Raw genomic sequence first — 57,671 nt, 5'->3', positions numbered from 1 at the left:
AGATTACGGTGGGTAATGGCTATGCCGTTGGGTTTTCCATTGCCGCCGGACACATACATCACACAGGCGAGAGTCTCATCTGTGATGTAATATTGTAGATTTTCAGTCGCGTGTAGTGCGATACCTTCCCAATCACTATCCAAAGAGATAACTTGTACCTGATGCTCAGAGAACTTCTCAACTAATGAGCTTTGGGTTAACACTAAAGATATTTGGGCATCTTCTAAAATGAAAGCCAGACCATCTTGCCCAGATGTCGGAACTATGGATACGTAAGTTCCCCCAGCTTTCAAAATACCCAACAGCCCCACAATCATCTCTAGCGAAGGCTCTACATAAAGACCGACGAGTACCCCCGATTTTATCCCTAGAGTTTGCAAATAGTGCGCTAATTGATTTGCACGCTGGTTGAGTTCCTGATAAGTTAGTTGCTGATTTTCAAAACTTACTGCGATATTATTTGGAGTTTGTTTCGCTTGAGTTTCAAACCACTGATGAATACAAGTATTCTGCGGATAATCAGCCTGTTTGCCATGCCAATCAACCAACACTTGATGTTGTTCACCTGCTGTTAACAGAGGTAATTCAGATATCTTCAGATCGGGATTAGCGACAATACCTTCGAGTAAAGTTTTGAAGTGTCCCAACATCCGCTCTATGGTACTGGCATCAAACATTTCGGCATTGTAATCAAATACCATGCCCAGACCATTATCCTGTTCCCGCAAGACTAATGTCAGATCGTATTTGGTCTTGCCATGATAAATGTAGCCAAATAGAGAAGTGATAGTCAAATCAGGTAGTTGCACTGCTCCCATCCCCCGACCATTCGACCAAGGAGGATTGAGGGAGAACTTTACCTGAAATAAAGACGAACTGTTCCGACTTTGTTGTTCTGGTCTAAGTTCTTCAATTAGTCTCTCAAATGGTAAGTCTTGATGGGTATAAGCTTCTAAGCAATCCTTACGCACGCGGTCTAACAATTGTCGAAAAGTTGGATTTCCTGCTAAGTTACCCCGCATTACAAGAGTATTAGAGAAAAATCCAATCAGCCGCTCGGTTTCTACTTGTCCCCGGCTTGCACTGGCAAAGCTAATCAGTAGGTCTTCTTGTCCAGAATAACGGTAGAGCAATAGCTCAAACACTGTTAGTAGAGTCATGAACAGGGTGACACCCCATTTTTGACTCAGGTCTGTTAGCGCATGGTTCAGCGTCTTTGATAGTAGCAGGGCAGCGCGATCGCCTCGATATGTCTGCACACCATGAGGACGCGGATGATCGTAAGGTAACTCAATGACTGGTAAATTGCCTTCTAGCTTTTGCTTCCAGTAGTTTACCTGTGACTCTAAAACCTCTCCTTGAAGCCACTGATATTGCCAATTGGTAAAATCGGCATACTGCACTGGTAAAGGAGTTAAAGGAGAAGCCTTCCCTGCCGACAATGCTTTATAGATGGTAGTGAAGTCTTGATAAAATATATCAGAAGAAGCTCCATCACAAACTATGCAGTGCATATTCCAGATTAGCAGATGCTCGCGATCGCTCAATCGCAGCAGCAGCACCCGCAAAATCGGCCCATTGGCGAGATCAAAGGGTTGATGAGCTTCTTTAGTTGCCAGTAGGAGAGCTTCCGCCTCTCTTTTTTGATCTGGTACTTGCCGCAAGTCAATTATTGGCAGCGTCAAGGAAACATCGGTGGCAATGACTTGAGTTGGTTTTCCGTTCACGGCGGGAAAAGTTGTCCGCAGAACTTCATGGCGGCGGAAGACTTCTCTCAAACTTTCCTCTAAGAAAGCAACATTGAGATTCCCCGTAAAACGCACCACAACGGGCATATTATTTGAGGAACTATTAGGTTCAAATTGATGCAGGAACCATATCCGTTGCTGACCAAAGGAAAGCGGCAAGTTGCCATTCCGTTCACAAGCGACAATTGGGGGAATCTGTGAACTGGCAGATGTAGTAATTTGTCGCAGAAAGTTGATGATTTCGGCTTTTTGAGTTTTTAACTCGGTGAGCAATTCCGGCGTGAGACTATCTTTTGCTGCTCGATAGCGTAAGCGATCGCCCTCTAACCAAAGTTTGACATCGCGCTGACGTAGTTCAGAGAGTAGTTCATCTAATGTTTTCATAGCTCACCTTCCTCATAATCATCAGCGGTTTCACTATCAACAGCCTGAACACCTTGGGTTGCCCAACGCAGAGTTTCCACTCGTTCAGCCAAATCTGCTACCGTTGGCAATTCAAATAAATTGGACATAAGAATTTCGACTTGCAAAGCTTGGCGCAGTCGAGAAACCACTTGAATTCCTAGTAGAGAATATCCACCCAGTTCAAAAAAGTTGTCGTAAATCCCAACCTGCCTGACATTTAAAACCTGTGTCCAGATATCTGCAATCTGCTGCTCAATGGCAGTGCGAGGCGCTACATAATTTGCTTCCAGTTCTGGACGGAAAGAATCAGGCTTTGGTAGTGCCCGACGATCAACTTTGCCGTTAGCATTGAGAGGTAAGGCTTCCAGTGCCATAAAAATCTTGGGCACCATATATTCAGGAAGCTGCTGTTTTAAGAATCGACGTAACTCGGAGATTATTTGCGGGCTATCTTGACCAATTTCTGCTACAAAATAACCAACCAGCACTTTCTCACCAGGAGCATCTTCTCGAACAATTACTACCGCTTCTTTTACTGCCGGATATTGCAAAAGTGCAATTTCAATTTCACCCAATTCTATACGGAAACCGCTCACTTTCACCTGATTGTCAATCCGACCCAGATATTCAATCTTTCCATCTGGCAAATAGCGAGCTAAGTCTCCACTTTTATATAAGCGTGATTGAGGATTTGGGCTAAAGGGATTGGCAATAAATCTTTCAGCTGTAAGATCCGGGCGATTGAAATATTCTCGTGCTAGACCATCGCCACCAATATACAACTCACCTGTGATTCCAATCGGGACGGGTTGTAAATGGGAGTCCAAGATATAAACTTGGGTATTAGCAATGGGGCGACCAATAGGAATAGAAGCCCCTGGCTTTAATGGTGCTGTAATCTCATAACAGCAGGTAAAAGTTGTACTTTCTGTCGGCCCGTAACCATTAATTAGTTTACAGTTTTCTACTGTGTTGAGAAATTTCTGGACATGGGTAATGGATAAAACATCACCACCTGCTAAAAGTTGACGTAAGGGTTTTAAAGCATCAATTTTTTCATCGACTATTAGATGGAATAAACCCGCCGTTAGCCATAATGTTGTCACCTGGTATTGCTGAATAATTTGTCCTAATTCATCTAAAGATGGGGTATGAGGAGGGAATATTATTAGTTTTCCACCATTCAGCAAACAACCCCAAATTTCAAAAGTTGAAGCATCAAAAGAGATCGGACTAATTTGCAGAAATACTTCTTTGGCAGTGAGGCTTACATAGTTAGTTTCTTTGACTAATCTAACTACACCTTGATGGATAACACTAACACCTTTGGGCTGACCTGTAGAACCAGATGTGTACATTACATAAGCCAAGTTGTCAGCCTTGACATTACTAATTAAACTCTCTGGCGTTGCTTGGTTGATAGTATCCCAGTCGGTATCTAGACAAATTACATTTGCTGCGTGAGCAGGTAGTTTGTCAATTAGCTGTTTTTGGGTCAACAGTAATTTGATCTGGGTGTCTGAAAGCATGAAAGCCAAACGTTCTTGCGGATACCCCGGATCTAGGGGGATGTAAGCTCCACCTGCTTTCAGAATCCCTAAAAGACCTACCACCATTTCTAAGGAGCGATCGACGCAGATTCCCACAAGAACATCTGCACCTACTCCTAATGTTTGCAGGTATTGCGCTAATTGGTTGGCGCGAATATCTAACTCTCGATAAGTAAGTTGTTGTTCTTGAAATACCAACGCCACAGCATCAGGGGTGCGTTCTACCTGCTCCTCAAATAACTGATGAATGCATTTATGTTGGGGATAGTCTGTTTGTGTCTGGTTCCATGTTGCTAATAACTGTTGCTCTACTGCTGGTAAAATTGGCAATTTAGCAATACTTTGATTGGGGTTAGCAACTATACCCAATAACAAAGTTTCAAACTCTGCCATGCGGTGGCGGATAGTGTCAGCGTCAAATAAATTAGTGTTGTACTGACATTCCAGAGTCATCTGGCCATGTAATTCAGTGGCATTAATGAACAGTTCAAAATTCTCGAAGGAACGGGGGTTAGAGAAAAATTCTACTTCCAACCCAGTGAAGGGGAGTTTATCACTATCTAAACCCTGATCGATATTAAATGTAATGGGAACTAAGGGAATACGGCTAGAATCCCGTGGTAAAACTAATTTTTTGACCAGACTACCAAAGGTAAATTGTTGATGATCGTAAGCATCTAAGACAGCCGATCGCCGCGATCGCAAGTAGTCGCTGAAAGATTTTTCGCCATCAATCTGGCTACGCAATGGTAATAAGTTTACACAGTGTCCTACAAGATTATATTGACCCAAAGCAGCTTGTCCGGCGGCTGGAATCCCAACAACCAAGTCGTTTTGTCCTGTCAGACGGTGCAACCAAACCTCAAATCCTCCCAGGATAGTAGTCATAAAGCTACAACCGAGTTTTGTCCCTAGTTGTTTGAGGTTGGCAACTAGTTCCGGACTTAAATGCCAATCTTCGCGGGCAGCATTAAAGGTTCTAAGTGGTGGACGGGGGCGATCGCTAGGGAAATCTACAACAGGTACAGAGTCAGCGAATTGTTGTAACCAGTATTGTTCTGTGGCGATCGCTTCTGGACTATCCGCCTCTTCTTCCTGCAAAATCGCATATTCACTTAAATTGTCTGGTTCTTCTAATTCAGGAACAATACCCTGTTGCAAGCCAGAATAAAGTTTACCCAAATCTGGCATCAGCACTGCCCAAGACCAACCATCACAAATAATATGATGTGCTGTCAAAGTAGCTAGATGCTCCTGCGGCTGCAATTTGACAATTTTTGCCCGAAATAGCGGCCCATGTTCCAAATCAAAAGGTTGCTCTACCTCTTGTCGCAAGATACTAGCTAATTTTTCCTGTTTTTCTTCTGGTTCCAGGTTAAAAAGATTAATAATAGGGATTTCAATTTGCCGAGAAGCAACAATGCAGAGTGTATTGCCATCGGTACTAAAAGTTGTTCGTAGTGCTTCATGACGTTGTACTAACTCTTCAATCGCAGACTGGAGAACTTTGACATCAAGTTCGCCTTTTAGTCGCAGAGATTGGGACTCGTTATAAGCACAATTGGCAGCATCCCCCATTTGTACAGAAGCCCAGATTTCTTTTTGTGATTCTGTGGCAGGGGCGGTTAGAAGTAATTCTCCATCTGCAAATGGATCAAAATCAACCGCAGTTAATCTGGATTGGTAATCTACAGGTGATAAACTCATAAAACTCTATTATTTTCTCAGTTTATTGAATGTGGTTAAATTTAAATCAGTCTTGATAAACTACTAACGTTCAATTCATTGTTTAGCAAAGATTGTAGATTTTAAATAATTACGGGCAGGAACTTCTACAAATCTATATGTCAATGATGCAGTCAATAATACAATCATAAGAAATACTCCTAAAGATGTCAATGTTTCATATTCTGTAAACCCTTTACCAAAAGCTTTATTAAATTCATAAATCCAAAATATTTTTAACAATTCTTGAAGGAACCAATGAATCATATAAATTGAGTAAGATATAGTGCCGAGATATAGCATTAACCGTGAACTTAAAAATCTTGATATCACACCATTGTTTTTGACAGATACAGCTAAAATCAGTAGACAAAAAGCTGGTAAAACTAGCCAATCATGAAGGCTACGCCAATAAGACCAGTAGTAATTCATAATCAGAATTATCCAAGTTATAGCTATAATTGCCAGTAAATTAAGATTGAAATACTTTTTATAATCCCCTCTATAATAGACTTTATAAGTTATAATGCCGAGTACGCATTCTAGCCCACATCTAGCTATCGAAGGTATGCCAATAATACTATCTAGATTTCCCCTAGTAAAGGCGATTAGTAGTAATATGCTAAGGAGAGTAAAACTATAAATTATTAAATCGTTTTTGGGACTATTTTTTAATAATAAGAATAATAAAAATGGAAATATGCAGTAAACAACAAACTCTACGCTAATTGACCAAGCAGGTTCATTCCAGTAAGTATCGCACCAAAATAAAGGTGGGCAATTTAAGTCGAAGGCTTGTAGAAGAAAAACGTTAGCAAAAAGGGCAGTTAAGTTAAATTTACCCGTAAAGGCAGAAGTAGGTAGTAAAAATATTTTTATGATTTCTAATCCAACAAACAGAAACAAAATAAATATATGCAGAGGATAAATTCTAGCAAAACGTGATAGTAAGTATGAACGATAGTTAGGCGAGTTAACCTTTAATGAAAAATCCCCAGCATAAACGTGGGTCATTATAAAACCACTCAAAATAAAGAAAAAATCAACCCACAGATATCCATTTTTAAAAAAATCGCTATAAGCTGATAAAGTTGAACCAGTTTTAGGTAAAGTGTAATAGGAGAAATGATGTACAACAACAAATAAAGCTGCTATACCGCGTAGAGAAGTAAGAGGTTTAATGTGTTTATACATTGATTATTTTTAAGTTTAATCATGAGTAAAGTGTAAGTATTTGGCTATTATTTGCTTGTTTCATGAATATACTTTTCACCAGTTACTTATGTTTTGGTCAGGACAAGCTGACCAAAACAACGAAATGTAACAGATACGACCTCATGTCTAACTATTGATTAATTCATAGCCAAGTGAGGTAAATTTTTATCAAAGGAAGCGACCAAAGTCATATCAAAACCTTAATATTGGCAGATTTTTTGCTACTTTCTTGAAGAACATTGCTGTTTCAAAACACTTCAGGAAACACTTGCAACTTGTAGATATTTCCCAGGACGCTCGGTATCGGGAATATACCAGGCGGGGTTCCCTTGGGGATCTCGTCCTAATTTGGCATTAGGTTGCGGAGGACGATTGCGTAAGCTGTTATTGGTAATTTCTGCTCCATTGCGATCGCAGTTTGTTACTTCTATAGGCGGTGCAGACAAGAAGCCAGCAGATTGCATTTCGGCAATACTTTCTTTAAAGGCTGCCATTACAAAAGCCAGATCAGCTTCGGAATGGGCTGTCGTCAAGAAGCAAGGACGGTGATCCCAAGTATGCACTCCCTTATCCCGCAGCAAGTAAAAGAGTAAATCTCCGTAGGCGAACTCTGGTGCAGATTTCACCATAAACAGGGAGCCAAAATTATAAGCTGTGAACGGTGCTTGAACTTGCTGGAAATAACCCATGAGTTCCGCTACAAACTTATCGGTTCTTGCATTAAGATTTTGCTGCAAGCTGGGGCCACTCTGTTTTAAATGCTGAAGTACTGCTTTGGCGGCTGCTAGTGCTAAAGGATGGCGGACAAAAGTACCGGCAAAGTAAGTCACGCCTACTTCTGGAACGGAGTCATCGCCAAACTGCCAAAATCCACCGTCCAAAGCATCCATATATTGTGATTTGCCAGCAATGACTCCAATTGGTAGCCCACCGCCCACAATCTTGCCGTAGGTTGCTATGTCTGCCTTGATACCGAAATGTGCTTGAGCGCCACCTGGATGAATTCTAAATCCGGTAACGATTTCATCAAAAATTAGCGCAATCCCAGCTTCTTCGGTGAAATCACGCAATTGCTGGAGGAATTCTTTGGGCTGATATTCAGGGCGACGGCTTTGCACGGATTCCACCATCACTGCTGCTAACTCATCAGCCCGACTTCTGAGGATTTCTAGAGACTCAGGTGAATCGTAATCTACCACCAAAATGTTCTCTACCATTTCGGGTGGGATACCAGGAGCAGCAGGAATTGACCGGAGTTTCTTTGTACCCCGAACAATTACTTCATCCAAAATACCGTGATAAGCTCCAGAAAATATAGCGATTAAGTTACGTCCTGTGATGGTGCGTGCCATCCGCATCGCTCCCAGAACCGCTTCCGAACCTGTGTTGCAAAAGGCTGCTCGGTCAAAGTTGGTCAACTCACACATCAGCTTCGCCACTTCTCCAACCAAGGGAGTTTGCGGGCCAATTTCCATGCCGAGTTTGAGTTGTGCTTCAATTGCTTCGGTAATGAAAGGTGGCGACCAACCAAACAAATTCAAGCCAAAGCCATTGCTTAAATCGACATATTCATTGCCATCAACATCCCAAAGTTTAGAACCAGATGAACGAGACACCACGATGGGATAAACCATCTCTTTCATCGTCGGGTTAAACCCAGAAACAGTTCTTGGGTCTGCCAAATAAGGGCGATGAGTTTGAGTATATTCTTTAGATTTTTGAGTCCGTTTTGTATATCTTTGGATAATTTTGTCTAGATGAGTGCGTTGTTGCGCTGTCAGAGTTTTAGTCTGGGTCTTTTCAATTCGAGCCGCCGCACCAAATGCCTTTTTAGCACCATTTGACTCTGTTTCTACTGATGCTGATTCTTTGCTGGTTTGGGTTGGGGGGATAGATACAGCGTTTTGTGGCTTGACACCATTATTTTGAGATGTCACCGCAGGTACAACTGGGACTGTTAAAGATTGACTGCTATTACCCAATAGCGCCAATTGCTGGCTCATAATTTGTAGCTGCTGATTAATAACACTTTCTAGGACGTTACTAGATGCAGCAGGTTGCAGGGAAATCTGAGGTGCAAATCCATTTGATCCATTTGTATGAACTTCATGCACTACCAAAGTGGGTGATGTGGTTGCAGGTGGAGGTTCTGGCAATGGTGCTTCTGGAATTGGGTCTGCAACGGTTTCTATTAATCCTAGTGCAGATAAAGTTTCGGGAGACAAGGCTTGATTGATCAAGTCAGCCAACGTTACTAAGTTCGGGCAAATTTCTAGTAACTGCCTAAGTGTTACTTTGACTTTAAATTTTTTCTTCAAAGCTAACCCGACTTGCGTTAGAGATAAGGAATCTAATCCCATTTCTAAAAATGTTGTCGAGTCGTCAACACTAGCAATTTCCAATCCTGATGTTTCTTCGATAACTTCTTTGAGCAGAGGAATAAGCTTTTGCTGAGGGTATGTTGTCATAGTTTGGGTCTTTTCTAATAAATGAGGATTTAAAAGTTTGGAAGTTGCTGCACGATTGGGATGAGGTGGAGGATCAATCCAGAAGCGTTGGCGCTCAAAGGGATAGGTAGGTAGAGGAATTCGTTGTCGCGTTTCCCTTTGATAGAAGTTGCTCCAGTCAATAGATACTCCTGCTAGCCACAGTTGTCCTACTGCCTTGAGTAATGCTGTCCATTCAGCTTCGTTCTCAGCATTATCACTTAGAGAAGGAATGGCTATCTGTTGTTTAATATCTTTTGCTTGTTGGCGGGCTAAGGTCGTAGTTGTGATTCGTGGCCCCACTTCTAACAGTACGCGCTCCGGTTGCTGCCATAGAGTTTGTACGCCCTCCGCAAATCGCACAGTCTGACGCAGATGTGTAGCCCAATACATCGGATCAGTTGCTTGCTGGGCTGTAATCCAGTCGGCGGTAACTGTGGAAACAAAGGGAATTTGGGGAGGTGATAATTTAACTTTCCCAACTACCTCAGCAAAGGGGGCTATGATGCTATCCATCATGGGAGAGTGGAAAGCGTGGGAAGTGTGTAAATGGCGACAGACAACTTCTTCGCTTTCTAGTTGTTTTTGTAGAGCCGCGATCGCCTTTGTGGGGCCAGAAACTACACACAGGGAAGGGCCGTTAATTGCTGCGATCGCTAATTCTGCACTCAATCGTGGCTCTATCTGTTTGGCTGGAAGGCGCACCGAGAGCATCGCCCCTTCTGGTAACTCCCACATGAAGCGACCGCGATTTGCAACCAACATCAGCGCATCTTCTAAGGTGAATACACCCGCTATACAAGCAGCAACAAATTCACCAATGCTGTGACCAATCATGGCTTGGGGCTTGACTCCCCAGCTTTGCCACAGTTGCGCTAAAGCATATTCAATGACAAATAATGCTGGTTGAGTAAAGCAAGTTTGCCGCAGAGAGATAGCCGCAGTTTCGCAATCGCTCGGTGCTGGATACATGATTTCTCGTAAATCCCTACCCAACAAAGGTTTAAGGATTTCAGCACATTCATCTACTACCTCCTGAAACACAGGTTCGCGGTTGTAGAGATTCAGTCCCATGTCTACATATTGCGATCCTTGTCCGGGGAACATGAAGACAACGGCTGGATTGCGGATTTCTGTATGCCGGGTATTTACTTGATTTGGATCTAAAGATTGCAGCGCTGCGATCGCATCTGTGATGTCGTGACAAACTATACTGCGTCGGTAGTTGAAGGCTTTGCGCCCTCGCTGTAAAGTATAAGCTGCATCAGCTAAGTTAATTTCGGAATTATACTGCAAATGTTGGTGTAAATTCGCTGTTGCAGCCTCTAAAGCTTGACTAGTTTTTGCCGAGAGCAACAATAGCTGCTGTGGGCGCGAAGATCCTGAACTTTGGATTTGTGGCGCTTCTTCTAGCACAATATGAGCATTAGTCCCACCGACACCAAAAGAACTTACACCGGCTCGTCGCGGAGTTTCACCTTCTGACCATTCGGCTAGTTTGGTATTTACATAGAAGGGGCTGTTGGCAAAGTCAATTTTGGGGTTGGGAGCCTCAAAATTTAAACTAGGTGGAATCTTTTTATAATGCAGGGCGAGAGCGGTTTTAATTAAACCTGCGACTCCAGCCGCCGCAACTAAATGTCCGACATTGCTTTTAAGAGAGCCGATCGCACAAAATTGTTTAGCATCTGTATGCACACGAAATGCTTGGGTCAGCGCTTCAATTTCAATGGGGTCGCCTAAAGGTGTAGCTGTACCGTGAGCTTCAATATAAGAGATGGTTTCTGGGTGGAAGTTGGCATAAGCTTGGGCCATTGCAACGGCTTCTGCTTGTCCGTCTACGCTGGGAGCGGTAAAGCTTACTTTATCAGCCCCATCATTATTAATACCAGAACCACGAATTACAGCATAGATGCGATCGCCATCATTAAGCGCATCTTCTAAACGCTTGAGGACAACTACTCCTGCGCCATTATTGAACATTGTGCCCTGAGCGCTGGCATCAAAGGGACGACAATGCCCATCTCCAGAGAGCATACTGCCTTCTTGAGTCATATAACCGCTGTTTTGAGGTGTAGTCATAGATACACCACCGGACAAAGCCAAATCGCACTGATAGCTGGTTAAGGCTTGGCAAGCCTGAATGACTGCTACCAAAGAAGTGGAACAGGCTGTATTGACGCTGACGGCTGGGCCTTTAAGGTTGAGTTTGTAAGCCGCACGGGTTGTCAAAAAGTCTTTTTCATTGGCTAGCATCGTCTGAAACTCGCCGATGCGATCGACAATTTCCATACGTCCAGAAATGTGGCTAGCAAAATAAGTATTTTGACCGCAACCAGCGTATAAACCAATCAAACCCTCGAAAGATTCTGATTCATAACCAGCATTTTCTAAAGCTTCATAAACCAACTCTAGAAAAACTCTGGCTTGTGGGTCCATAACCACAGCTTCCAGTGGATTAATGCCAAAGAAGGCAGCATCAAAAGTTTCTCCCCCAGAAATAATTCCTCTAGCTTTCACGTAGCTAGGATCTTTACAAAGGTTCGGATCAATACTAGGGTCTAGTTCGTCATCTTGAAAAAAAGTCGTTGATTCTAATCCCTCACACAGATTGCGCCAAAACTCATCAACATTTCCAGCCCCAGGAAATCTTCCTACCATGCCAATAATGGCAATACCATCATTAGTATCTTGGTTATCGGATGCTTGCATATTTACCATTGCTTAACACCTTGTTGATGATTACGACGACGAGTCCGAGCTGCTTGTTGGCGTTGGGCGCGATTTTGCAGCTTGTCAGAAGATGGTTGGCTATTCTGGTTGGAATGCAAATAGTTTGCTAAAGAGCCAATCGTTGAATACTGAAATAACTTCACAGCAGATAGCTCAATACCAAGTTCCTGTTTTATTCGCGCAGCAACTTGGAGAATTGAGATTGAAGTTGCTCCCAAATCAAAGAAATTATCATCAATCCCAACGCGATCGATTTTGAGCAGTTCGGATAAAATACCTGCAAGCAGACGCTCTAAATCGGTTTGGGGAGAAATGTAAGCTTGTTCCAGTTGTGGACGTTCTCTACTTGGTGCTGGCAATTTATGTCTATCGACTTTACCATTGGCAGTCAAAGGCAGCGACTCTAACATCACAAATGCTGATGGCACCATGTAATTAGGTAGTCGCTGTTGTAAGAAACCACGTAATTTATTGTGCGTATATCCACTGTTATAGTGAGGAACAATATAAGCTGTCAACTGTTTTTCAGCTGCTTCATCCTGACGAGCTAAAACGACAATTTCCCGAACATCAGGATGTTGTGCAATTTCCCGCTCAATTTCACCTAGTTCAATTCTGAAACCGCGAATTTTTACCTGATTGTCAATACGACCTAAGAATTCTACTTTGCCATCTGGAAGATAACGAGCTAAATCTCCAGTCTTGTAAAGGCGCGTTTCTAAATTGCTATCAAATGAGTGAAAAATAAATTTTTCGGCAGTCAAATCGGGACGGTTTAAATAGCCTCTAGCTAATCCGTCACCACCAATGTACAATTCGCCAGCTTCTCCTATTGATACTGGTTGGAGGTTTTGATCTAATATATAAACTTGGGTATTAGCAATTGGGCGACCAATAGGAATAGAAACATCTGGTTGCAGTGGCGCTGTTATAGGATGGCAACAGGTAAAAGTTGTATTCTCAGTTGGCCCATAACCATTAATTAGCTGACAGTTGTCCACTGTTTGCAGAAACTTCTGCACATGTGGAACAGATAAGACATCACCACCCGCTAAAAGTTGACGCAAGGATTTCAAAGCATCTATTTTTTCATCCACTATCAGGTGGAATAAACCAGCTGTCAGCCAAAGAGTAGTAACTTGATATTGCTGAATAATCTGTCCTAATTCTTCTAAAGATGGTGTATGAGGAGGATAGATTATTAATTGCCCACCGTTTAGTAAGCAACCCCAAATTTCAAAAGTTGAAGCATCGAAGGAAATAGGAGCAAGTTGCAGAATTATTTCTTCATCTGTGAGGTGAGCATAATTAGTTTCCTTGACTAATCTAACTACACCACGATGGATAACGCTAACACCTTTGGGTGTACCTGTAGAACCTGATGTATACATGACATAAGCCAAGTTATCAGCAGTGACACTAGTGTTTAGGTTCTCTTTGTTATTTTGGGAGATTGTATTCCAATCTGTATCTAAACAAATTACAAATGCTGTATGAGTAGGTAATTTTGCAACTAATTCTTTTTGAGTTAATAGTATTGATACCTGGGTATCTGATAGCATGAAAGCTAAACGTTCTTGTGGATAACCTGGATCTAATGGTACATAAGCTCCACCAGCTTTGAGGATAGCTAAAAGTGCCACAATCATTTCTAAGGAGCGCTCTATGCAGATTCCTACAAGAGTTTCTGTTTCTAACCCTAGTGATTGCAGATGTTTTGCTAGTTGATTAGCCCGACTATTCAAATCTCTATAAGTAAGATGCTGATTATTAAAAATTAGTGCTACAGCATCAGGTGTTTTCTCTACTTGTGCTTCAAACAACTGATGAATACACGCTTGCTGAGGATAATTAGTTTGAGTATTATTCCACTCGTTCAGTAGGTGCTTTTCGGATTCTTTCAAGATCGGTAATTTTAAATTATCTAGTTCTAAGTTATTTTTTGATAATGAGGGTTTACACTCAGTTGCCAGCAATTTATTTTTATTTTGAGCTAATGAATCAGTTATTGATTTCATATTTAATGTCCACAAAAAATATTTTTTTTGCAATCCATGTGATTTTTAATTAGTGCTGCATTTTTAACTTAACAGATTTATGTGTTGGCGATGCAGTTAATGTAACTTACTAAAATATACAAAATTCAGAATGATTACTGAGTGAAATATTAAAATTTGTTCCAAAATTTATATTAAAGATAGTTTTATATATTAACGATATAGATTTTTGGATAAACCAGTGAGCTATATAAATCGAGTACGATATGGTTTTGAGATAAATGAGTAACAAAGTGTACTGACTTTTGTTTAAAAATCAAATATGAGTCCTATATTAAAAGACTAATTTCACAACAAATTATGCCGCAATCCCACAAGATTTGTGTGAAAGGGTACTGACTCTAAGATTTAGTTCTCTTATTCTGACCTATTTCCTAAAAATCGTAGTTATTTTCAATACATCTTCATTGAAAATTAAAACTTGAGAGATGGTTTGCAATGGGAGTATTAACTGTACGTTCGCTCATGTTGAGAGGAGATGAAGAATAAGTACTTGAGGAACTGTTCTTATCACGGACTACCAGTCATAGTGAATGGTGCCCAATAAAACGGATGGGAGAGATTACCAACGATATTTTGTTGTAAGTAGGTTACCATTTGCGGTGGCAAAGATACGCCTTGATTTGTGCCAGTTAATTGATTGCCTTCAATTCGCACCTTTCCCTGAATCATTACTAACTTTGCTTATCGCAGTGCTTCTGCTTTAATTGGTGCAGTCTTTAACTGGCTGTAAAACTCCGTCATTAGTCGGCATCCGAGACGCACCACAAACTGGCAATAGCCGACTTAACACCGGTCTGTATCGCTAACCCCGCAAAACCCAACTCCGCTTGTTCATCCCTAAAAGCTGATTTACAAGTCCGACCTTTAGATTCATACAAAGCCGTGTAATTAAGTTTGGTCAAGATTATCTGTGATGGGATGTAAAAAATGCATGGGCTTTGCGAAATTCAGCTATTGTAGAAAGTAGTAATAATTTTTGGAAAAGTATTAACGAGTCACATTGAAGAGTCTCCCACCAACAAGTAAGTATGGTAAGGGATAAAAGCCGCTCTGTGACTCGGTATTGGGGACTGGGAAAACATTCCAAAATATGTTCCGGATTAGAGCCAATTTCATAATTTTTCGTTTGAAAACCCAATCCCTAGTCCCCAATCCCTTTTACTACTTTCCTTAATGCGGTAAGGTTGACTTTGCAGATAGTTTGGCTGCCAGTGAATGTATTGGAAATGGGGCTTTAGACTATTAATCGGATTCTTGGGGCTGTGGCTACTACTGGATCTGGGTTCCCGCATGGGAGCAGAGATTTTGTGGTTTCAGGAAGTTGGCTACCTCCAAGTATTTCTGTTGAGGGTGGTGACTCGTGGTGTTTTGTGGATAGTGGTGGCTGGAATAACTGCTGCCTATCTACTACTAAATCTGTCTCTAGCACAACGGCTAAAATATTCCCAGTCTTTGAAGATTGAGGAATTCAAGCGTGAGGAAGCAAAACTCACCAGTGAATTAACAAATTTTCTCAGTCCTCATAATCCAAGACGCAACGAAACTGGGATACTTTCGCCGCAACGGTTTAAAAAATTAAGATTGCGTGGGTTATTACCCCTAAGTCTTGTACTGAGTTTGTTAATCGGTTTGATGCTGGCTCATTATGGTCAAATTGCTCTTTCCTACTGGAATTATCCAGTTAATCAGGCTAGTTTACCCATTCCCGCCCTATTTCGACCAGAGACAATCTGGCAACTCTTGAGACAGATTGTCTCTCAAGTCTGGTATCTCGGTTTAATTGGGGGAGTAACGATCGCAATCTTAATTTATCCCCAATTTTTATTAACTGCGATCGCAATTTTATTCAGTCCCATGTTTGGGTTCATCTTATTCCAACACTGGCCAAAGGTGCTGCAATATTTCCAGCCCACTCTTTTCAACAGCACTGAGCCTTTATTTGGTAAAGATATCAGCTTTTACGTATTTTCCTTACCCGTTTGGGAACTGCTAGAACTCTGGCTGATGGGATTATGTTTGTATGGCTTCGTCGCCGTTAGTCTCACTTATCTCCTGTCAGGAGACAGTTTGAGTCAGGGAATTTTCCCTGGTTTTTCGCCCCAGCAGCAGCGTCATTTATACGGTATGGGTGGCTTGTTGATGCTGGTAGTGGCTCTGAGTTATTGGCTGAGTCGTTATGAACTCGTGTATTCTAACCGTGGTGTTAGTTATGGTGCCAGCTACACGGATGTGATAGCCCAGTTGCCAGCTTATACCGTCTTGTGCATTGTGGCAGTAGCGATCGCAATTTACCTAATTTGGCGAACATTTTTCTGGAAACCCAAATCCCAGTATCGTCGCTTAGTATTTTACGGATTAGGGGTTTATCTAGTACTAGTTGTATTAGCTGATGTTGTTCTACCTGCTGTGGTGCAATATTTAATTGTCCTACCTAATGAATTGCAACGGGAGCAACCCTACATTCAGCGGACTATCGCTTTGACTCGCCAAGCATTCGATTTAGAGGCGATCGATTCCAGAGGCTTCAACCCTGAAGGAACACTGACTGAAGCTGATATTCAAAAGAATGACTTGACAATTCGGAATATTCGCCTTTGGGATCAGCGACCACTGTTAGAAACGAACCGTCAGTTGCAACAAATTCGACCGTATTATCGGTTTCCCGATGCCGATATTGATCGGTATACTCTGAAAACAGATGTAATTTCCCGCCGACCATCAGCCCCTCGAAACCCACCAGAACCTCAGCCGGAAGGAAGTGAATCAACGGAAAGGCGGCAGGTATTAATTGCAGCACGAGAATTAGACTACACTGGCGTACCACAGGAAGCTCAAACATGGGTTAACCGCCATTTAATTTATACCCACGGTTTCGGGTTTACTGTTAGCCCAGTTAATACAGTCGGGCCGGGTGGGCTACCAGAATATTTTATCAAAGATATTAGCGGTGATAGTAGCGCTCTGACAACCTCCAGTGAAGCCATTCGTGACAGTATTCCCATTGGACAACCCCGAATTTATTACGGTGAAATCGCCAATACCTACGTAATGACTGGCACAAGAGTTCGAGAGTTAGATTACCCCAGTGGTAGTGACAATGTTTATAACTCTTACAATGGTGTGGGTGGCGTTGAAATCGGTTCAGCATGGCGACGGTGGTTATTTGCCATGTATTTGAAAGATTGGCAAATGGTGCTAACGCGGGACTTTCTGCCAGAGACAAAGCTGTTACTGCGGCGAAATGTCAAGCAAAGAATTCGAGCGATCGCACCTTTTCTTAAATTTGACAGTGATCCTTATTTAGTAGCTGCTGCGGCTAATGAAGATTTCCCCAAAAATCCTAGTTATCTTTACTGGATTGTTGATGCGTATACAACAAGCGATCGCTATCCCTACTCAGACGCAGGTAGCGATAGTATTAACTACATTCGTAACTCGATCAAGGTAGTGATTGATGCTTATAACGGCAGTGTAAATTTTTATATTGCCGATCCCAGCGATCCAATCATTGTCACTTGGTCAAAAATATTTCCCAATACCTTCAAACCGCTCAATGCTATGCCAGTTAGTCTCCACAGTCATATCCGCTATCCTGTGGACTTCTTTAAAATTCAATCTGAGCGGTTGATGACCTATCACATGACTGACCCACAGGTATTTTACAACCGGGAAGACCAGTGGCAGATTCCTAACGAAATCTATGGCAGTGAAACTCGTCCGGTAGAGCCGTATTATTTGATTACTAGTCTACCCACTGTACCTTTTGAGGAATTTATTCTGCTTCTACCCTACACTCCCAGACAGCGGACTAATTTAATCGCTTGGTTAGCGGCGCGATCGGATGGTGAAAACTACGGTAGATTATTTTTATATACTTTTCCCAAAGAAAGACTAGTTTACGGGACAGAGCAAATCGAGGCACGGATTAACCAAGACCCAGTAATTTCTCAGCAAATTTCCCTGTGGAATCGCCAAGGGTCGAAAGCCATTCAAGGCAATTTACTAGTAATTCCCATTGAGCAATCCCTGCTGTATGTCGAGCCGATCTATCTAGAAGCCACACAGAATAGTCTACCAACTCTGGTGCGGGTAGTTGTGGCTTACGAAAACCGGATTGTCATGGCCCAAACCTTAGAACAAGCATTGCAGGGAATTTTTAAACCAGAAGTCACACCAGCCCCGGCAATTATCCGTCCCTTTGAAGAAGCAGCCCCACCAGGTTAAGATATTTTAGGACTAAATAGTTACATAGCAGATCACAGTGAGCGATCGCCATTAACAAAATTTATTGCAACAGCCATAGTTTAATAGTTCAACATAATGTCATAGACACTAAAAGTTAATGAACATGGTACAAAGTAACCAACTAGAGATTCGCCACATTAGCCCTAAAGTGAGGCAGTTGATTAAAATGTACGCCGATGTTAATAACTGTACGCAATCTGAGATGCTGGAGCGCATTGTTTTGGAGTGGAACGCCCAACAAAGCGAAAGCGAAAGACCGCCAGGAGACGAAGATGAATAGCTTTTTGATACAACCCCTAATCCGTTTCGAGCGAAAGGTTTTCTTTAACTAATTCTGACAGTTTAAGTTGCCTAGCAACTAACAAACAACAAGTTTTGTGACTGGGTTTAGATACCAGTTACAAAACTTAATTACGAATTACGAATTACGAATTACGAATTACGAATTACGAATTATTCTAACCTGGCTCTCTAGTTCAAGAAAAATTTTCCAGAGATTGGGTCTTGTTTGAGAGATTGAATAAAATCCCTCAAAGTCATCATACTGCCTGTTAAGGTGAATTTAGGAGTACCATTTTGAGCAACGATTCTCACTTCCCCATCTTGGATCTGAATCTTATTTTTAATACTATCCCATAGAGTATCGAAGCTTTCATCATCCTTGCAACCATTCGCTTCAAGGAATCTTTGACGTACTTCTGTTTTTAGTGCTAGTGCTTCTGCTGCTTGAGTCCGCGCCTCAAAGTGCTTAACTACATCTTCGTAAGCACTCTCCCTCAGAATTTTGTTTTCAACCTGAACTTGCTCTAACTGAATTTTTATAGCTTGCAGTTTGGATGCTAAAGCGGTTGATTTCTGGTATTCAAGTTTTAAGGCTTGTTTTGCATTGGCTAACAAGACTTTATAATCTAGCTGATCTTGATTTTTTTCGGATTGCATTTTTATTTCTTGATCAACAGATTTAAGATGATAAACTCTCGTCAGTTATCTGACAAGAACTGGCGAGAGCTTAGTAAATATTATGTGGGTTATCTAAGTATTAGTTATTTCACCAATAATGGTGTTTCAGAGGTAGGATTCTCCTGGAGACTACTCAAACAAGAACTAATGTGGGAGCGGATAGCTCGCTCATAAACACTAGTCTGCTGAGTACGTACCCCTACAGCCTGATATATTAAGTTAACTTCTGGGAATTCAGACCAATACATCAAAAAAATGTCTTTAGCTGGAGTAATAATTTCATAATTATTCTCTTGTCTTTTTTTTCTAAGTTTACAATTATTGAGTTGTAATTTTTGTCTGAATAGTTTTTCAAATTCTGGAATTAAATCTGAAGCAGTTTTCATGTGTTATCCACGTTAAAACGTGTTAATTATGCAAAGACTATCTGGTGATATTACTAAGTATGACACTTCAGATACCTCTTACAATATAGTGTATCAGTTATCGAGTCTTTGAGAATTTGAGGTTACTTTTCTCTTTTGGGGATTGGGGACTGGGGATTGGGGACTGGGGATTGGGAATTGGGGATTAGGGATTGGGAAAATAGTTAGCAGAGACACCCTGATAATTACAGTGCTAAATATAAATAATCTTCCGGGTAGCAGCTCTGGAGGGCATTGAGTACCTACAGACTACAGCCTGGGACTTCAAGACCCTCTACAAAGCTGATTAATTCCAAGTGATCTGGATTTTCCAGCAACTTTTTGGCTGCTAGCAATCCGGCGATGCTCCAAGTTTGATAAATTCTGGCTTCTTTGCCAATCAAACGAGCATTGTGTCCATCGTAGTATTCCGGGAATTTATCCTTAAATAAACGCCTTTCGGCAATGGCGATCGCTGCTTGGGCAAGTTCTGTTCGATCTGCTTTCATTGCCGCAGCCGTAAATAACCACAGCAAAACGGGCCAGTTACCGCCGTTGTGATAAGACCAAGCCCTGTTCTTAGAATCACATCCTGTCACAATTCTCCACTCTAAACCTTCCAATGCTGGAAAGCAGATTTTAACAGGCATATGGCCGATCAAGTCTTGCCAACGTTGGGCAAATAAATTCATAATGCTTTGAGATTCTTTTTCGCTTGCTAAGGAAGCTAAGATTGCCATCAGATTTCCCAGAGCAAAAAAGCGAAAATCTATCCGTCCCGGCCCCAGATTTCCCGCTAAATATCCTCCAGTTTCGGGCAACCACTCGGTTAACCAACTGGGGATTGATTCTGAGTTGATGTTGAATTTATTAACAATTTCTTTACCAAATTCGTTATCTTTGTAACGATAGATTTCCCCCAATCGCTTCAGGTCTAGCCAATAATAGTTGCGGATATGATATTTCAAAGATCCCAATCGCTTATTGACTTTGCCGAGGTAGCTATCGCCATCCCCATCTGGTAAAAGCAATTCAGTAGCAGCCCTGAGAGACGCATAGAATAACACCTGAATTTCTAGAGGATGTTCGTAGACTCCCATGCGACGGTCAATCATAAATGCGCCATCGGGAACTAACATTGTTGGGTACATGGAAAAGCGATGTACCAAGCAAAGATCCAAAATTAACTTGATTCCTGCTTGAAAATCTGGCTGACGCGCTAGGGTTAAATCGCCTGTAGCTTTTTCATAAGCACGTAGCAGGAGAATCCACCACATACAAGAATCAATTGGGGAAACACGAGCGATCGCCAATTCACCAAAATCAGCGACCAAAAATTCCTCATTCCCCTTGGAATGTACTTTGAAACTTGCAGGCATTAATCCCGCTCCTGGTTCAAAGCAGTCTATCTGCTTTTCATGACTTTGTAATTTCAGTGTTTCTACTAAGAAGTTACGGACAATCTCTGCTTTGCCGTACATCAGAAACACTAAGGCAGAAGGGACAAAATCGCGGAGAAAGCACTGGTCATAATTGAGTGCATCTGACTCCGGATCGTGGGCGGCTACAGTCCCAATAGGTCTTCCCTGGTAATAAATTATCGACTCTTCCAACAATTCCCAGGCTTCTGCTTCCAGTTGACTGTTCTGATCGATTGCGCTAGTCATGGGCGTTTAATTCCACTAATAATTATGTATCGGCTCAATTGTGGAAAGTACGCCAGCCTTACCTCAAGCTGACCAGGTTTCCCGGAAGTCAGCATACAGAGTCAATCCACCATCTACAAATAGCGTTTGTCCGGTGATGTAGGCGGCTTCATCCGAAGCTAAAAAAGCTACTGCGGCTGCCATCTCCTCTGAGGTGCCAGCACGCTTCATTGGAATGTGACTTTCCACGATCGCCTTTTTTTCGGGGTCATCTATCCAGTCTTGATTTATTGGGGTGATTGTTGCTCCGGGCGCAACGGAGTTTACACGAATACCGCGGTTAGCATATTCCAATGCTAAGGTTTTGGTTAGGTTTTCCATCCCACCTTTGCTAATGGAATAGCTAATATACATCGGTCGCGGAATAATTTCGTGAACGCTGGAAATATTGATAATCACTCCCGAACGATTCAGAGACAGGAGGTGTTTAATAGTTTCACGGGCGCAGAGATAAGCACCCCGGAGATTAACTGCAATTACCCGATCAAAGTCTGCTGTGGTAACTTCGTGGGATGGGCTTTCTGTTTGAATCCCAGCATTGTTAACTAGAATATCTAGACTGCCAAATTCCTTTACTACGGTGTTGACCATCTCAACAATGTCTGATTCTTGGGAGACATCTCCTTGAACCAGTAGTGACTTTACGCCACAATTTTCGATGTTTCCACAGGCTTTTCGCAATGCCATCTCTTCTGTGTCTACCGCAGCTTCAGGGCTTTTGCGGTAATTGATAGCGATGTTGCACCCTTCTTGAGCGAGTCTGATAGCGATCGCCTGACCGATTCCTGAAGTTGCACCTGTAATTAAAGCGTTCTTTCCCTTTAACCCTATCATATTTCCTCCCTAAGCTGCTTTTGCTGGAATTAGCACTCAGTCAAACAATTCTGGACTTCGACGCTCAGTCGAAAGATTGATGGATTATTCTTTTCTATATTTAAAGTTATTCCTGTCAACTCCTAATGGAGGGAATTTAAAATTCTTATTTGATAATTTTAAATTTCTTAAACTGATTCTCAAAAGTTAGGCTACAGATTCAAGAGATGAAAACTCAACTTGAATCTGATGCCTCTTAATTACGAATTACGTAGCTTGCTTCTCGCCTCCGGCGAGTATTATGAATTGGTATTAGTCCCTATCGTAAATTCGCTGGTACTTGTTCAGGAACTACCCAGTAGTAAATAGTTTTTCCATCTACAGTTAAAGTCTGCTCTGGTTTCCAATCACCCATATCAAAAGCGTGGGAGACAATGCGAGTCCCAGGTTTGAGTTCACTCAATAGCTTGGGACGAAGTTTGGCGTTTACCTCTGGCAGTAAGTAAAGTGTAACTACTGTTGCTTCACTAAAGTCAGTGGTGAACAAGTCTTGTTGGACAAACTTGACGCGATCGGTGACTCCTGCCTTCTGGGCATTATCATTAGCTTCTTGGATGCGTTCGGGGTTAATATCTATACCTATACCGCGCGTACCAAACTTTTGTGCCGCAGTATTGACAATTCTCCCATCACCGCTACCAAGGTCGTAAAGTACATCATTCTTACCCACTTTTGCCACTTTCAACATTGCATCTACAACTGGCTGTGGTGTAGGTACATAAGGAACATCACCGGGGCGTTCTTGTGGTTGAGTTGTGGGAGTTGTCGCAGATGGTGTTTCGGTTTCGGTTTGACCGGTTAAGGTAGAAGGTTGCGTCCCGGCTTCCAAATCTTGCTGTTGCGGTGTACACCCAGCAATTCCCAGACTTGTGATACTAACACCTGTAGCCAGTAAAAACAGAATTTTTTTGAAGTTCATGAATTTTCTCCTTGATTCAGTAGCTTGTGGTCAGTAGTTAGGAAAACAACTGATAGTCATAGAATTTTGAATTGCTTACAGTGTGAGGTTTGGTTTACACAATCCAAAATCAAAGTTGCGCTAAAAGCGCACCAAAGGTGCGACGCAAAATTGTATTAAGTCCTACGTTGACGGTAGTTATTCCAGAACAACACGGGGATACCTGCTGCGACAACTAAAACACCAGCAATTGCTCCCACACCTGTATAGGCCAAGCTGGAGTAGAGCAAGTAACCACAGACGGCGCAAAAGAGTAATGGTGTGAAAGGATAAAATGGCACACGAAATGGGCGCACTATGTGGGGTTCGCGGATTCGCAGTACCATCAGTGATATGCCGGAAAGCAAGAAGAAGAACCAAAATATTGGGGCGGTGTAATCCACCATTGTTTCAAAGCCTTTGCGGGTAAGCGTGCCTAAAAAAACCAGTGCTAAGGCGATCGCTGCTTGCAAAAATAAGGCATAGGTAGGACTGCTAGGACGTTGTTGCCAGCGTCCCATAAAACCAAATAGGGCAAAATCCTGTCCTAGTGCGTAGTTAGTACGCGCTCCAGTAAATATTGTAGCGTTGGTTGCTCCCAAAGTAGCGATCGCAATCAATACACTAATGAACAAGGCTCCCGGTGCGCCCCAAATAGAGCGCATTAAATCTGCGGCTACTGCTTCTGACTGTGACATATTTTCTAATCCCAGTCCCCGCAGGTAAGCCAGATTGATTAGCAAGTAAATGGCGGTGATAATGCCAATACTCCACATTAGCGATCGCAGAATATTACGTCGTCCATTTTGAATTTCTGCGGAGATGTAAGCCGCTTCATTCCAGCCGCCGTAAGATAGCAACACAAACACCATCGCCAGTCCCCAGGTTCCTGATGATGCAGGTTCCACAGGGGGGGCAGAATTAGGAATGGCCGTAAGCCCAAGAATTACTACCAGCAACAAACCTAGAACTTTGGCAGCACTTAACAAGTTTTGCGTCCACTTACCCTGCTGTAAACCGACAATGTTCAAAGCAGTTAAAAGTGCGATCGCTATAGCTGCATAAATAGAAGACGAAAACGTTCCTAACCGCCATATCTGAGAAACATAATCACCAAAAACAAATGCCAAAAGAGCAATGGAACCAGTTTGAATGACTGTCATCCGCGCCCAGGCAAATAAAAAGGCGACTCCCCGCCCGAATGCACGTTTCAAATAGTAGTAGACACCGCCGACATCGGGATAAACAGTCGCCAACTCTGCATAGCACAAGGCTCCTACCAGAGACACGACACCACCCATTAGCCAAAGAAACATTACAGCAAGATCACTGCCTGCTTGACTTGCCACTAGAGCCGGAGTTTGGAAAATCCCTGCCCCGATAACAATACCCACAATCAGAGCTACTGCGTCTGATAATGTTAGGGATGGCTTAGGTACTCCTACTTCAGTTGATGTTGTCTGCTCAAGCAAACTGTAGTCTTTAGGTCTACTCACATTACTCCGTTATTTAGTGTTGAGTTGGGACTCTTGGCTTGGTTTCATAGTCTTTATTCAACAAAGGAATTATCTTATGTACTCCAAATTTGGGAACTCACAATTCACCAAGACCTTTGAGGTTGTGAACTACTAGCCCAAAAGCTAGCCTTCGGGTAGGTCAGATTTTAATCACTGTTTTACTCATACCCACTATGGTAAAAAATAAATGTGACGGGAAAGTGACAGTCACCAATGAGATGTCCTCAAATTATTTGGTACTTCCCTGCGTAGCTTGCCGCCGTAGGCATCGCTCCCAATTCTTTTACTAGACAACATCGTGATGACAATAACATAGAAAATCTGACTCGGTAACACTTCTTCCACGAGTGAGATTTTTAGTAATCTAAAGAATGATTGACTAATAATGGGTAATCGTGCATTCTTTGGTCATAAAGCTCGTAATTCCCGTACCACAAACGTTTCCTTGATTGAGAATGGGTGGTTTATCAAACAGAATTCAGGAGTCAGAATGGGCTAAACCTTAGCTATCCGCTAACAGCAATGTTTTCTGTGCGACTGGCTGATAGTGTCGGCGGCAAGTGAGTATTTTCGAGTCGCGTCTGAATAAATGGGTTTAAAATGAGTGGCGAGTCTAAATCTAGGCTGTTGACTTTGATGAGATTTACCCATTTTTTATTCATACAGTTTTGGTATCATTATCGGTGAACCAAATTAAATGAGTAATGAGTAATGAGTAATGGCTTCTGAATTCTTCTTCAACCCTAATTTTTTAGTATCGGCTACTGGGAAAAAGTAAAATATCTATTAATTCACCTACTACCAAACCCAAGACAGCTAGGACTGTTATAACCCAAAATGAATCTAGTTTATTTAAGCCAGAAAAGCGCATTTCCAAATCAGCTAAAAGCGTAGTGGCTAAGGGAATGATAAAGAGCCTTAATAATATCGACCAAGTTGCTACTAAGGCAATTGATATACTTAAAAATAAAATGACAACTAAAATTTTAGAGCCAAATTCAATTAAACGTTCTAACCAATAAATACTTTTTCGCACTACAGCTATAACCATAGCAGCGACAAAAGCCCCTACCAACCAAATAATATGATGAGCAGCAAGATACCATCCCAAGAGAGTATAAGCCAATAAGAGTAATACTAAAGGCATCAAAGGAATCCTGTTAAAAAATTCCACATTCATACTGCCAAGGCTTGTAAAAATACCAAGTTATTCTCTTAATTTTAGTCAAAACTTGTTACTAATCAAACTTGTCAATATACCAGTTTTTCTCAGGATACTTCTCTATCTACAGAGCAAATTTAAAGACGTATTTTTTCATCGTGACAATATATAGCTCTACTTAATCATTTGTACACAACAATAGAAATCGGGAATCTGAGCTTAGACGCTTATCAGGTCTGTAGCAACAACAGCATATTAGATCACAAATTTTAGATTTGTAATCTAATTTAACTTTGTTAGATACGATTGCTCCGCAGCATAACCAGGAACTTGGGTTAGCGATCGCAGTAGATTGCTTATACGTATTGAAATTATAAGTAAGTTATATTTAAGACGTAAATTTATTAGTTGAAGAACAATAGTATTGGAGAATCTAAGACTAGTGAGGTCTAAATAGATTGCTTTGGCTCTCACCTATTTGCCATGAAATTTAATCAAGAGGTGGTTCCAATTCACTGTGTACAACTTTGACAACTGTCCACAATACTGTTGCATGTCTCAAGCTCATGGTAATATTATTTTACTGTCAGGAGATATTATTTTATACATCAAATTGCAACCATGCGGAAACAGTTATTTAGGTGTGCTACCTCTAAAAAACAAAAAACTATTCGATCCACCCAGGAAATCAACAAAAGCCCCAATGTGCAAAGCACAGAGCTTTTGAAATTCTGCTTATATAAGGTACTAAAGAGCTAAAAAAGCCTTTTTTTAGTAATCATAACAGCTAGTTAGGAAGGCATAAAACCCTCTTCTAATGGCAAAAAATTAGACAACAGTAAATAGAAAAGTTTTGACATAGAGTCAATTGTTTTTTGTATATGTAAAAATATCAAAAAGCCCGATTTGTCTTGCGACTAAGACATTAATATTCTGTGTTTATTTAGATTTAGTTACCTATATATAAAAGTCCTATTTGATTGGTGAAAACTTCAGCTATCCTCAACCAAATGAGGCAAGCTCTTAAATTTAGCAAATGATTTAGGGCTGCTAGATCAATCTTGATTTAGTAAAAACTCGATTATTGACAACGCAAATAAGAGTAACAGGAAAAACATGAATATCATTGTTCGTTTGTTTGGAGCGATCGCTCTCCAAATATCTGTGTTGGCTGCGATGTCTAGCATGGCAATGTCTGATGACAAGCCCTTCCGCGTCAACACCCAGCAAACTACTGCTGTTTCTCAACGGAAAACAACACAGAGGATTTGCTCTTTAGATCCCATTGAGGATTTATTACCTCCACCACAAACTAAGGCAAGTAATTCTTTGCTTTCTTATCTTGCTGAACAGGGTTTTACACAGAATCAAGAGGGTTCCTGGGTTTGTTATGCGAATGATCCTAAAAAAGAAGGGCGTTACTTTACTCTGTTTAAGGTCAAACAAGTTAATGGCAGGCTTATAGCCAGTTCTTTCCTAGATGAGGGTAGCCTGATTCAGGGGCAGGAAAATCGTAGTTTGGACTTCTTTATGATGCTGGTTGAGCGTCATATGAATCCTAATCAAGGAAACCGTCAAGGTATACGTAGATATTTAGAAACCTTTGTTTCCTTAGTCAAGCAAGGGAAAATCAAACCCACGCGTCGTGGCTTTCTTTTTGACCAACCAAACCGAGCATTGGTCTTATATCACCCACTCTCATCAGGAAGCCTCAAAGGTACAGGAATCACAATCAACATTCATTTATCTAAGAGTTGAATTGGGGAGTGGGGAGTGTTGAGTGCTGAGTCATGAGTGCTGAGGAACTGTTTTGCCCATGCCCATGCCCAATTCCCAATTAAATTGCTGTCGTTTAGTGGAGGTGCATCTTGCCTAAATCAATTGTTCAAAGAATTGCGATGCCGAAGGTGGTTCGCTTTGCAGCGATCGCATTTTCATCTGTTGCAGTAGTACTCACTACGTGTCAATCTGCTTTTGCACAGTTAAATGTTGGACGCTATGGCATCCAACAAGGACTGGAGTCTGAGTATCTCCAGTACCAAATTAATAACCAAAATTTGAGCCGGATGCGAGTCATTCCTGCATGTGATGTGGGATTTGGTCTGACCTGCAATAAGACTGGATCGGTAATCCAACAATTAGTGGAGTTCAACAATGGGACTAGTTATCAAAACCTTCTCATCCGAGCAGCCGGTGGGGAGAAAAACTTCCAGAATTTCGCTAGCTTCTACGGCAATAATCCCAATCTCTCTGCCGTGCCTTACGCCTCATTTTGGAGAAATGCATCCCCCACAATCATGGATGGATCTCAATACCTTCTAGGACAACCTTTTGGTCGCAATCCAGTAGAAGGACTCGGACTTGTAACCAAGCAGTTCTACTGGGCACCATACTCAGGAGTCAATGACTCTGTTAGTCTTCGTAATGGATTACTAGACCTGAAATTGTCATACGGACGACTGCTGTTTGAAGAGGCCTCAAAAATTTCTAACATTCAAGAGCAGATTCAGTCTCTAGGTCTTTCGCCAGAGATGACAAATTTCTATTTAAATAAAATCTCTACAGGCTTGGATGCATTGAATTCTGGAGATCAGAACCAACTCCAACAGAAGATTTTTGAAGTACTATCCTTTCCATACTCCGAAGATGGTGGGGAACTCGGACGGCCCAATAATGCGATTCCACAGGAATTTAATCAGCTCTTAGGAGAAGATATCGCAGGAGATACGTTGCTAAGTGACAATCCACTAGCCTTGGATGGAGAAACAATAGCTTTTGATGCTTTCCCTGCCTCTGCGGGAGATGTCATGGTACCAGACAGTTCTGATTCCTTTCCACTCTGGCCAATAATCGGAGCTGGGGGTCTTGCTTTATTTCTGCTTCTAGTACTGGGTGGTGATAGTTCTTCAGCTCAACCATCTGTTTCTTCATCTCAACCACCTGCACCTGTTTCTCCAGAAAATCCACCTTTGTCTCTCACCAACAAAGGCGAATGCGATCTGACTCCCAGTGGTAATGGTTCTGATCACACACAGATCATTGAAATTCCGTGTAATGTGACTCCTAAAACTCCTACGGAAGTGAAGAGGGTAGTGGAGCCATCAATGATCAAAGCGCTTGTGTTGCTAATTGTTCTACTATGTATAGTCCGTCACAAACAGAGGGCTTTGAAACTTCGTAATTATGTTACATAACGGGATTTAGCCAAAAGTCAGAGTGCTGGTTTCCAGCGATGTCTAAGACGGGCTACGCCTAAGCAAGTCTGCGAACATCAGGCTCAGAATTGAAGAAGAATTCAGAATTCAGGAGTCAGAATAAAGACGCGACGCTCGCAGACTCGCTACCGCTCCGCTATCGTTCGCGTAGCGTGTCGTAGACAAGACTCGCTAACGCTTCTCTACGAGACGCTAAAAGCGAACGCTATTAAAGTAATGAGTAAGGAGTAATGAGTGGATGAAAAATGGGTATTTACTCATTACTCATTACTTATTACTTATTACTTATTACTCATTACTCCTTCTTAAGAGCGCCTTTAGGTCGGTGAAGATGTCAAAGAGCGTTCCGTAGAGAAGGAAAGGTATCGCCTGTTAATCTGCGGCCAATTCACCACATTCCACCAATTATTCAAATACTCAGCCCGACGGTTGCGATATTTTAGGTAATAAGCATGTTCCCACAGATCATTACCCATAATCGGATATGAACCCTCCATAATTGGGTTATCCTGATTTGCGGTGGTGACAATCTGGAGTTGCTTTTGAGGATTGCGTACTAACCAAACCCAACCACTACCGAAACGAGCTGCACCCGCTGCATTAAACTGTTTTTTAAAGGCATCAAAACTGCCAAAAGTTTTGTTAATTTCTTGAGCGATCGCTCCCGATGGTTGTCCACCACCTTCAGGACTCATTAGTTGCCAAAAAATCGTGTGGTTGAGGTGGCCACCACCATTATTACGTACTTTTGTCCGAATATCTTCAGGTACGCTGTTCAAATCTACTAGTAAAGCTTCAACACTTCTTTTTTGCAAATCTGGATACTGCTTCAATGCATCATTTAAGTTCTTGACATAGCTAGCATGGTGTGCATTATGATGCAATTTCATTGTCTCAGCATCAATAGCTTTTCCTAATGCCCCATAAGCATAAGGCAATGGTGGTAGCTGTGCAGGAGAAGCACTTAGTGCCCTATTAGGATAGGCTACAGGGGGAAATGATCTAGCAGGGGTTGGTATTGGTGTAGAAGATTGTGCCTCAGCTATTGGTACTGGTTCATGAGAAATCAGCAGAATTGCCAGCAAAATTGTTGTGAAGAAAAAAACTATTGTTTTTCGCCAAAACTTTATCATAAATTGTAGCCTCAAAATCAATATTGTTGGCTTGTAATCCGATTATGGAATGTTGTTTTGCAGCCAAATCAAGCCAAATATTATATATATTACCTTAGTTATCAGGTAATTCGAGGCAAAATACTCAAGAGAATAGAATTAATCACGGCCAACCCAGTGGAGGCATTCAAAGCACTCCAAAAGCACCATCTTAAGCGAAAATGCTCTACTACATAAGCTGTCAATGCAAAAATAATTGTATTTAAAATAAACAAGAATAAGCCCAGAGTCAGGATAATCAAGCGAAATCTAAAAAAACTGAGTATTGAGAGCAGAATTGCATTTGAAATTCCGTAAACAACACCATGTATCGCTTTAATAAAAGTATCAATTTTAATAAAGAAAGGTAGCTTAAAAATAATTAAAAAACTGATAGTGATAAGTAATCAAGTGAATATAACACCAAACATCATAATTCCTTATTTTATTCATCTGAGTCGATAAGTTTAACTATGGATTCAGTTGTAGTGATAAAGATGACATAGTTTTAATGTCTATAAAAGTTTGATAAATTATTTCTACATATTATAACATATAAATAAACATCTATGTCTCTCTTACTTAATTTATTCCCTTGGATATATAAGGACAAATAACAAGCAAAACTCTTGACAGATATAGCTAAAAATTTATTTTGCTAAACCTATAATTAAGAACTTGTAAGCATTAGAATCTTACCTACTGACAACTTGACAACTGTGTAGTGATTTTTAGTTAATTAAAATACACATGAATAAACCAAATCCATAAATACCCTTATTTCCTGGTCGGCTTTGAGCGCTACACCTCTAATATGGGCGTTTTTCAACTTTTTTACGATTAACCTAAGATTCAGTACTTGTTTATAAGCATTTTCTGAATTTATTTGCTTACTAAACGTCTATATATTTCAAATTCAAGAGTGTTATCAACCTACTAACTACGATAAAACAGGAATAGATCATGTCTTTTCACAAATTATTAGTTAATTACCCGGCGAGCAAAAATCAAGGCAATAAAGACATATAACAAAAGGTAAATAATATGCATCCTAATCAAATCAGGCAAAAAACTGTAGTAGTCAATAGTAATTTAGAGCAAGGAATCCGGAGTGAAGTCAAAATTGATCAAGCACAAATGCATGAAATAACTATCCGTGATCTAGCGATATCTTTATCTCCTGTTGGCTTTATAATTGGTTGGATAGGTTTTTTTCTAATATTGCAAAAAATCCGAGTATTTTTAGATGAAAAGATGGTTTTATCCATCAACAGTGCACACAGACTTCCCTGTAAAAACTGCCGCTTTTATTCCAATAATCATTATCTAAAATGTGCAGTAAACCCTTCTATTGTTCTCACTGAAGAAGCGATGAATTGTTCTGAGTACTCATCCAGTAAGAAAAATTTTTCTTCTAAAAAGCCCTTTAGCTAAGAATAATAATTATCAATCTTAGGGCATAAGATTTTCACATTTTGATTTGCGGCTAAATATCAAAGCTGGTGCTAATTTTTTCCATTTATTTATCCCATCTGGTTGCCTAAGTCTCGCTGTCGCCGTAACCAATGTGCGACATCGTTAGCGGTAATAATGCCTTTGAGTGAACCATTCTGAGTCACCAGTACCCGACGAACTCCCGATTCTTGCATTTTTTCCAATACCTGCGACATCTGCTCTTCTGGACGAGCAGTAACTCCTGTGTCTGTGGAAATCATGGCATCTCTAACAGTACGATAAATCCATTCTTCGCGCGGGATATCCTTGACCTGATTTAAGGTAATAATCCCTATAGGATGACTATCTTCCGTTACTGGGAAAGACTGGTAGCGACGACTGAGGAAATATTTATCCACTAAATCTTGCAGCGTCAGGTCAGCATTTACCGTTTCTGGATGGGGAGTCATGATTTCCTGTGCCTTTACTCCTTCCAGGCTTGTGCGGATCAAAAGCTCTTCGTAACCGGCTTCTGCGGCATTATATAAGAACCAACCAATCAGGATCAACCAGAGTCCACTCAACAAGGCTGAACCGAACAACTCCCAGAAACCAAGGGCAATAAGCAAATAAGCTAACCATTTACCGCTCGTCGAGGCGATTTTGGTAGCCTTTTTCTGATTGCCAGTATACTTCCAAATTAGCGATCGAAAAACACGACCGCCATCTAGAGGAAACCCAGGCAGCATATTGAATATGGCTAAGATGAGGTTAATTGTTCCGAGGTAAGATGCGACACCCGTAACTACAACACTCCATCCAGCATTTGTGCCGATATACGCAACTAAACCGAAGAAAGCAGCCAGCACTAAACTGGTCAAGGGCCCAATGATCGCAATCTGAAACTCATCATCAGGACGTTCGGCATCCATACGAGTGCGTGACACCCCACCAAAGATAAACAGAGTGATGCCTTCGACGGGAATTCCTTTTGTCTTAGCCACCAAGGAATGAGAAAGCTCATGAGCCAGTAGCGAGGCAAAGAAGAAAAACGTTGCTACTAGGCCCATACCGAAATAAGTTGCATTGGAAAGTCCCGGATAGTTGGCTGGAAATAGACCTGCACTTAATGTCCACAGGATGAGGAAGACAATTAATAGCCAGGACAAGTCTATTCGGATTTCAAACCCGAAAATGGAACCTAAGCGAAAACCCTGCATATATTCCTCTTTTTCTAAAGCAGTTTTTGTCTAGAAATGCTGTTGCTGAAAAAAACTAGAGTGAAAATATAGGACTAGTATTTGATTTTTGAAATTACTTGTAGAGATAAAGAACTCTTAACAAGAAAGAAGGAAATTAGAGGTGTACAGATTTTTTTTCAGAAATCAAACCGGATTCCTATATGTGAGTGATACTAAATCACCAAAAGCATAGAAAATCACAATCATTGCTTCCTCTGGCAAACGATAGATATTGCCAAATCTCAATAGTGGTCTGTTACATTAATTTTGTGAGGTTTGTAGTTAGCGATCAATCGCTTAATTTTCAGTGTCGAAGTCTTTTATCTGCCTGTGCCCTGATTAAGTTGGATTAATAGCCAAGTGAGATAAGTACCGAAAGGGCCCCAGAGAGCATAAGGTAAGAACAGCCACGAGGCTTTTTGGGAAATTGGCTTAACCAAAAATGCCAAAATATAGACGAGAAGTGTTGCCAAGCCACCGACAATCATTCCACCTGTTAGGCTGCGAATTTCTACCACAATGGGACTGTAAACGGAGGTTAAAAGAGCGATCGCTGCGTACAAACCCATCAACAGCCAAGGACGAGACTGTTTTGAGCTTCTCTCCCAGACGATAATTGCTGAAATTGTCAGACAGATCCAAATGAATGTCCAGATAAATGGGATGAGGAATTCAAAGGTTAACCAGTCGGGACGCTGCAAGTTCTGAAACCAAGGGTCACGCAATGATGTGAGCAGGCTACCGCCGAAAAATAGTGCTGCCGAAACTGCTGTGATAATCCATCTAGCTTTCACAAAGGTTTCCTGCCATAGTTAGGATTACACTTATAGTCTAGTAGTTCGCCAAGTGAACTTGGCGGGGTAAAGGGTAAGGGGGAAGGTGGGGTCCCCTCTGGGGATAAGGGGCGGGGGGAAAGGGTTTAAATCTCTTACCCTTTTCCCTTTCCCCTTTCCCCAGTCCTCACTTAGCATTTTTGGGTTGGCAGACTACTAGTTCAGGGCTGCATTAGCGTTTGCAAAGCGTCTTGATTGCTGAATTCTGCATTCTTCTTCAATCAGCTTAATTTTTTAGTTTTAATCTGTCTGTAGATAGATGCAATGTTATGAGCATCATCAATTCCACGATGATGTTTGCCTTTCAATTCTATTCCTAGCTTATTGAGAGCCTCTGCCATACCAAATTTTTTAGATACGCCAAGATATTCTGAAAATTCCTCTTTGATATTTATGTGCTCTGAAGTAAAAGGGTAAGAGAAATTATGAAACGCGCAATCTTGAATAAATTGCTTTTTGTCGTAACCGCCCCAAGAACAAAAAATATAATTGGGAAATAAATCAATCCATTCTTTGAAGCGAGAAATTGCCTCTAAAAATTTGGGTGCTTCGTCAACATCTTGCTGCCGAATGCTAGTCAATTCGGTGCAAAAACCTGTCAGTTGTGGATGTCTCACAGGTTGGATGAATTGCTGAAACTCTGAATCAATTTCCCAGGTTGTTCGATTGAGCATCACTGCACCGATTTCGATGATTTCCATTTCGTGACGAGGAATAGTCTTACTGTTACAGCAAGTAGCCTCCAAATCGACTATTAGATAGTAGTGGGATATTTGAGATTTCATATTAGGTAATAAATAATCTTATTTAATAAGAGTAGTTGTTTATACGTATTTTTTAAGGCTTACAAAATAGCCATGTAAGTTATTGTAGTCAATATACTACAATAATGCGGTATTTACAACCTTTTTCATGTATTTGAACTACAAACTGCCTGTTTAGATTGATGAAAAAGGTCTAACCCAACGCAGTTGAATAGCGATATCAAGAACGATCGCAGCTATTGCAAACCACAATACACTTTCAAAGGCCAAGACCACAAAAGGCCAAATTGTGCTATGAGAATTCCACCCAAGTTCTATCTGAGTTAATCCCCGCACCAAGCCAAAGGCTAGCACACCACCAGCTTTGAGTTGAGGGTTTTTATCTGAGCGGATGATGTAGCGGTAGGTGACACCAAATAGCAAACCAGTAAAAGTTGCGATCGCACCACTCACCCACCAATGCCAGTTAAGATCATTTTGCAGACTTGCGAGTGTTGAAAAATACTTTGCCAGAACTAAAGTATTCAACAGACTGGTAATTCCAAAAGCGCAACACACAGATAAACCCCCAATTATTCCAGCTTTCAGGGATTCTAGGCGTTCTGCCATCAGTTGAACATCTGAAGTTTCGTTCACTTTGCGTCCTTGAGTAAAATTTAAGAGTGCAGCGATCGCACCAACACTGCTGAAGGATCAACCGCCCAATCCCTGTATGATAAATATTAGAAACCTTTTGTAATTATTTGAAAAGTGGGACTATGGAGATTTTGACACTAGGTTGGGTATCACTGTTAGTTGTGTTTACTTGGTCAATTGCAATGGTAGTGTGGGGACGTAACGGACTGTAGAGGCATTGTGGAAAGTCCATTTTTGAGTATTTTGGCTTTATTTGCTGTAGTGCTGCTCGTAGTAGTCACTGGTGGTATTGGTTATTTGACCCTGGCAGACTGGCGCGATCGCCGTCGTCGAGATGAAGAGAAACGCACCACCCGCAGCGCCACTCCTAAGCGGCGATAATTTTCTCGTGGTTGAAAAATCTTTGTGTAGGGACGCGATATTATTCATTGGTGTCAACTTCAGCTAGAAATAGCTTCGCTGCGGGCTTCATAACCCGCCAGAGAATTCATTCTCTGGCTCATAGCTAAAGTCTACTGAATTACAATCCCTGGCGGACGTGCGGTTTCGCGTTAAGTTGACACCAATGGATATTATTGTGTCCCTACATTGTTTTTTCTAGCATTTAAAGGAAATGACTGTTACCTTTGCGATCGCAACGGGAATCATGAGATAGAAGACTTTCAATATTTCAAGTCCCACTGGGAATGGAAAACTCCTCTACCACTCAACCCATAGAACCAAATTCAGAACAGCAAGAGTCTCATTCAGATGTGACAACAGCCTCTCTGTGTCAAAATGAGCAACAAAAAGCCTTGTCTGGAGTTATTGCCCACATTCGTGAGTCTCTAGACATAGAAACTATCTTCAAAATTACGGTCACTGAAGTCCGCCAACTTTTAAAAAGCGATCGGGTTGGCGTGTTTCGTTTTGATCCTGATTTGGCATGGGAAGGGGAATTTATCTATGAAGATGTGGGAACCGAATGGGATTCGGCACTAGCAGCCAAACTGCGCGACCACTGCTTTAGTGAGAAATTTGCAGAACTATATCAGCAAGGTCGGATTAGAGCAATAGCTGATATTTATCAAGTTAATGCTAGTGATTGCTATATCCAGATTCTAGAAAGATTTCAGGTACGTGCCAATATAACAGCCCCTTTGATGAAAGGTAAAGATTTATGGGGCTTGCTGTGTATTCATCAGTGTAGTAGTCCTCGGCAATGGGAAGCATCAGAAATTGAGTTTGTGCAACTCATTGCTGAACATCTAGGAGTTGCTTTGCAGCAAGCAGATTACCTAGAACAAGTAAAACTGCAATCAGCACAACTAGCACAAGCAAAAGCCAGAGAAAAAGCAGCCCAATGGCAAAAAACCATAGCCATAACCATTGAGAAAATTCGTCAATTCCTAGACTTGGAAAGCATTTTCCACACAAGCACCGCAGAACTTCGGCAACTGCTAAATGCTGACCGCGTGGCTATTTATCGCTTCAATCCCGATTGGAGTGGTGAATTCGTGTTTGAATCAGTGGCAGAGGGTTGGATCTCCTTGATCCATGAACAATTGCAGCGACCGGAATTGAGTGAAAATGTTAGTGAATGCAGCGCCAAAGATTTAGCTAACCCCCCAATTCCTGATACCTACTTACAAGATACAGAGGGTGGTAGCTTTAGTCGATGTGAAGTTTATCGTGTTTGTAATGATATTTACAATTCCGGCTTTAGTGACTGCTACATTAAAATATTAGAAATTTATCAAGCAAGAGCTTATGTGATCATTGCCATTTACCACGGTCAGAAGCTCTGGGGCTTGCTAGCAGTATACCAGAACGCCAGAACCCGTGATTGGCAAAAAGATGAGGTTTATTTGCTCACTCAAGTGGGCACTCAATTAGGTGTGGCTTTGCAACAAGCGGAATTTATCCAACAAATGCAAATCCAAGCAGCAGAGATCAGTAAAGCTGCTGAAAGGCAAAGAGCATTGGCGAACACCGTAGAAAAAATTCGTCAGTCCTTGGAAATTGAAGCCATCTTTAAAACCACAACTCAAGAAGTCCGTCGGTTATTAGAAGTGGAACGAGTCGCAATTTACCGCTTCTATCCTGATTGGAGTGGCGAATTTGTCGCTGATTCCATTGTTGATGGTTGGACACCAATAGTTAAACCGCAACCTGTAACAGAAGGCGTTCTTGTGCAAGGAAAGCAAGCGGGTAAGTATGCACGGAATGAAGTTTTTGTACCAATTTCTCAGGGCGAGAAATTGTGGGGGTTGCTAGTAGCTTATCAAAACTCCCAACCTCGTTATTGGCAAGATGAAGAAATCAACTTGCTAGCACAAGTTGGCGTCCAATTGGGAGTAGCATTACAGCAAGCTGAGTCATTGAAACAGGTGCAGGTGCAAGCTCAAAAACTGGCTAAAGCCGCCGAACGAGAACGCAAAGCAGCCGAAAGGGAGAAGGCCTTAGCCGCAACTGTGGAGAAAATTCGCCAGTCTCTTGATATTGACACCATTTTTGCTACCAGTACAGAAGAGGTGCGGCGGCTATTAGAAGTTGATCGAGTGACAATCTATCGATTTCGGGCTGATTGGAGTGGCGAATTTGTTGCTGAGTCTTTAGCTCAAGGTTGGACACCAGTAAAAAAAATTGTACCTGCGATGGTAGATGATTACTTGCAAAAAAACCAAGTAGGAGATTTTGCTAATGGTAAAACTCTGGTTATTAAGGATATTTACAGCACTGATGATTCTATTCCTTATATTGCCCTGATTGAACTAATGGAGGCTAGGGCATATATGATTGTGCCGATTTTTCAGGGTGAGAAACTTTGGGGATTACTAGCAGCTTATCAAAATATCCAACCCCGTGATTGGCAAGAAGATGAGATAGATTTGCTGATGCAGATTGGTACTCAGTTAGGGGTAGGACTTCAACAAGCGGAATTATTTGAACAAACTCAACGTCAAAAAGAAGAAATCACCCAGACTCTTAAAGAATTACAGCACACTCAGAGTCAGTTAATTCAAAGTGAGAAAATGGCAGGCTTAGGACAGTTAGTTGCTGGTGTAGCCCATGAAATTAACAACCCGATTAGTTTCATTTATGGCAACATAACTTACGTTACTGAACATGCCGAAAATTTATTGAAATTACTGCGCCTCTATCAGAAACAGTATCCTAAGACAACAGGAGAAGTTCAAAAGCAAGTAGCAACACTTGATTTAGATTTCATTAGTGATGACTTGCCCAAAATTCTCACTTCAATGAAAATAGGAGCAGATCGCATCTCTCAATTAGTCTTGTCGTTGCGAAGTTTTTCTCGACTTGACGAAACAGGCATGAAGCCTGTAGACATTCATGAAGGCATCGACAGTACTTTGCTAATTTTACAACATCGACTGCAACCAGAGACTAATTCTTTTGCTATTGAGGTAATTAAAGAATATGGGGAATTGCCTTCAGTAGTCTGCTATGCAGCCCAGATGAATCAGGTATTTATGAATATTCTCAACAATGCGATCGATGCACTGGAAAACTTAGCAACTAGTGGAAAAATAATTGACAATCCTAAAATTTGGATTCGGACAAGAGTCATAGAAGGGAATATGATTCTGATTTGGATTGCCGATAATGGTTGTGGGATTCCAGAGATGGTGCGATCGCGCATTTTTGAACCTTTCTTTACCACCAAACAACCTGGACAAGGTACTGGTTTGGGTTTATCTATTAGCTACCAAATTATTGTCGAAAAACACGGTGGTAATATCAAGTGTATTTCTGAACCTGGTAACGGCTGTGAGTTCTGGATCGAAATTCCGATGAAACGGACAGTTAGTTAAAAAGATCGTAGGTATAGTCAGCCGCAAGCATCGCTTGGTGTAATACATATCTATTGCTGCTGTTGCAACCAAGCACAGAAAACAGTAGAAGAATCATTTGAGTACGGAGAGATAGACAGAGACCGTTTTGTAATAATAGCCAGAGGGTACATAAACACAGGATGCGGAAAATTAAATTTTATAAACGAAAATTTAATTTTATTTATTTTTTAGGTAACTTTCACTATCTCAAATGTATAATCTGTTATTTATTTATATTTATTAAATGTATAATCTATCATTGATTTTTATTTATATTCACCTCCATTACTTGTTTGTCGGTTGAGATTGTGGAACTGAAAGTATCGTCTTTGAAAACATAAGACAGTATCACCTAGTAGTCATTTTTTGACAGAGGTAGAAAAATTGTAATTACCTAAACTTGTGCTTCAAAAATCATGAGCCATTATATGGATAGTTAGCACGTTTACGGCACTATCCAATGTCTCAAGACTTATTAAACTCCTTTCAAGAAGCATACAGCAATCTCGAACTGTTTCCGTTGATGGAACGGAACGAAATGGAAAGATTTCGAGTCGAATATGGTGATGATTTAATTGCAGACCTTAACCAATTAGTAGAAGATAGTCCTAATGGAGATGGCAAAATTGTCTTTACAGGACATCGAGGATGTGGTAAGTCTACTTTGTTAGCTGAATTTAGCCGACAAATTCAAGATAAATATTTTGTAGTTCTGTTTTCTATTGCTGACAAAATTGAAATGTCGGCGGTTAATCATATTAATATACTGTTTGCGATCGCAGTTAATTTAATGACAGAGGCCGAAGCCCGCAAGGTTGATATTCCACAATCTACTAAAGAAGCTCTTTATAAGTGGTTTGCTACCCGCACTCGCACTGAAGAAACAAATTTGCAAGCAGAAGCTAGTATAGGTTTTGACCTTTTAAAATTGATTAGTTCTAAATTAAAAGCTGATGCTAGCGTTCGGGATGAAATTAAGCAAGAGTTTGAACGCAAGTTATCAGATTTAGTTGCCAGAATTAACGAAATCGCTGCTCTTATTCAAGCTGCAACTAAACAAAACGTTTTAGTAATTATTGATGATTTAGATAAACTTGACTTAGGCAGAGTTAACGAAATTTATCGAGATAACATTAAGGCTCTTTGTCAACCTAACTTTCAAATTATTTACACTATCCCGATCGCAGTCCTTCGAGAAACATTTATTAGTACAATAATTGCCACTGAAACTAACGATCAAGTTGTGGCAATGCCTGTCTTAAAAATATTTGATAAAGGTAAAAATCGCTTCCCTAATGCTCAACCTCGCCCGGAAGCAACAAAGATTCTAGGTGAAGTTTTACAAAAACGGATTCCCAGTGAATTAATTGCGGCTGAAACGGCTGAAAAAATTGTAATTTACAGTGGTGGCGTATTGCGAGAGCTAATTCGCATTTCTAAGGAATGTTGCCGTATATGTTTGCGGACTATCCGGCGTAATCCTTCAGCCGAAGTTATTATTGATGATAAAATTCTTCTGCAAGCAATAAATAAAATTCGCAATGATTTTTCCATCCGCTTAGGAAAAACTGATATCGATATTTTGCAGAGCGTTTATGAACAATTTATGCCCAATGATCCCAAACAAGCAGAGTTTTTAGATTTGCTACATGGGCTGTATGTTCTAGAATATCGCACCGATGAAACTTGGTATGATGTTCATCCAATTATTATCGAAAGCTTGAGAAGACAGGGAGCGATTAATGTTAAATGAAGAATTATTAGATGATGAGGGAGAAAATCAAGATGCGTATGATGATTTAATTGTTTCTATTGAAGCTCAAAAACGCGGCTTAAATTTACTGATTGCGGTTTGCGATGATGGTAGTTTTCGTGATGAAATTATTGCCCAGTATGAAGCTGAATTACAACCCGCCTTCCGTGCATATCGAGTAACTTTAGCACGTCAAGAACCAAGCCTAAAAGCTGCTCTTAACCAACTGGTTCAACAAGAAGAATATCTCCGTCAGCAGAAGCCGGCGGTGATTACTGTTACGGGTGCTGAACAACTTTATTTTCTCAGGTTGGGAAATGAGCAATCGGAACAGGAGAAATTTTTTGGCTACTTACAGTGGACAAGGGAAGGATTGCGCGAATTTCCTTTTGCGATCGTGCTTTGGGTAACTAATCAAATTTTAGTCAGCCTGATTAAAAAAGCCCCTGATTTTTGGAGTTGGCGCAATGGTGTATTCCGGTTTGAATCTAAAAAGACAAATGCTATTCCTGGTAAAGAATTAGAACACATTCGCTTTGTTTTTAGAGACACAGAATTAGCCAGCACAGATACGAATGAAAATAACCCCTTTTTCTTACCCATTCAAGATTTACAAAGGCTAATCGAGAAAGTAGAACAGGAACAGGGAACTAAAGATCCTACCTTGGCTACCTTATATTCAAGGTTAGGTGATATTTATCGCAGCAGATTAGAGCGGGGTGAATCTCAAAATTATCAAGAAGAACAGGAATTAGCAATTAAATATTGGCGTCAGGCGAGTGAGTTACAAAATGAATTAGGTTTGCAGGTAGACTTAGCTAATAGCCTCAATAATTTAGCAGGAATATATCGTGCAACGGGACACTATAGCGAAGCCGAACCACTATATAAACAAGCTTTAGAACTGAGGAAACGTCTATTAGGAGATAACCATCCTTCTTTTGCTACTAGCCTGAATAATTTGGCAGGACTATACAAATCTACTGGACAATATAATAAAGCGGAACTCTTATATCAAGAAGCTTTAGAACTGAGGAAGCGTCTGTGGGGAGAAAACCATGCCGATGTTGTGGCCAGTCTGAACAATTTGGCACTACTATATGATGAACAAGGACGTTATGACGAAGCAGAACCTTTGTATCTGCAATCATTAGAACTCGAAAAACGTCTGCTTGGTGAAAATCATCCTTCTTTCGCTCTCATACTGAATAATTTAGCACTACTTTATTATCATCAAGGACGTTTCAGTGAAGCTGAACCGTTGTCGCAACAAGCAATAGAACTAGATAAGCGATTTTTGGGAGAAGAGAATCCTGATGTTGCAACAGATTTGCATAATTTAGGTTTAATATACCGCGCTCAAGGACGCTACAGTGAAGCGGAATCCTTGTTTTTGCAATCATTAGAACTCAAGCAGCGTGTATTACAAAAAGCGCATCCGCTTTTAGCAGATACTATTTACGCTTTGGGTTATATGTATAGAGAACAGGGACGTTACAATGAGGCGGAATCTTTATGTATAAAAGCATTAGAACTTGATAAGCTTTTGTTGGGAGAAAATCATCCTAATGTTGCGGAAAGTCTCAACAATTTGGCAGAAATTTATCGTGCAACAGGGCGTTATGGTGAAGCAGAGCCGCTTTATTTGCAAGCTTTAGATATTTGTGAACGAATTTGGGGTGTAAATCATCACCGTAGTGTCACTGTTCGTCAAAATCTAGATAAACTTGCCGCAGCAATGCAGAATAATGGAGAGTGCGATGTCTTGTCTACGACACGCTGCGCGAACGACAACCCCTTTGGGGAACGCATGACATAGAGCTAAAATATCATTTTGGGTTAAGCTGACTCTAATCTAGAGATAGCAAAATGGCTAAAGATGTTTTCCATCAACAGGTAAAAAAAGCATTAATCAAAGATGGGTGGATAATTACTCACGACCCTTTTACAATTCGTGTTAGTGAAGCGATTAAACTACAAATAGACTTAGCCGCTGAAAATGCCATTGCCGCAGAACGGAATAAAGAGAAAATAGCTGTTGAAATTAAGAGTTTTATTGCAGATTCAGATATCAGTGAATTTCATACGGCACTTGGACAATATCTCAATTACTGCCAAGCTATTGAAGAGAAAGAAGCAGATAGAGTGCTTTATCTAGCCGTTCCTATCGAAACATATCAAGACTTTTTCCAACTTTCTTTTGTCCAACGCACCCTTCATCGTTACCAAGTTAAGTTGATAATTTATGACCCAAAACGTGAGGAAATTCGGCTATGGATAAAATAGAACGCTATAGACAATTTATCAAACAAATTTTGAGCGAACATCAACAAATCACATCTAATACCGATACAGTCAAATCACAATTAATTTTAGACAACGAGAACGACCATTATCAACTAGCCTACGTTGGTTGGCAAGGAGATAAGCGGGTGTTTGGCCCGGTCATGCATTTTGATATTCAAGATGGGAAAATATGGATACAGTATAACGGTACGGAAGAGTCTGTTGCTGAACGATTGGTTGAGTTAGGTGTACCCCATTCTGATATTGTTATTGGGTTCCATTCTCCTTTTAAACGCCAGTTTAGTTCTTATGCTGTTGAGTGAACTTCAACTCAAGTGATCGATACATTAATATTGAAAAAGCAGTAGCAGTGAATAGATAGAAAAGCGATCGCTTCCCCTAGTACAACGCGGCGTAAATAAACCTACTATTTCAAACAGGTACAAGCCTTGATATATCAATCTTTTGACTTTTGATTTCCGCCTTGCGGTAGTAAATACCCGACTTCTTAAACAAGTCGGGTAGCTCTGGGAAGCTTGCTCAATTGTCCTTCAAATCTACTAGCGAACCCCGACAAAACCAGCTTGCTCAATTGCCCTTTGTCCTTGGTCAGTTAATAAAAGATTGGCATAAGCATTTCCAATCTGCTGTTCCCGACCTTTATTCTGCTTAATAATCACAAACAAATTAGCGATCATTGGATAACTACCATTTTTGATCGCCTGACTATTTAGCTGGTTGCGCTGACGTGGACACTGCTCAGGCGACACCATCGGTTCGCGGTAGGGGGGAATTAACTGACCAGAAGTGTTACCCAACGGTAAAGCCTTCACACTACATTGAAAGACTACTGAACGGGCAGAAGCATAATACACACCACCAGGGGTTTTACTGAGTTGGCGCACTGCCTCTGTAGTAGAGTAAACATACTGCACATTAGAGCCAAGTGCTTGCCCCTTTAAGTCGCTGTTACTAGGGAATATTACTGTATCTGCGTCCTCTGGTCGTTGGGAAAAAGCTGTGATGGGTAGATTTGGCCCACCTACTTGATTCCAGTTAGTAATTTGCCCCAAATAAATCTGCTGTAATTGTTCAACAGTTAAACCAGGTACATTGAGTGATGGGTTGACTACTACTGCTATCCCATCCATACCCACCTGACGTTGCTCAAGGGTGAAGCCTTGCTCTTTTGCCGTAGCTTTTTCTTCATCTGTGAGAGGACGGGAAGACTGAGCAAAGTCTAGTTTCCCATCAAGCAACATCCGAATACCGGAGCTAGAACCAGGGCTGCTATTAACAGGGTTTACATAGCGTAATTGTAGTTCCGGGCGATCGCTCTGAATCTGAGAATCTACCAATTGCCGGATAGATGCCCAAGCTGTACTACCTCCGTAGTTGAATGAGGCAGGAGGAACATCAGCAATTGTCTGAAAGGTTGATGCATTATTACTAGAGACACTGTTGAAATTCTGATTAGAGGAAGAGTTAACGCTGTTGCGAGACAATAAATTTGGCTTCAATAACCACCAAAGTAATCCGCCAATAACCATAAGTGTTAGAACTTTACCAATAATCAAACCTCTGAGAAAGAGGGCGATTTCGCTGTTAATTAAAGCTTTTCTTTGATTTGTATTGTCCATATATTTAAGTGTTGTTTATTGTATTTATCTTACAGGAATATCTAAGTATTTATCCTACAATATTTTTTAAATATTTAGATTTAAAGTAAACCTTTTATATATGGTTAATAGATAGTTTTATGATTGCTAGAGGACTCATATTTGATTTTTGAACAAAACTCAGTACACCTCTATTCCTTCTTTCCAGTCCCCAGTCCCTTACCTCTACGAGTGATTCAGAAGTCAAAGACGCTCGTTCGCATAGCGTGTCGTAGACAAGACTCGCTACCGCTTCGCTATCGGATTGTTATACTATAGGACTCATATTTGATTTTTGGGAAGCTAGGTACACCTTTATTCCTTCTTCCCAGTCCCCATTGCCCCTAATCCCCAGAGGGGGCCCCGAGTTCCCCAATCCCCAGTTCCTTACCTCTACGAGTGATTCAGAAATCAAATCGGATTACTATAGATGATTAACTCTATTTGAGTGAAATTAAATTTGCTATTTGGTAGTTTTTGTAATGGTGCAATTGCTTTGACAGATTCCTTTGTTAGCTGCTGATTTGGCTAATAGGTTATTTGTATTAGTTAACGGGAACTCAACAAATTTTTCTAGAAAACTCTTTAGTGGAGTAGGTTGGTTTGGAAGCGATGTCCCCGTATTGAGAAATGTATAAATTAAAACTATTACTATTAAACTAGTGGTAGCACCAAGACCAATGCCCAGCAGTAAAATAAAGTTTCTATAAGTTAACAAATAGGTATCATCAGCCTTGTGGTTGATGTCAGCAGATTGTGAGGAATGTGATAATGTCACATCCGAGTTAAGTGCTTGTAAAGCTTCTGTGGCAGAATGATAACGTTGGTTGTAGCGATCGCGAACCATTGTATCTAAAATATTTGCCAGAGCGTCACTTACCTGTGCCTGATCGCGCCAGATAACTTCTCCAGTACTGGGATCTTCTGGTAGTTGCTCAGGTATTAAACCTGTCAAAGCTTGAATGCAAATCATACCTACTGCATAGATATCGCTGCAAAGTTTTGGCTTTCCCTTAGCCTGTTCGCTTGGCATATATCCAGGAGTCCCAACAGCAATTGTTAAGCCTGCTCCCAAAGCACCAATTTTCTTAATACTGCCAAAGTCAATTAGCACAATCTTCTGATCAGAATACCGCCGCATTAAGTTTTGAGGCTTAATATCTCGGTGAATAATATTGTGTTGGTGAACGAAGGCCAGCACTTCCAGGATGTCTTTTAATAAATTTAAGACTGTATTCTCGCTCAGACGTTGACCTGGTATGATTTCTTGAGTCAAGGCGTGACCGTCAATAAATTCCTGGACTAAATAAAAATCTCCATCTTCATCAAAATGGGCAAACAGCCTAGGAATTTGATCGTGATCATTGCCTAGCTGGTATAAAACTTCCGCTTCCCGATCAAATAGCTTTTTAGCTATGGGTAGAACGGCAGGATTGGAATCTTTTGGGTGAAAGTGTTTGACGACACAATGGGGTTGTCCTGGTAAATCCAAGTCAATGGCTAAGTAGGTATCACCAGATCCCCCGCTTCCTAAGTGTTTGACAATCTCAAAGCGATTGCGAAGTGTTTTTCTGGCGAGAGAGTATCGATTTCTGTTGCGTATACCTCCTCCTAACAAGTAAGTATTACCATATTCTGCGCTTCCCATCAGTTTGACAGTCTCAAAGCGACTTCGGAGTGTTTTTCTGACTAGAGGGTTCTGGCTCATATGGCATATACTACTTCTTATATTTACTGACCATTCAGAGCTTGGGTGAGGTTATGAATGCCTGCTGCTAGATTTGCTGGTATTTGAGGCAGTCGGATGATCAGGCTTTATGTGCTTTGGAACAGTTTCATGGTTAGCATCTTGACTGGTTCATTTAATACCTTTGTAGGTATCTTAATACAAAATTAATTTCCGCAATAATTCAATAATTTTATCACTTAAGTAAATTTAACACTAATTACAGTATTTTAAACTGCGAACGAGGAGAACATTCAGGAATTAGGAGTGTTTATTTATTTTAACTATTAAGTCTTATTACTGAGAAAACATTGAATATGCTGATTTAAAAACCACACATAACTTCACGGTATTTACTGATATTTTATTACCAGATTTTAGTCATTCATAAAACATCAAAATTAGAATAAATAAGTATTTTTTATTAAAAAATCCGACAACAAATATGTGAACGACTCAAATGAGAGTTTCTATAAAATATCCGACTTTTCCGATTTTTCCCATTTTTTACTTTATATAGGAATCCGCTTTGATTTCTGAACTAATTTGCGTAGGCAGGCAATAGGCAATCTTGCTACAGTCAAGAAGGCTTCTTAGTTGTACTGAGTTTTTTCACCAAATCAAATATGAGTCCTATGTATATAGGACAATACAGTTCAGATAAGACCAAAATACTTGTAGAGACGGCGATTTATCGCGTCTCGAAAACCCAAAATTTTTGCCAGCTGCCCTTAACTGAACCGTATTGCTATATAGGAAATTCAAGACAGCCATCTGCAACGGCAGAATTTTGTTATTAATAAATAAAAAAGCCCCCTAATGGGGGCCTATTCAGTTGTCAGCGTGGATTGAACAACTAATTAATTAATACTTACAGTAGATACAGTAATCCGAACAAAATAATCCAAATTACGTCAACGAAGTGCCAGTAGATTTCGGCTGCTTCAATACCAAAGTGCTTTTCATTACTATAGTGACCCGGAGTGCGCGATCGCCACAACACAGCAACAATTGCCAAAACGCCGATGGTAACGTGCAATCCGTGAAAACCAGTCAAAACGTAAAATGCACTAGCAAATAAATTGGTAGTCAAACCAAATTCCAAATGGGTATATTCATATACTTGACCCACCAAGAAAATAGCACCCATTGCAGCGGTAATTGCTAACCAGATTCGCGCACCCTTTGCATCATTCTTTTTAATAGCAGTGTCGGCATTGTGCATGACAAAACTACTAGAAATTAGATTGATAGTGTTGACTCCAGGTAACAATAGTTCTAACTCTGGAGTACCTGCTGGTGGCCATGCAGGTAAGGTAGCACGGAAAGCCAAGTAGGCTCCGAACAGTCCCATAAAAATCATCCCTTCAGCAATCAGGAAGACATATAGTCCAAACAGACGATGGTCTGGATGTTCTTCGTGATGACCGACAGATGCTTCTGCTGCGTGGTGATGATTCAGTTCCGTTTTAGCTGGGTCAATAGTTTGACTTTGCATGAATTTTTATAAGTGGAGAATGAGGAATGGGGAATGGGGAATGGGGAGCAGAGGAGAAGAAATTCCTAGTCCCCAGTTCCCTGTTTATTTGCGGTCTTCGGGATTAGCGGCAACCGCTGGATCGGGTTCTGCTCTTAATACTGAGTTTGGCCCACCAGATAAGATTGGATTGGGATCATATAAAGGTACACCTTCATTAGCATGTTCCAAACCGTAGTCGTAGGGGCCTGTAGCCAGTACTGGGGTTTGATCGAAATTTTCGATCGCAGGTGGTGAGGTAGTCATCCACTCTAAGGTAAGTGCCCTCCAAGGATTATTGCCAGCTTTCTCGCCGTACAACCAACTCCAAATCGCATTGATGATGAAGGGAAATGTCGAAATTGCCAGTATGTAAGAACCATACGTGCAGATTTCGTTCAGTGTGGTGAATTTGGGGTCATATTGGGCGATACGGCGATTCATGCCCATTAAGCCCAGTTTGTGCATGGGTAAAAAGGTCATGTTTAGACCGACAATAGTCAAGGCAAAGTGAACCTTACCCCAAAATTCGTTTACCATCCGTCCCGTCATTTTCGGGAACCAATGGTAAATGGCTGCAAAAATCCCTAGAACGCTACCACCAAATAGGACGTAGTGCAAGTGGGCCACCACAAAATAAGTGTCGTGAACGTGAATATCAAAGGGCACTGCTGCCAACATCACGCCACTAATCCCGCCGATTACAAAGGTGCCGACAAAGCCGATGGCAAATAGCATGGCACTGTTAAGCTGGATTTTTCCACCCCACATGGTTGCTAACCAGCTAAATATTTTAATTCCTGTGGGTACGGCAATGATCATGGTGGTGATCATAAAGAACATCCGCAACCAACCAGGGATACCGCTGGTGAACATGTGGTGCGCCCAAACAATTAGCCCCAAAAAGCTAATAGCAAGAGAGGAATAAGCGATCGCTTTATAGCCAAAAATTGGCTTGCGGGAATGAATGGGGATAATTTCTGAAATTGCGCCAAAGAAGGGCAAAATCATGATGTAAACCGCTGGGTGGGAGTAAAACCAGAACATGTGCTGGTATACTACTGGGTCGCCACCGCCAGTTGGGTTAAAGAACGTTGTCCCGGCAATTAAGTCAAAGGCAAGCAGAATCAAACCTGCTGCTAAGACTGGGGTTGATACCAAAACTAGGCACGAAGTGGCGAACATCGCCCAGCAGAACAAGGGCATTTTGTGAATGTCCATGCTGGGGATACGCATCTTGATCAATGTCACCAGGAAATTTATCGACCCCAAAATTGAGGACGTACCCAGCAGCAGGACACTCATAATCCAAATGCCTTCGCCCACTTGTCCTGTCACCAAACTCAGGGGAGGGTAAGAAGTCCAGCCGGCATCTGGTGCATCGCCTACCACTAAACTGGCGATTAGCAACACACCCGCAGGGGGAATCATCCAAAAGGCAACAGCATTCAGCCGAGGAAATGCCATATCTTTTGCCCCAATCATTAGGGGAATTAGATAGTTAGCAAACCCTGCCCCGGCTGGCACAATCCACAAGAAAATCATGATCGTGGCGTGCAGTGTAAACAGACTGTTGTAGACTTCCGGGGTGACAAAATCTACCTCTGGGGTTCGCAATTCCGTGCGAACCAAATCAGCCATCACGCCGCCAATGCAGTAGAAAATAAACGAAGTGACTAGATATTGAATCCCAATCACCTTATGGTCGGTTTGAAAACCAAAGAAGTCTTGCCATTTTCTGACCCCTGGTTCCTCAAGAAGGGCAGGGATATTGGCAGTTTCTTGCAACTGAGCTTGTGTCATAGTCATTAGTCATTGGTCATTAGTCATCAGTCATTAGTCATTGGATTTTGACTAAATAACATATTGATTAATGGTGAACTTGATGGAGGATTTCTGGCTTAATTCCCATGTCCTTGGTATAAGGCGCAAGAAATTCATGTGGGGATAGATCGGCAGGGTTAACAGCGATCGCTTGATTTAGTGTTTCTTTGCTAGCAACTAGCTGTTCTTGTACCCATTTATCAAAGGCTTCTTGTGGCTCAACAACTACTGGCGCTCTCATTGCACCGTGGTAGGGGCCACAAAGTTCAGCACAGATTAGGACATAATCTCCTGCTTTTTGGGGGGTGAAGCGAATCTCGCTTTGCCTACCGGGGATCGCATCTTGTTTTAGGCGGAACTCTGGAACCCAGAAGGCATGAATGACATCGTTGGCGGTCATGCTGATTTGCACTTCTCGCCCAATGGGGACGTGCATTTCACCTGTAGTTATACCAGTTTCAGGATAGGTGAAAATCCAGGCATATTGTAGACCAGTGACGTTGACTTGTAATTCTGCTGGTTTGCCTGCTTTTTCAGGACTGCCGCCAATTGTCGGAGCAACAATACCTACACCTGGGGCATTCCGCAGTTGGGGAATTTGGTCAGCATTACGAACTTCTGCCGTAGCTGGGTCTTGCATTGCCTCATCAGATTTTTCTTGATTGAGGTTCGGTTCAGTGCCAGGAGCAGTATCGCTTAAAGTTGCAGCGATTGCGGTTCCAGGCATTGCCATTGACTCCTGACTCATCGGTGCTTCATGGATAGAATGGGGATCAAAGCCACCGATTTCGTTGTACACATCAAAGCTGTAAACAGAAATACCGATAACGATAATTGCTGGGATCGCCGTCCAGAGAATTTCTAAAGGTATATTACCTTCAACTGGTGGGCCGTCTTCATTGTCACCTGCACGCCGACGATATCTAAATGCAGAGTAAATTAAAATACCTTCAACGAGCAGAAATATCCCTGTAGAAACGATCATCATCGCGTTGAACAGACCATCCACCAAGACGGCTTCATCAGTGGCGGCTGCTGGCAACAGACCGTGATTTTGACCGTACCAAAGGCTGGCTAGCGTTAGCACGATGCCAATGAGTAATGTCCAGATGGAACTTGGAATCTTCACGGCTTACTTAATTGAATTTACTATGTTATCTCGAAGCTACTCACTTACTAAGGTAGTCTAGGCTGTCAGACATGGGGGACAAAGGTCTGAAATTTTTATTAATTTTTTTGGCTATTTTAGTAATTTTGAGTATGAGTTTACTATCATACAACGCCAAAAATAGATGCAAACCAGTGAAAAAATTTAAGGAAAAATTTAGAATGCTTAAATTAATTGTCATTAATCAATTTTTGACATCTTGAAAAATACCTAAAGCTTCAGGCAAAACCTTGCCAGAGTGATTCAAAGTATAAGTGAGTGCTAATCTATAAACCCTTAGCCTATACGCTAGGGTGAAGATGGGACGCTAAAAGAAAATTGAAAATTTTAAGAGATCCACCAAGAGCGGGCAGAAGGTATCCTTCATGAGCGAATTTGTCCTACAACAACAAAATGAAGCGGCAGTTGAGCAGCAAAAGCCCAAGGAAATGATTCGTCGCTTGGTGTGGAAAATATGCATAGCCACCTTAATTTTGATGGCAATAGGCAGTGCCACCCGCGTGATGAATGCTGGACTTGCTTGCCCAGACTGGCCCTTATGCTATGGCGAACTCGTGCCAGCCAAGCAGATGAATCTCCAGGTATTCCTGGAGTGGTTTCACAGATTGGATGCGGCTTTAATTGGTTTAAGCGCGATCGCACTCTTCGGTTTGTCCTGGTGGCATCGTCGTTTCTTACCCTCTTGGCTGCCTTGGGCATCCACATTCGCCCTATTTCTAATCGTCTTCCAAGGCGTTTTGGGGGGACTCACCGTCACCGAACTGTTGCGGTTTGATATTGTTACCGCCCATTTAGGCACGGCGCTATTGTTTTTTAGCACCCTCTTGATTATCGGCACAGCACTCACACCCTATCAGGGGACTGGAACCGTTGGTAAGTTACCTTGGGTCAGTTTAACTGCTGCTGTTTTAGTTTACCTGCAAAGTCTGCTAGGTGCTTTGGTAGGCTCTCGCTGGGCGCTACATCAATGCCTCGGCGGTTCTCAACTTTGTACTGTAATGTACAGCCATATTGCTGGTTTAGTGCCGCCAACAGTGGCAACCTTGGCAATGGTATTTATCTGTTGGCGGACACCAGCACTACATCCAGCCTTGCGGCGACTGGCAAATATGGCTGGTGGGTTGTTGACCTTACAAATCTTGTTGGGATTCGCCACCTTCAAATTACATCTCCAAGTCGAACCTCTCACAGTCTCTCACCAAGCTATAGGAGCAGCTTTGCTGGGTACTTTGGTGGCTTTCACAGTTCTCGCATTGCGTGACTGGGCTACTAGCCGCGAGATCACAGTCTTGAGCAATGAGTGCTGAGTATGGAGTCAGAGAACAAAGGGAGTAGTGGAAGCAAGAATTCCTAACTCTTGTACAGACGCGATTAATCGTGTCTCTAACTCCTAACTGAGCACTAAATTATGGCCGCAACGGCGAGTATTGCGACCCACGCAGGTGCAGAAAATCTGTGTTTTCATTTGCCTGAAAGAGCCAGCTTGAGCGGGGGCTGCATATAAGTTGTTGAAAAATAAGGAACCAGAGCCAAAATGATTGAGACTAATGTCTCTCGCCACCACGAAACATTTTTACAGGTAGTTCAAAGCTACTACCAGCTAACGAAGCCTCGGATTATTCCGTTGCTTTTGATTACCACGGCTGGGAGTATGTGGATTGCTGCTAAGGGAGAAGTAGACCCATTGCTGTTGCTAGTAACTCTCACTGGTGGCACTTTGGCTGCTGCAAGCGCCCAGACGATTAACTGTGTCTATGACCGGGATATTGATTATGACATGGAGCGGACGCGCCATCGTCCGATACCTTCGGGTAAGGTGCAGCCACGCGATGCTCTAATTTTTGCGATCGCGCTGGCGACGATTTCCTTTACACTCCTAGCAGTATTTGCCAACCTGTTAGCCGCCCTGCTAGCTTTCTCTGGCATCGTCTTTTACATTTTGGTCTATACCCACTGGCTAAAACGCCACACCACCCAGAATATCGTTGTTGGTGGGGCGGCTGGGGCAATTCCGGCGTTAGTGGGTTGGGCTGCTGTGACGGGTACATTAAGCTGGTCAGCATGGTTAATTTTTGCCATCGTCTTTTTGTGGACACCGCCCCATTTCTGGGCTTTAGCTCTAATGATTCGGGACGATTACGCAAAGGTTGGGATACCAATGCTACCTGTGATCGAAGGTGATACGGCAACCGTGAAGCAGATTTGGTACTATACGCTGGTGACAGTATTTGCAACTGTGTTATTGGTTTATCCTTTGGGTGCAAGTGGAATTCTTTATGCTGCGATCGCTCTAAGTCTGGGAGGATTATTTATCCACAAATCTTGGCGGCTGTTGCAAAATCCAGAGGATCGCACTGTCGCTAGAGAGTTGTTTCTCTATTCCATCTCCTACATGATGCTGTTGTGTCTGGGGATGGTAGTTGATAGTCTTCCCGTTACCCATAATCTAATTAATGCAGCGATCAATCAGTTGCATTTTATAGCTTAGGGGATGGAAAATTTAGCGATCGCGTTTGGTAAAGGGGCGCGATCGCATTTTTGGAAATTAAAAAATATACATAATAATTAGAGATTGGCAGATTTGCGATGTCTACGATGGGCTACGCCTACGCGAGTATAATTTCACTCATAACCAAATTGATTAAAAAGCTCAATGAACTTGTAAAAAATCTAAATGTTGACAAATTACATTCATACAGGAATGCACAAAGCAACCTACGAGTTGCTTGAGGATGGAACTTTCTATGGCGAAATTCCAGAATGTCAGGGAGTGTGGGCAAATGCTGCAACACTAGAGGCTTGCCGGGAAGATTTGCAAGATGCTCTTGAAGGATGGATTATTTTAGGATTGCGTTTGGGTCATACTCTACCTATACTCGATGGTGTTGACCTGAATTTCACCAAAGAGGTTGCCTAATGCCACCCTTTGGATCGATTAATCGGCGGGATCTGATTCGTTATTTGAAAGATGCAGGTTTTGATGGGCCTTACACAGGTGGTAAGCATCAATACATGGTGAAAGGTGAATTAAAATTAACAATTCCCAATCCGCATCAAGGAGACATCAGCCCAAGCTTACTAAATAGAATATTACGTCAAGCTAATATAAGCAGAGATGAATGGGAGGCGTTATAACTGTTGTAAACTTACAAAAGCGATCTCATTTCTAAAACTTCTAATTCAAAAGTGAAAATTTTTAATACCTTATCATTCCAGTAAGATTATTCGCGGACGATTTTCTTCATTAGGAAAATGACAGTGAACCGCATCACGGATCATTTCGCGTAATGTCTCTATATCGTCAGCCTGAGTAAAAATTGACTCGGTTAAAGCTCTAGCTGTATAACCACCATCTGGATCATCTTCAACGATAAACACAATTTCAGTCATAGCTAATCTTTCCTTAACTACTAAATTTTATAATTTACAAGTCTTGATGTAAGGGCAGAGAGTCTTTTTCTTCTTCCATCTAATCTCATACTCCATATCGCTCTAGGTAGTTGTCCTTCCGGAGCAGCTAATGTAAATGAGAGAAATTCATAAGGCTTCCAATTATTTTTAATCCGCCATCCTAGAGACTCACCGAAATATTTCCAGGTTTCCAAATCTAAGTCAGGTTTTCCCCCAACGCTGTCCCATATTTGCTTCTGGATACTAAAACCAAAGCGCCCATTACTACATTTTACCCACAAGCGATCAATAGTTAAAAGGTCTTGATAGGGAAACTCTTTCTGTTTACTAGGTTTCACGAGTCTTTATGTTTTTGAGCGGATTTACTTCTAGTGGCGGCTACAGTCTCAAGTTACTTTTGCTAGCGTAGTGATATAAGGTTTATCGATCCCCCAGTAAGTGGCTGGAAGCAAAAGGATTAATATGGCTCATTTAAATCAGCGTCGTCCCCAAAATGTCAACGGCGATTTTTATGTAGATACTACCTGTATTGATTGTGATACCTGTCGCTGGATGGCTCCTGAAGTATTTTATGATGTTGACGATCAATCGGCTGTTTATCATCAACCAACGAATGAGGCTGAAAAATTAGCTGCACTGCAAGCACTTTTAGCTTGTCCTACTAGTTCCATTGGCACTGTTGATAAACCAAAAGATATCAAAGCTGTTCAACAAAGTTTTCCAATATTAGTAACAGAAAATATTTACCATTGCGGCTATCATTCTGAAAAATCTTACGGTGCTGCTAGCTATTTAATTCAACTTCCAGAAGGTAACATTTTGGTGGATTCTCCCCGTTTTACGCCGCCTTTAGTCAAGCGTTTAGAAGAACTGGGGCCAATTCGTTATATGTACCTAACTCATAAGGATGATGTGGTAGATCATCAAAAGTTTGCCGAGCATTTTCAGTGCGATCGCATCCTCCACGTTGATGATATTACTGCGGATACTCGCAATGTAGAAATACAGCTAACTGGTTCTGAACCATTTACCTTGACTCCAGATTTATTAATTATTCCAGTTCCCGGTCACACTAAAGGGCAAACAGTCCTACTTTATAAAAATAAGTTTCTCTTCACTGGCGATCATCTCGCTTGGTCAGAAAGCTTCCACCAACTAGCTGCATTCCACAATGCCTGCTGGTATTCTTGGTCAGAACAGACTAAATCAATGCGTAACTTGGCTAATTACTCTTTTGAATGGGTGCTACCAGGTCACGGGCGAAGGTTTCATGCTGATAAAGAAACCATGCGCCAGCAGATGCACAAGTGTATTCAGTTGATGGAATCTTTGAATTGAGTGAAACTGTCACACTGACCGACATCCCGCCCAGAACTGAAGTTCAGGGCTGATAGCGAAAGTCCACTCAAGTGGACTGAATTGATTATTTAGTCCACTTAAGTGGACTTCAGCTATTAGACTCGGAATTCATTCCGAGGCGGGATAGAAACGCAGTGAGAGATTTATTAATAAAGATATGGCTGTGGGCTTGTGTGTACACGGTAGCTTTTAATTAGAGAGAGGTCAGACTGTATTGCATACAAACCAGAAGCGCTATAACCTGGGTTTTAACACCCTTTTAACCAAACACGGATTATGAAAAAGCTGATCAACAAGCCGGAAGACTTTGTGCGCGAAAGTCTAGAAGGTATGGCGGCGGCTCATTCCGATTTAATTAAACTGAACCATGACCCTGCTTTTGTCTATCGAGCCGATGCACCTATACAGGGTAAAGTAGCAATTATTTCAGGTGGTGGCAGTGGACATGAACCCATGCACGCTGGCTTCGTAGGCAAAGGAATGCTTGATGCAGCTTGTCCTGGTGAGGTTTTCACTTCCCCTACTCCTGATCAAATGCTAGAAGCAGCCAAACGAGTAGATGGAGGCTCTGGTATCCTTTACATCGTCAAAAATTATAGTGGCGATGTGATGAACTTTGAAATGGCAACGGAGTTAGCCCGTAGTGAGGGCATTCGATCACTAAATATTTTGATTGATGACGATGTAGCAGTTAAGGATAGCCTTTATACCCAAGGACGGCGGGGTGTGGGAACAACAATACTGGCGGAAAAAATTTGTGGCGCGGCGGCTGAGGCTGGGTATGATTTGCCACAAATAGCAAATTTATGTCGCCGAGTAAACCTGAATGGGCGGAGTATGGGAATTGCTCTAACATCTTGTACAGTTCCCGCCAATGGAACGCCGACATTTGAATTAAGCGATCGCGAAATTGAATTAGGTATCGGTATTCACGGTGAGCCTGGAACAGAACGCACAGCTATCAAATCAGTAGATGAAATTACCGAAATTTTAACGCGATCGCTCATTGAGGATAAAGCATACACCCGCACACTACGCGAGTGGGATGAAGACAAAGGAGAATGGTTAGATGTAGAACTAACAAGTCTACCATTTGCCAAAGGCGATCGTTTATTAGCTTTCGTCAATAGTATGGGTGGAACTCCAGTTTCCGAACTATATATTGTTTATCGCAAACTTGCCCAAATTTGCGAACAGCAAAGATTGCAAATTGTGCGAAACTTGATAGGCCCCTACATAACATCTCTAGAAATGCAAGGTTGTTCCATTACCCTGCTGAAATTAGATGATGAGATGATCCGGTTGTGGGATTCACCAGTAAAAACGCCGAGTTGGCGTTGGAGAATTTAACTAATTGCTAAAATTGTAATTTTAAGGTTTAAGTACCTTTGATGTATACCAATGCAGAGGTTCTCAGGGTAAACAAAAGCCCCAAGCAATTATGATTGCTTGGGGCTTGTTGTAAGAATAAACCTGGCATCGAGCTATTTTTGCGTAGGGCTACCCCTAAACTATCGTTGCCGCAGCAGCGTTTCACCTCTGAGTTCGGGAAGGGTTCAGTGTGGTTCCACCGCGCAATAGACACCAGGAAAACCTGATGGGAATTAAAAATTAAAAATGTAAAATTAAAAATGACTTTTGAAATTTTACATTTCTAATACTTCAGAAACCCTGAAGACTGCAAGTAACGCGAAACCAAATGAGTTGTGAGGTCAAGCCCTCGGTCTGTTAGCACGGCTCGGCTACATACATTGCTGCACTTCCACCTACCGCCTAAGAACGGGTGTTCTGCCCGTGACCTTACCCACTTATTGTGGTGAGAGCACTCATCTTGAGGTGGGCTTCCCACTTAGATGCTTTCAGCGGTTATCCGCTCCGCACTTGGCTACCCAGCGTTTACCGTTGGCACGATAACTGGTACACCAGCGGTGCGTTCCTCCCGGTCCTCTCGTACTAAGGAGGACTCCTCTCAATGCTCTTACGCCTGCACCGGATATGGACCGAACTGTCTCACGACGTTCTGAACCCAGCTCACGTACCGCTTTAATGGGCGAACAGCCCAACCCTTGGGACGTACTTCCGCCCCAGGTTGCGATGAGCCGACATCGAGGTGCCAAACCTCCCCGTCGAT

At 41.6% G+C, this 57,671-nt stretch carries 46 protein-coding genes and 2 rRNA genes (1 of these 48 running past the window's edge); 18 read left to right on the top strand and 30 right to left on the bottom strand.

Translation table 11 applies throughout. The annotated features are described in order from the left end of the window. From RRG12_RS19370 to RRG12_RS19340, 7 genes are all read right to left on the bottom strand, one after another. Nucleotides 1-2,132, bottom strand: the start of a protein-coding gene (locus tag RRG12_RS19370; RefSeq protein WP_420760385.1) for an amino acid adenylation domain-containing protein. It extends 2,173 nt beyond the left edge of the window; only the first 2,132 of its 4,305 coding nucleotides appear in the window; it begins with the start codon at nt 2,130-2,132; its stop codon lies beyond the left edge, outside the window. After that, nucleotides 2,129-5,410 carry a non-ribosomal peptide synthetase gene (locus tag RRG12_RS19365; protein ID WP_420760384.1) on the bottom strand — a complete coding sequence of 1,094 codons (3,282 nt, stop codon included), beginning with the start codon at nt 5,408-5,410 and terminating at the stop codon, nt 2,129-2,131. The genes RRG12_RS19370 and RRG12_RS19365 overlap by 4 nt, the downstream gene beginning before the upstream one ends. A gap of 75 nt (nt 5,411-5,485) precedes the next feature. Then, on the bottom strand, nt 5,486-6,622 hold the full coding sequence (locus RRG12_RS19360; protein WP_420760383.1) for an acyltransferase family protein: 1,137 nt from the start codon (nt 6,620-6,622) through the stop codon (nt 5,486-5,488). A gap of 278 nt (nt 6,623-6,900) precedes the next feature. Further along, nucleotides 6,901-11,850 carry an aminotransferase class III-fold pyridoxal phosphate-dependent enzyme gene (locus RRG12_RS19355; RefSeq protein WP_420760382.1) on the bottom strand — a complete coding sequence of 1,650 codons (4,950 nt, stop codon included), beginning with the start codon at nt 11,848-11,850 and terminating at the stop codon, nt 6,901-6,903. Further along, the gene (locus RRG12_RS19350) at nt 11,844-13,880 is read right to left on the bottom strand and encodes a non-ribosomal peptide synthetase (RefSeq protein ID WP_420760381.1); all 2,037 of its coding nucleotides are present in this window, start codon (nt 13,878-13,880) and stop codon (nt 11,844-11,846) included. The genes RRG12_RS19355 and RRG12_RS19350 overlap by 7 nt, the downstream gene beginning before the upstream one ends. Nucleotides 13,881-14,429: 549 nt before the next feature. Beyond that, on the bottom strand, nt 14,430-14,591 hold the full coding sequence (locus RRG12_RS19345; RefSeq protein ID WP_420760380.1) for a hypothetical protein: 162 nt from the start codon (nt 14,589-14,591) through the stop codon (nt 14,430-14,432). Between the two features lie 71 nt (nt 14,592-14,662). Then, nucleotides 14,663-14,824 (bottom strand): CHAT domain-containing protein, encoded by a 162-nt coding sequence (locus RRG12_RS19340; protein ID WP_218107964.1) that lies wholly within the window; start codon nt 14,822-14,824, stop codon nt 14,663-14,665. Between the two features lie 313 nt (nt 14,825-15,137). Between RRG12_RS19340 and RRG12_RS19335 the strand changes: the two genes are divergently transcribed. Both RRG12_RS19335 and RRG12_RS19330 read left to right on the top strand, forming a co-directional pair. Then, nucleotides 15,138-18,146 (top strand): UPF0182 family protein, encoded by a 3,009-nt coding sequence (locus tag RRG12_RS19335; protein WP_420760379.1) that lies wholly within the window; start codon nt 15,138-15,140, stop codon nt 18,144-18,146. A gap of 118 nt (nt 18,147-18,264) precedes the next feature. Then, entirely contained in the window at nt 18,265-18,447 is a 183-nt protein-coding gene (locus RRG12_RS19330; protein WP_069071843.1) for a hypothetical protein, read from the top strand. 191 nt (nt 18,448-18,638) lie between these two features. On the opposite strand, the gene RRG12_RS19325 is transcribed toward RRG12_RS19330, so the two are convergent. The 8 genes from RRG12_RS19325 to RRG12_RS19290 all read right to left on the bottom strand — a co-directional run bounded on the left by RRG12_RS19325 (nt 18,639) and on the right by RRG12_RS19290 (nt 25,744). Continuing rightward, nucleotides 18,639-19,106, bottom strand: coding sequence for a hypothetical protein (locus RRG12_RS19325; RefSeq protein ID WP_420760378.1), 468 nt, complete (start codon nt 19,104-19,106; stop codon nt 18,639-18,641). A 104-nt stretch (nt 19,107-19,210) separates the two neighbouring features. After that, the gene (locus RRG12_RS19320; RefSeq protein ID WP_069071841.1) at nt 19,211-19,513 is read right to left on the bottom strand and encodes a hypothetical protein; all 303 of its coding nucleotides are present in this window, start codon (nt 19,511-19,513) and stop codon (nt 19,211-19,213) included. Nucleotides 19,514-19,794: 281 nt separating this feature from the next. Beyond that, the gene (locus tag RRG12_RS19315) at nt 19,795-21,198 is read right to left on the bottom strand and encodes a glycoside hydrolase 100 family protein (protein WP_420760377.1); all 1,404 of its coding nucleotides are present in this window, start codon (nt 21,196-21,198) and stop codon (nt 19,795-19,797) included. Between the two features lie 63 nt (nt 21,199-21,261). Then, on the bottom strand, nt 21,262-22,071 hold the full coding sequence (locus tag RRG12_RS19310) for an SDR family oxidoreductase (protein ID WP_420760376.1): 810 nt from the start codon (nt 22,069-22,071) through the stop codon (nt 21,262-21,264). A gap of 298 nt (nt 22,072-22,369) precedes the next feature. Further along, nucleotides 22,370-23,029, bottom strand: coding sequence for a class I SAM-dependent methyltransferase (locus tag RRG12_RS19305; RefSeq protein WP_069071838.1), 660 nt, complete (start codon nt 23,027-23,029; stop codon nt 22,370-22,372). 155 nt (nt 23,030-23,184) lie between these two features. After that, nucleotides 23,185-24,543, bottom strand: a complete 1,359-nt coding sequence (locus RRG12_RS19300) for an APC family permease (protein WP_420760375.1) — start codon at nt 24,541-24,543, stop codon at nt 23,185-23,187. 527 nt (nt 24,544-25,070) lie between these two features. Further along, nucleotides 25,071-25,226, bottom strand: a complete 156-nt coding sequence (locus RRG12_RS19295) for a hypothetical protein (protein WP_420760374.1) — start codon at nt 25,224-25,226, stop codon at nt 25,071-25,073. An 89-nt stretch (nt 25,227-25,315) separates the two neighbouring features. Further along, nucleotides 25,316-25,744: a hypothetical protein gene (locus RRG12_RS19290; RefSeq protein ID WP_069071836.1), complete on the bottom strand. Its 429-nt coding sequence runs from the start codon at nt 25,742-25,744 to the stop codon at nt 25,316-25,318. A 1,098-nt stretch (nt 25,745-26,842) separates the two neighbouring features. Here RRG12_RS19290 and RRG12_RS19285 point away from each other — a divergent pair. Beyond that, nucleotides 26,843-27,484, top strand: a complete 642-nt coding sequence (locus RRG12_RS19285; protein WP_420760373.1) for a hypothetical protein — start codon at nt 26,843-26,845, stop codon at nt 27,482-27,484. Nucleotides 27,485-27,594: 110 nt separating this feature from the next. Further along, nucleotides 27,595-28,920 carry a hypothetical protein gene (locus tag RRG12_RS19280; protein WP_420760372.1) on the top strand — a complete coding sequence of 442 codons (1,326 nt, stop codon included), beginning with the start codon at nt 27,595-27,597 and terminating at the stop codon, nt 28,918-28,920. 338 nt (nt 28,921-29,258) lie between these two features. On the opposite strand, the gene RRG12_RS19275 is transcribed toward RRG12_RS19280, so the two are convergent. Together RRG12_RS19275 and RRG12_RS19270 are read right to left on the bottom strand one after the other, a co-directional pair. After that, complete coding sequence (locus RRG12_RS19275; protein ID WP_069071833.1) at nt 29,259-30,074, bottom strand: superoxide dismutase; 816 nt, start codon at nt 30,072-30,074, stop codon at nt 29,259-29,261. A 101-nt stretch (nt 30,075-30,175) separates the two neighbouring features. After that, nucleotides 30,176-30,487 carry a phage holin family protein gene (locus RRG12_RS19270; protein WP_420760392.1) on the bottom strand — a complete coding sequence of 104 codons (312 nt, stop codon included), beginning with the start codon at nt 30,485-30,487 and terminating at the stop codon, nt 30,176-30,178. Nucleotides 30,488-31,136: 649 nt separating this feature from the next. Here RRG12_RS19270 and RRG12_RS19265 point away from each other — a divergent pair. Continuing rightward, nucleotides 31,137-31,526: a hypothetical protein gene (locus RRG12_RS19265; protein WP_420760371.1), complete on the top strand. Its 390-nt coding sequence runs from the start codon at nt 31,137-31,139 to the stop codon at nt 31,524-31,526. 89 nt (nt 31,527-31,615) lie between these two features. Here RRG12_RS19265 and RRG12_RS19260 read toward each other — a convergent pair whose 3' ends face one another. The 4 genes from RRG12_RS19260 to RRG12_RS19245 all read right to left on the bottom strand — a co-directional run bounded on the left by RRG12_RS19260 (nt 31,616) and on the right by RRG12_RS19245 (nt 34,973). Continuing rightward, on the bottom strand, nt 31,616-32,746 hold the full coding sequence (locus tag RRG12_RS19260) for a site-2 protease family protein (protein ID WP_420760370.1): 1,131 nt from the start codon (nt 32,744-32,746) through the stop codon (nt 31,616-31,618). A 341-nt stretch (nt 32,747-33,087) separates the two neighbouring features. Continuing rightward, nucleotides 33,088-33,561, bottom strand: coding sequence for a TspO/MBR family protein (locus RRG12_RS19255; protein ID WP_420760369.1), 474 nt, complete (start codon nt 33,559-33,561; stop codon nt 33,088-33,090). Between the two features lie 260 nt (nt 33,562-33,821). Beyond that, nucleotides 33,822-34,385, bottom strand: a complete 564-nt coding sequence (locus RRG12_RS19250; protein ID WP_069071829.1) for a 3'-5' exonuclease — start codon at nt 34,383-34,385, stop codon at nt 33,822-33,824. A gap of 153 nt (nt 34,386-34,538) precedes the next feature. Further along, a complete protein-coding gene (locus RRG12_RS19245) occupies nt 34,539-34,973 on the bottom strand; it encodes a hypothetical protein (RefSeq protein WP_069071859.1) in 435 nt (144 codons plus the stop codon). A gap of 149 nt (nt 34,974-35,122) precedes the next feature. Here RRG12_RS19245 and petN point away from each other — a divergent pair, with 149 nt between their 5' ends. The 7 genes from petN (at nt 35,123) to RRG12_RS19210 (ending at nt 43,201) form a co-directional block, all read left to right on the top strand. Beyond that, nucleotides 35,123-35,212 carry a cytochrome b6-f complex subunit PetN gene (gene petN, locus RRG12_RS19240; RefSeq protein ID WP_012408302.1) on the top strand — a complete coding sequence of 30 codons (90 nt, stop codon included), beginning with the start codon at nt 35,123-35,125 and terminating at the stop codon, nt 35,210-35,212. Between the two features lie 7 nt (nt 35,213-35,219). Then, nucleotides 35,220-35,381 carry a hypothetical protein gene (locus RRG12_RS19235; protein WP_094350864.1) on the top strand — a complete coding sequence of 54 codons (162 nt, stop codon included), beginning with the start codon at nt 35,220-35,222 and terminating at the stop codon, nt 35,379-35,381. 305 nt (nt 35,382-35,686) lie between these two features. After that, complete coding sequence (locus RRG12_RS19230; protein ID WP_420760368.1) at nt 35,687-38,818, top strand: GAF domain-containing protein; 3,132 nt, start codon at nt 35,687-35,689, stop codon at nt 38,816-38,818. A gap of 481 nt (nt 38,819-39,299) precedes the next feature. Further along, nucleotides 39,300-40,592 (top strand): ATP-binding protein, encoded by a 1,293-nt coding sequence (locus tag RRG12_RS19225; protein ID WP_069071827.1) that lies wholly within the window; start codon nt 39,300-39,302, stop codon nt 40,590-40,592. Then, a complete protein-coding gene (locus RRG12_RS19220) occupies nt 40,582-42,411 on the top strand; it encodes a tetratricopeptide repeat protein (protein WP_420760367.1) in 1,830 nt (609 codons plus the stop codon). The genes RRG12_RS19225 and RRG12_RS19220 overlap by 11 nt, the downstream gene beginning before the upstream one ends. 50 nt (nt 42,412-42,461) lie before the next feature. Further along, nucleotides 42,462-42,878, top strand: a complete 417-nt coding sequence (locus RRG12_RS19215) for a XisH family protein (protein ID WP_420760366.1) — start codon at nt 42,462-42,464, stop codon at nt 42,876-42,878. Further along, nucleotides 42,866-43,201: a XisI protein gene (locus tag RRG12_RS19210; RefSeq protein WP_420760365.1), complete on the top strand. Its 336-nt coding sequence runs from the start codon at nt 42,866-42,868 to the stop codon at nt 43,199-43,201. Before RRG12_RS19215 ends, RRG12_RS19210 begins: the two co-directional genes overlap by 13 nt. A gap of 237 nt (nt 43,202-43,438) precedes the next feature. Here RRG12_RS19210 and RRG12_RS19205 read toward each other — a convergent pair whose 3' ends face one another. The 5 genes from RRG12_RS19205 to RRG12_RS19185 all read right to left on the bottom strand — a co-directional run bounded on the left by RRG12_RS19205 (nt 43,439) and on the right by RRG12_RS19185 (nt 50,731). Next, a complete protein-coding gene (locus tag RRG12_RS19205; protein ID WP_420760364.1) occupies nt 43,439-44,518 on the bottom strand; it encodes a PstS family phosphate ABC transporter substrate-binding protein in 1,080 nt (359 codons plus the stop codon). 481 nt (nt 44,519-44,999) lie between these two features. Then, entirely contained in the window at nt 45,000-46,244 is a 1,245-nt protein-coding gene (locus tag RRG12_RS19200; protein ID WP_420760363.1) for a protein kinase domain-containing protein, read from the bottom strand. Nucleotides 46,245-47,133: 889 nt separating this feature from the next. Next, nucleotides 47,134-47,760, bottom strand: coding sequence for a cytochrome c oxidase subunit 3 (locus RRG12_RS19195; RefSeq protein WP_420760362.1), 627 nt, complete (start codon nt 47,758-47,760; stop codon nt 47,134-47,136). Nucleotides 47,761-47,844: 84 nt separating this feature from the next. Further along, the gene (gene ctaD / locus RRG12_RS19190) at nt 47,845-49,581 is read right to left on the bottom strand and encodes a cytochrome c oxidase subunit I (RefSeq protein WP_420760391.1); all 1,737 of its coding nucleotides are present in this window, start codon (nt 49,579-49,581) and stop codon (nt 47,845-47,847) included. Between the two features lie 67 nt (nt 49,582-49,648). Further along, entirely contained in the window at nt 49,649-50,731 is a 1,083-nt protein-coding gene (locus RRG12_RS19185; RefSeq protein ID WP_069071820.1) for a cytochrome c oxidase subunit II, read from the bottom strand. Nucleotides 50,732-51,135: 404 nt separating this feature from the next. Between RRG12_RS19185 and RRG12_RS19180 the strand changes: the two genes are divergently transcribed. From RRG12_RS19180 to RRG12_RS19165, 4 genes are all read left to right on the top strand, one after another. Continuing rightward, a complete protein-coding gene (locus tag RRG12_RS19180) occupies nt 51,136-52,077 on the top strand; it encodes a COX15/CtaA family protein (RefSeq protein WP_069071819.1) in 942 nt (313 codons plus the stop codon). A gap of 227 nt (nt 52,078-52,304) precedes the next feature. Further along, a complete protein-coding gene (locus tag RRG12_RS19175; RefSeq protein ID WP_289799504.1) occupies nt 52,305-53,258 on the top strand; it encodes a heme o synthase in 954 nt (317 codons plus the stop codon). Between the two features lie 186 nt (nt 53,259-53,444). Continuing rightward, nucleotides 53,445-53,687, top strand: coding sequence for a type II toxin-antitoxin system HicB family antitoxin (locus RRG12_RS19170; protein WP_322638475.1), 243 nt, complete (start codon nt 53,445-53,447; stop codon nt 53,685-53,687). Continuing rightward, complete coding sequence (locus tag RRG12_RS19165; protein ID WP_420760361.1) at nt 53,687-53,905, top strand: type II toxin-antitoxin system HicA family toxin; 219 nt, start codon at nt 53,687-53,689, stop codon at nt 53,903-53,905. The genes RRG12_RS19170 and RRG12_RS19165 overlap by 1 nt, the downstream gene beginning before the upstream one ends. Nucleotides 53,906-53,977: 72 nt before the next feature. Here the strand turns inward: RRG12_RS19165 and RRG12_RS19160 are convergent, their stop codons facing one another. Together RRG12_RS19160 and RRG12_RS19155 are read right to left on the bottom strand one after the other, a co-directional pair. Next, nucleotides 53,978-54,160: a 2-oxoisovalerate dehydrogenase E1 subunit beta gene (locus tag RRG12_RS19160; protein ID WP_420760360.1), complete on the bottom strand. Its 183-nt coding sequence runs from the start codon at nt 54,158-54,160 to the stop codon at nt 53,978-53,980. Between the two features lie 20 nt (nt 54,161-54,180). Then, nucleotides 54,181-54,519 carry a GUN4 domain-containing protein gene (locus RRG12_RS19155; protein WP_420760359.1) on the bottom strand — a complete coding sequence of 113 codons (339 nt, stop codon included), beginning with the start codon at nt 54,517-54,519 and terminating at the stop codon, nt 54,181-54,183. A 124-nt stretch (nt 54,520-54,643) separates the two neighbouring features. Between RRG12_RS19155 and RRG12_RS19150 the strand changes: the two genes are divergently transcribed. Beyond that, the gene (locus RRG12_RS19150) at nt 54,644-55,519 is read left to right on the top strand and encodes an MBL fold metallo-hydrolase (RefSeq protein ID WP_420760358.1); all 876 of its coding nucleotides are present in this window, start codon (nt 54,644-54,646) and stop codon (nt 55,517-55,519) included. A 297-nt stretch (nt 55,520-55,816) separates the two neighbouring features. Further along, entirely contained in the window at nt 55,817-56,890 is a 1,074-nt protein-coding gene (dhaK, locus tag RRG12_RS19145) for a dihydroxyacetone kinase subunit DhaK (RefSeq protein WP_420760357.1), read from the top strand. A gap of 121 nt (nt 56,891-57,011) precedes the next feature. Here dhaK and rrf read toward each other — a convergent pair. Both rrf and RRG12_RS19135 read right to left on the bottom strand, forming a co-directional pair. Further along, nucleotides 57,012-57,129: ribosomal RNA gene (gene rrf / locus RRG12_RS19140) — 5S ribosomal RNA — on the bottom strand. Between the two features lie 119 nt (nt 57,130-57,248). Beyond that, nucleotides 57,249-57,671: ribosomal RNA gene (locus RRG12_RS19135) — 23S ribosomal RNA — on the bottom strand; the annotation flags it as partial.

This window comes from Nostoc sp. CALU 546 (assembly GCF_048836525.1).
The sequence above is the reverse complement of the archived record's forward strand: the minus strand, read 5'-3'. Positions and strand labels throughout refer to the sequence as shown.

What these genes read in the sequence shown, in the direction of transcription:
- RRG12_RS19260 (WP_420760370.1), bottom strand. Translation starts at nt 32,746, where the DNA reads ATGCAGGGTTTTCGCTTAGGTTCCATTTTCGGGTTTGAAATCCGAATA.
- RRG12_RS19215 (WP_420760366.1), top strand. Translation starts at nt 42,462, where the DNA reads ATGGCTAAAGATGTTTTCCATCAACAGGTAAAAAAAGCATTAATCAAA.
- RRG12_RS19170 (WP_322638475.1), top strand. Translation starts at nt 53,445, where the DNA reads ATGTTGACAAATTACATTCATACAGGAATGCACAAAGCAACCTACGAG.
- RRG12_RS19320 (WP_069071841.1), bottom strand. Translation starts at nt 19,513, where the DNA reads ATGAAAACTGCTTCAGATTTAATTCCAGAATTTGAAAAACTATTCAGA.
- RRG12_RS19305 (WP_069071838.1), bottom strand. Translation starts at nt 23,029, where the DNA reads ATGAACTTCAAAAAAATTCTGTTTTTACTGGCTACAGGTGTTAGTATC.
- RRG12_RS19150 (WP_420760358.1), top strand. Translation starts at nt 54,644, where the DNA reads ATGGCTCATTTAAATCAGCGTCGTCCCCAAAATGTCAACGGCGATTTT.
- RRG12_RS19350 (WP_420760381.1), bottom strand. Translation starts at nt 13,880, where the DNA reads ATGAAATCAATAACTGATTCATTAGCTCAAAATAAAAATAAATTGCTG.
- RRG12_RS19165 (WP_420760361.1), top strand. Translation starts at nt 53,687, where the DNA reads ATGCCACCCTTTGGATCGATTAATCGGCGGGATCTGATTCGTTATTTG.
- RRG12_RS19225 (WP_069071827.1), top strand. Translation starts at nt 39,300, where the DNA reads ATGTCTCAAGACTTATTAAACTCCTTTCAAGAAGCATACAGCAATCTC.
- RRG12_RS19230 (WP_420760368.1), top strand. Translation starts at nt 35,687, where the DNA reads ATGGAAAACTCCTCTACCACTCAACCCATAGAACCAAATTCAGAACAG.
- RRG12_RS19265 (WP_420760371.1), top strand. Translation starts at nt 31,137, where the DNA reads ATGCATCCTAATCAAATCAGGCAAAAAACTGTAGTAGTCAATAGTAAT.
- RRG12_RS19180 (WP_069071819.1), top strand. Translation starts at nt 51,136, where the DNA reads ATGAGCGAATTTGTCCTACAACAACAAAATGAAGCGGCAGTTGAGCAG.
- RRG12_RS19310 (WP_420760376.1), bottom strand. Translation starts at nt 22,071, where the DNA reads ATGATAGGGTTAAAGGGAAAGAACGCTTTAATTACAGGTGCAACTTCA.
- RRG12_RS19220 (WP_420760367.1), top strand. Translation starts at nt 40,582, where the DNA reads ATGTTAAATGAAGAATTATTAGATGATGAGGGAGAAAATCAAGATGCG.
- RRG12_RS19275 (WP_069071833.1), bottom strand. Translation starts at nt 30,074, where the DNA reads ATGATAAAGTTTTGGCGAAAAACAATAGTTTTTTTCTTCACAACAATT.
- RRG12_RS19345 (WP_420760380.1), bottom strand. Translation starts at nt 14,591, where the DNA reads ATGATTCAGGGAAAGGTGCGAATTGAAGGCAATCAATTAACTGGCACA.
- RRG12_RS19330 (WP_069071843.1), top strand. Translation starts at nt 18,265, where the DNA reads ATGAACATGGTACAAAGTAACCAACTAGAGATTCGCCACATTAGCCCT.
- RRG12_RS19285 (WP_420760373.1), top strand. Translation starts at nt 26,843, where the DNA reads ATGAATATCATTGTTCGTTTGTTTGGAGCGATCGCTCTCCAAATATCT.
- RRG12_RS19290 (WP_069071836.1), bottom strand. Translation starts at nt 25,744, where the DNA reads ATGAATGTGGAATTTTTTAACAGGATTCCTTTGATGCCTTTAGTATTA.
- RRG12_RS19315 (WP_420760377.1), bottom strand. Translation starts at nt 21,198, where the DNA reads ATGACTAGCGCAATCGATCAGAACAGTCAACTGGAAGCAGAAGCCTGG.
- RRG12_RS19250 (WP_069071829.1), bottom strand. Translation starts at nt 34,385, where the DNA reads ATGAAATCTCAAATATCCCACTACTATCTAATAGTCGATTTGGAGGCT.
- RRG12_RS19195 (WP_420760362.1), bottom strand. Translation starts at nt 47,760, where the DNA reads ATGCAAAGTCAAACTATTGACCCAGCTAAAACGGAACTGAATCATCAC.
- RRG12_RS19325 (WP_420760378.1), bottom strand. Translation starts at nt 19,106, where the DNA reads ATGCAATCCGAAAAAAATCAAGATCAGCTAGATTATAAAGTCTTGTTA.
- petN (WP_012408302.1), top strand. Translation starts at nt 35,123, where the DNA reads ATGGAGATTTTGACACTAGGTTGGGTATCACTGTTAGTTGTGTTTACT.
- RRG12_RS19360 (WP_420760383.1), bottom strand. Translation starts at nt 6,622, where the DNA reads ATGTATAAACACATTAAACCTCTTACTTCTCTACGCGGTATAGCAGCT.
- ctaD (WP_420760391.1), bottom strand. Translation starts at nt 49,581, where the DNA reads ATGACACAAGCTCAGTTGCAAGAAACTGCCAATATCCCTGCCCTTCTT.
- RRG12_RS19295 (WP_420760374.1), bottom strand. Translation starts at nt 25,226, where the DNA reads ATGAATAAAAAATGGGTAAATCTCATCAAAGTCAACAGCCTAGATTTA.
- RRG12_RS19175 (WP_289799504.1), top strand. Translation starts at nt 52,305, where the DNA reads ATGATTGAGACTAATGTCTCTCGCCACCACGAAACATTTTTACAGGTA.
- RRG12_RS19200 (WP_420760363.1), bottom strand. Translation starts at nt 46,244, where the DNA reads ATGAGCCAGAACCCTCTAGTCAGAAAAACACTCCGAAGTCGCTTTGAG.
- dhaK (WP_420760357.1), top strand. Translation starts at nt 55,817, where the DNA reads ATGAAAAAGCTGATCAACAAGCCGGAAGACTTTGTGCGCGAAAGTCTA.
- RRG12_RS19355 (WP_420760382.1), bottom strand. Translation starts at nt 11,850, where the DNA reads ATGGTAAATATGCAAGCATCCGATAACCAAGATACTAATGATGGTATT.
- RRG12_RS19245 (WP_069071859.1), bottom strand. Translation starts at nt 34,973, where the DNA reads ATGGCAGAACGCCTAGAATCCCTGAAAGCTGGAATAATTGGGGGTTTA.
- RRG12_RS19365 (WP_420760384.1), bottom strand. Translation starts at nt 5,410, where the DNA reads ATGAGTTTATCACCTGTAGATTACCAATCCAGATTAACTGCGGTTGAT.
- RRG12_RS19160 (WP_420760360.1), bottom strand. Translation starts at nt 54,160, where the DNA reads ATGACTGAAATTGTGTTTATCGTTGAAGATGATCCAGATGGTGGTTAT.
- RRG12_RS19205 (WP_420760364.1), bottom strand. Translation starts at nt 44,518, where the DNA reads ATGGACAATACAAATCAAAGAAAAGCTTTAATTAACAGCGAAATCGCC.
- RRG12_RS19335 (WP_420760379.1), top strand. Translation starts at nt 15,138, where the DNA reads ATGTATTGGAAATGGGGCTTTAGACTATTAATCGGATTCTTGGGGCTG.
- RRG12_RS19210 (WP_420760365.1), top strand. Translation starts at nt 42,866, where the DNA reads ATGGATAAAATAGAACGCTATAGACAATTTATCAAACAAATTTTGAGC.